This is a genomic window from Sphaerisporangium aureirubrum (assembly GCF_042658925.1).
GTDB classification, from domain to species: domain Bacteria; phylum Actinomycetota; class Actinomycetes; order Streptosporangiales; family Streptosporangiaceae; genus Sphaerisporangium; species Sphaerisporangium aureirubrum.
Map to the genome: position 1 here is coordinate 1 of NZ_JBHSRF010000044.1, position 57671 is coordinate 57671.

The following is a 57671-nucleotide window of genomic DNA, read 5'->3' on the forward strand; positions in this document are numbered from 1 at the left end:
CTGCTGGGGGCGGGGGCGCTGCTGGAGCCGGGGGAGGTCGTGCTGGGGGAGGGGGAGTCGTACCGGACGCCTTGGGTGTACTTCACCTGGTCGGGGGCGGGGCTGGACGAGGCGGGCGGGCGGCTGCACGACCATCTGCGGGCTTCGCGGGGCGGCTGGGGGGCGCGGCCGGTCACGTTGAACAACTGGGAGGCCACCTACTTCGACCACGACGTGGACCGGCTGCTCGCGCTGGCGGAGCAGGCGGCGGCGGCCGGGGTGGAGCGGTTCGTGCTGGACGACGGGTGGTTCCGCGGGCGGCGGCACGACCGGGCCGGGCTCGGCGACTGGTACGTGGACGAGACGGTCTGGCCGGGTGGGCTGCACCGGCTCGTGGGGCACGTCCGCAACCTCGGGATGCAGTTCGGGTTGTGGTTCGAGCCGGAGATGGTCAACCCGGACTCCGACCTGGCGCGCGCGCACCCCGACTGGATCCTCGGCCGCGCCGCGCGGCCGCCGGGGCTCCAGCGCAACCAGCAGGTGCTCGACCTGTCCAGGCCCGAGGTCTTCGGCTACCTGCTGGAACGGCTGGACGCGCTGGTGCGCGAGTACGCCCTGGACTACGTCAAGTGGGACCACAACCGCGACATCGCCGAGCCCGTGCGGCACGACGGCGTGCCCGGCGTGCACGCGCAGACCCTCGCGGCCTACCGGCTCGTCGACGAGCTGCGCCGCCGCCACCCGGCGCTGGAGGTCGAGTCGTGCTCCTCGGGCGGCGCGCGCGTCGACTACGGCATCCTGGCCCGCACCGACCGCGTGTGGACCTCCGACAGCAACGACGCCCTGGACCGGCAGCTCATCCAGCGCTGGACCGGCCTGCTGGTGCCGCCCGAGCTGATGGGCTGCCACGTCGGCGCGCCCGCCGACCACATCACCGGCCGGGCGCTGCCGCTCGCCTTCCGCGCCGCCACCGCGCTGTTCGGCCACATGGGCGTGGAATGGGACCTGGTCTCGGCGAGCCAGGCCGAACGTGACGAGCTCGCCGTGTGGATCGCCCTGCACAAGCGGTTGCGCCCGCTGCTGCACACCGGACGGGTCGTCCGCGCCGACCACCCCGACCCCTCGGCGCTGGTGCACGGCGTCGTGCGGCCCGAGCGCGCGGTGTTCGCCTACGTCCAGCTCACCTCCAGGGTCGCCGCCGGGCCCGACCCGGTCCGGCTGCCGGGACTCGATCCCGCCGCCCGCTACGAGGTCCGCCTCGCCGGGCCGCTCCCCGAAGGCGCGGCGCTGCCCCGATGGGCCGCCGCCCCGGTATGCCTGCCCGGGGCGGTGCTCACCGAGGCCGGCCTGCCCGCGCCCGCGTTGCGACCGGCGTCCGTGCTGCTCATCGAGGCCGAGAACATCTCAGACACCGAATGAGAAGGGGCCGGCCGCGGGGAGTGGTCCGCGGCCGGCCCCGGGTGGTGCCGGTGGTGGTATCTCAGTGCCTGGACACCGTGAGGGTGCCGGTGAGCGGGCCGAGTTCCACGGTGTAGGTGCCCGGGGAACCGCGGCGGACCTCGAAGGTGAGCTTTACCGCCTTGCCGGCGCCGACCTGGAAGGTCCGGCGGGGTTCCGGCAGGCCGCCGACGACCAGGGCGGCGTCGTACGGGCCCGGCTTCTCGCCGATGTTCTTGACCCACGCCGTGATCCGCACCGGGCGTCCGGGGCGGGCGGTGGCGGGGCTGACGTCGAGGCCGGTCAGGGCGAAGCGGGGTTCGGGACCGGGGCGCCGGTCGTGGACGAAGATGTCGTAACGGCGGTTGGTGTCGCCTTCGACCAGGTCGGTGGACGTGCTGTGGAAGGCGACGAACCGCCCGTCGCCGCTGATGGACGGCAGCTCGGTCAGGCCGTCGCTCTCCCCGCCCCCCGGCGCGGTGGAGATCCACTCAAGGGAACCGGTGGTCATGTCGCGTACGTAGGCGTCGGGCCGGGTGTTGGTGTCTTCCGGCACCAGGCCGGCGTAGCTGTAGAACGCGACCGTCCGGCCGTCGGTGGTGAGCGACGGCGCGAGGGCCATGTTGGTGGACGGGGTGCCGTCGGCGTTCGCCGACACAAGGGTGGTGGTGCGGGACCGCCGGTCGTACAGATAGATCTGCAGGTTCACGCTGAAGACCACCATCTGGCCGTCCGCGCTGATCACCGGCCAGACGGCCTCGGCGCCGTCCGGCGCCGTGATCCGTTCGACCGCGCCGGTCTCCCGGTCGCGGACGAACACGTCGATCAGCCCGTTGGTGTCTTCCGGCACCAGGTTGGCCGCCGCGCTCTGGAACGCGACGTAGCGGCCGTCGGCGCTGATGGACGCCTCCCGCGAGCTGCCGTCGCCCTGCACGCCGCCCGCACCGACCGAGACACGCTCGATCGTCCCGTTCACCCGGTCGCGGACGAACACGTCGGTGCCCCCGTTGGTGTCGCCGGGCACCAGGTTGGTGGCCTCGCTGATGAATACGGCGTACCGGCCGTCGCCGCTGAACGCCGCGGGCCCGGACAGGTCGTTCGCCTGCGTGCCGTCGGCGGCCACCGAGAGCCGTTCGGTCTTTCCGGTCCGCCGGTCGTGCGCGAAGGTGTCGGCGTAGCCGTTGGTGTCGCCGGGCACCAGGTTGGCCGACCCGCTGTTGAACCCGACGTACCGGCCGTCGGCGCTGATCATCGGCGACAGCGAGAAGCTGTCGCCCTGCGTGCCGTCGGAGGCCACCGACACCCGCTCGGTCTCGCCGGTGCGCAGGTCGGTCGCGAAGATGTCGAGGTCGTCGTTGGTGTCGCCGGGCACGAGATTGGACGCCATGCTGGCCCACGTCACATGGTTGCCGTCGGCGCTCAGCCGCGGCCACCACGCGTCGGAGTTGCCCTGCTTGTGGTCGGTGGACAGCGAGATCCGCTCGGTGGGCGGCGGCTTCGGCAGGGCGAGGTCGGCCCGTGCCGTGCCGGTGCGCACACGGACGGGCGCCGGGGCCGACCGGGACACGCCGGGCGCCACGGCGGAGATCCGGTACTCGCCCTCGGGCACGCCGGCGATGGTGTATCGGCCGTTCAGGTCCGTCGTCCCGGCCAGCGGGTCGGGCACGCCGAGAACCGTGACCGTGGCGCCCGGCACCGTCGAGCCGGTCGGGCCGTACACGACCTGGCCGGAGATCCTGCCCCGGCGGGTCTGGTCGAGCGCGACGCGGAGGTCGGTGAAGCGGTTCGCCGTGACCCGCACGCGGACCGGCTCCTGCTTGTAGCCGAACCGGGTCAGCGTCAGGTCGTGGGTGCCGGCGGCGGCCCGGAACTCGAACCGGCCCCGCGCGTCGGTCGTCACGCTACGGCCGGTGGCGCCCCGGGTGACCGTCACGCCGGCGAGCGGCTCGCGGGTCTTGCCGTCGGTGACGGTGCCCCGCACGCCGCTGGTGAGCGCGGCCTCGGCGACGGCGGCGTAGGCGTCGATCCGCCCCGCGCCGTACCGCGGGTTGGGGAGCGCGCCGTAGCGGTCGTCGGAGAACGACGTGTCCTCCAGGATGGCGAGGGCCTCGGCGACGCCGAGCTCGGGACGGGCCTGGAGCATCAGCGCGACCACGCCCGAGACGTGCGGGGTGGCCATCGAGGTTCCGCTGAGCTCCCCGTACCCGCCTCCCGGTATGGCGGACAGCACGTCCAGGCCCGGAGCGGAGATGTCCGGCACGACGTAGGTGTCCGGCCAGTCGCCCGGCGCGTCGATCCAGTCGTCGCGGCGCACCACACCGCCGCAGGAGAAGTCCGGCACGTCGTCGTTGACGTCGGTGGCGCCGACCGCCACCGCGTCGTACACGTTGCCGGGGCTGCCGGAGCCGCCGGGGAGGCACTCGTTGCCGATGGCGAACGACGGGAAGGCGCCGGCCCGCAGGATGTTGCGGGTGGGCTCGATCATCTCGTCGGAGTAGCCCTCGCCGCCGAGTGACATGCTGACGACGTCCGCGGGCTCGCCGGCCGGTTCGCCGTCCTTGTCGTACGGGGCGATGGCCCACTGCATGCCGGCGATCACCTGGGCGAGCGTGCCGTTGCCGCCCGGGATGACCAGCCCGGCCATCAGCTCGACGCCGGGCGCCACGCCGATCGCCGTGCCCGAGGCGTCGCCGCCGGCGATGGTGCCCGCCACGTGGGTGCCGTGGTAACTGCTGTCGTGCGGCGTGGTCGGCACGGGGGTGCCGTCGGCGGCGAACTCGATCCAGCCGCCGGGGTGGGACGGGTCGGCGGGGTCGTCGGAGACGAGCTTGCCCGCGAGGTCGGGGTGGGTGATGTCGACGCCGGTGTCGAGCACCGCGACCCGCACGCCGTCACCGGTGAGGCCGCGCTCGGAGCGCACCCGGTCGGCGCCGATCTTCTTGATGCCCCACGTCGTCTCGCCCTCGCCCTCGGCCGCGGCGCGGCGTGGCTCGGCGCGCGGGGCGGTCAGCGTGAAGTTGGGGATGACCCGCTCCACCAGGGGGGACGCGGCGAGCGCGTCCAGGGTGGCTGGCTTGACCCGGACCAGGACCATGTTCTTCAGCCAGAACGTGTTGAGCACCTGGTCACCGTGGGACTCGATCAGGTCCACCACGGGGGCCTGCGTGGTCTCGGCCGTCTTCTCCAGTTCCCCGGGCACCTCGTCCGTGTCGGCCGCCCCGGCGGGGGGCGGCGCGGGGGTGTCCACGATGACGACCGCCTCCACGCGGCCGTCGGCGGGGGTCCTGGTGTTCTCCGGCCGATCGAGCAGCTCCGGGGCGATCTTCTCCCTGGGGGCCGGTTCCGCCGGAGGCGCCTGTGCGGTCGCCGGGGCGGGGGGCAGGACCACGAGGAGCGATCCGAGCACCAGCAGTACCGCGACCAACAGGCGTTGCCCGCGAGAACGCGGGGCGCACAGCGACATGTGGGGGGCTCCTTCGGCCATGTGCACGCGGGGACGCAGGACGAACGCTGACATGTCGCATGAAGAGAAGACAAGTTGATGTTGAGGCGACTTTCTGCCAGGTGACGGGAATGCGACAATGGGCACCGGTCATCGGAGGTCGTGCCCGGGAGGCGGCGTGCTCGAAGCGATAGGGCTGAGCCAGCAGGACGAGGCGGTGTACGACGCCCTGGTGCGCCGGGCGCAGGCGACGATCTCGGAGCTCGTCCAGGACTCCCATCTGCCCGAGTCGGCCATCCGGCGAGGGCTGCGGTCGCTGACCGACCTCGGCCTGGCCACCCGCTCGGCCGGCCGGCCGGTCCGCTACGTCGCCGTCTCGCCGGACAGCGGCCTGGAGGCCGTGCTGCGCGAGCGCGAGGCGGGGCTGCACGACGTCCGCCTGCACATCAGGACGCTGATGAAGATGTACCAGGCGGGCACCCGGTTCGCCCATCCCGGCGAGCTGATCGAGGTGATCTCGGGCCGGGACGAGGTCAACCAGCACTGGGTGCGGATGCAGCAGAACACCCACGCGCAGATGCGCGGCTTCGACCGTCCCCCGTACGCCGCCCCGCAGGCGCACACCGAGTCCAACCACGTCGAGATCGCCCTGCTGCAGCGCGGGGTGAAGTACCGGGTCATCTACGACAAGAGCGCCCTGGAACTGCCGGGATGGCGGGACGACGTGGCCGCGGGGCTACGCCACGGGGAGCAGGCCAGGATCGCCGAGGTGCCGATGAAGCTCGCCATCTCCGACGACCGGCTGGCCATGCTCCCGCTGCTGCGGTCCGGCGACGACGCGGTCACCGCGTCGTACCTGATCCACCCGTCGCCGCTGCTGGACGCGCTGGTCGCCCTGTTCGAGGTGACGTGGGAGCGCGCGGTCCCGGTCCAGCTGCGCTCGCCCGCCGCCGGCGAGCTGTCGGAGGACGAGGCGCGGCTGCTGGCGCTGCTGGCCTCGGGGGCGACCGACAAGGCGGCCAGCCGGGCACTCGGCTGGAGCGAGCGGACCGTGCAGCGGCATGTCACCAAGCTGATGCTCCGGGTCGGGGCGCAGACGAGGTTCCAGATCGCCATGGAGGCCACCCGCCGCGGATGGATCTGACCGGTGCGGGAAACGGCGGCGGGGGAGAAACATTTCGCTGTTATCCGGGCCCGTCCGCCGTCCGGTAAAGCGTTGTAGAAACAATATAGGCGTGCTTTATTATAACGATTCTATACCGACGTGAAGGAAGATCGGCGGCGCGACCTCACAAGTGGGGAACGTGAGGTGTGAGATGTCTCGTGCTGTTTCGGCTGAAAGTTTCACACCAGTCGTGCGCTCCTGCCTGGGGGAAGGTGCGAGGTGGGAGATGTACGACCTACCTGGGTGAAAGTTTCACGGCAGCGTGCAGGTGGAGCATGGCGATCCTCGTGTTTATTGACATCTAATGTCATATTTGTCAATCTATCGGGGATCGATCACGTCTCCCGGCGGTGCACACACCGGGAATTCCGGAATATGTGACTAGCGAAACTAGAAACGCCATGGATGAGACGGGTCAAGGTCCTTCGACGAGCGGGACCGATGCCATTCAGATCGACAGGCTCACGAGCATGGAGCTGACCGTGCTCTCCTTGATCGCCAGCGGGCACAGCGTATCCGAGATCGCGAGCCTGTTGCGGATGGGGCCACGCGGGGTGGAGAGCCACAAGCGGCACCTCTACGGCAAGCTGGGCGTGGGTTCACAGATCCACGCGGTGTCCCGCGGTATCTCCCTCGGCCTGTTCGACCTGCCGAGAAACGTCGACCTGCCACCGCGGTTGCACCCCGAGCGCGGCCGTCCGGAACTCGTCATCGTGCACGCCCTGCCCGGCGCCTGCTTCGAGGTGTCCGCCGCGCTCCTGGAACGTGGCACGGCCTTCCTGCTCGCGCCCACCGGCGACGTGGAGGGGGACCCGGCCATCTGCTGGCACCGGGGCCCGATGACGGTGCTGCTGGTCGACCCGCTGCCCAGGGACTGGTCGTTGCCGACCCGCCTGCACGCGCCTTCCGTCATCGTGCGCTCCACCCTGCCGAGCCTCGCCGCGGTGATGGACGCCCTGCGCCGGGGCGCCCGCGGCCTCGTCTGCGCGACCGACGTCCGCCGGGAGCTCGACACGGTGCTGACACTGGTGATGCGCGGCTACCACTTCGTCATGACCTCCTCCTACGCCGGGGAGAACCTCTACGGGCAGGTGGAGGACCCGCCGCGCGTCCCGGAACTGACCTCGCGGGAGCGTGACATCCTCGCCTCCATCGCCAGCGGGCACACCATCCGCCAGACCGCCCGCGCGCTCGGCATCACCACCAAGACGGTGGAGAACACCCAGGCGCGGCTGTTCCGCAAGCTCGGCACGCGCAACCGGCAGGAGACGCTCACCCTCGCCTACCAGCTCGGCGTGGTGCCGGGCGCCGAGGCCGGGAAGGTCTGACCGCCCGGGAGGCGTCTCCTCCCGGGCGGCACGAGGACGGGTGGCCCCCGGAGCCGGGGGCCACCCGTCCTTTCTCGCGGGCCGGGCCGCTAGCTGCGCGCGCAGCGGGCGTTGTTGAGCGTGAAGTCAGGCGGCTCCGCGTTGGTGGCGTTGTCCCACCTGGCGTTGAACCCGATGCCGTTCTGCGAGCCTCCCGGCGGGATGGTGGCGTTGAAGGTCTGGTTGGTCACCGCGGTGCTCGGGCCCGACTGGGTCACGGTGCCGTTCCACAGCTCGGTGACGGCCTGGCCGTTAGGGAACCGCCAGCGCAGGGTCCAGCCCGAGATCGGGGTGGACCCGAGGTTGGTGATCTTTATGTTGGCCTGGAAGTTCCCCGACCAGCTCGTGGTGAGCGAGTAGTCGACCGCGCACCTCGGCGCGGGCAGTTCGTCCTCGGCCACCTGGAACACGTTGGCGTTCAGCTCGCCGGCCGGGATGTCGGTGTTGGAGGCGATGATCTGGCCGAGCGTGCGCCGGTAGTCGATCCCGTACCGGGTCCTGATGTTGGTCAGCGCGGTGGCGTCGTTGCCGTAGAAGAACCGGTCGCCGTCGCGCAGCGCCTGGAACTGCCGGGTCCAGATGGCGAGCTGGAGCTCACCGAACTCGGTGCCCGCCACGTGCGGCTCGGCGACCATGCCGACGAAGGCGTCCACCGCGTCCACGTTCCCGTAGATCGCGCGCAGCCGCGACGCGTTCGTGGTCCGGCGGACCGACCGGGTCGCCGAGGCGTCGTCGTCGGCCGGGAGCGCCGTGCCGTCGATGTCGAACAGCGCCGTGTGGGTGAGGCTGTCGGGGTCGTTGATCTCGTTCCCGGGCGTCAGCGCCGGGTCGGCGGGGAAGGCGTCGGTGCTCTCTCCGGTGATCGCCGTGAAGCTGGTCCGCGGTGCCAGCCCGTACGCCTGCCGCATCTGGTTGTACGACGGCATCCCGTGGTCGCGCCCGCGCTCGACGTCGATCGCGCCGAGGTCGACGACGCCCCGGAAGCACTGGGGCAGCGTGGGACCGTCGAGGCACTCGGGGTTGCCCGCCACCGGGACCTGGAACAGCACGCTGCGCAACTGGTTGTCGATCTGCTCGTCGTTCTTGTACTCCGCCTCCAGCCCGATGGCCTGCAGCAGCGGGCCGAGCTGCAGCGCCGGCACCAGGTCGGGGTTGAAGAAGGCCACGTTGAGCGGCACCGCGAGCGCCACCTCGTCGCCGAGGTCCTCGATCTCGACGCCCTGGGCCTCCAGCGCGTCCCGCTGGGCGGCGGTGTACCGGTCGGCGTCGGCCTCCACCTCGACCTCGCCGTGGATCTGGCTGTGCGCCCGGTAGCCGACCGTGGCGAACTCGTTGGAGAGGTTGGCGTTCACCGCCGGGCGGTAACCGGCGTACAACGGGAGGGCGACGCCCAGGGTGGGGAGGAACTCGTTGTAGGTGACGTACTGCACCTCGGCGATGACCACGCGCCGGGCGATCTGGAACTTGTCCTCCTCGGACAGGGAGCTCGGCAGCAGCGCGACGATCCGGTTGTGCTCGCGCGCGAACAGGGTGTGGGTCGCGGTCAGCGTGATGTTCTCGTTGACCCGCGCCTCTCCGGCCACCATCGCGCTCGCCGGGCTGGCCCGCAGCCTGCCGTCCACGTCCGAGGCGGGGGCGGACGCCGCGTTGCCCCTGCTGTCGCGCCGGGGCAGGTAGTTGCCGGGCAGCAGCAGGCGGGCGCCGTTGTTGGCGAGGTTGCCGTCCACCGGGCCCTCGCGCAGCCATTCGAGCCGCGTGTCGTTCTCCCCGTAGACGGTCGACGCGTCGAGGTAGGTGCCGATGGTGTTGGTCTGCTGGCGCGGGTTGGACGCGTTCGTGCCCGTGCCCGCGGTGGCGGCCGACCGGGTGAACGAGATGGCGCCCAGGTTGTTGGCGAACGTCTCCAGCGGGTCGGCGCTGTTGAAGGGGATGTTCGCCGCGGTCGCCGTCGGGCCGGCGGCGTCGCGCAGGCCGACCGTGTGGTCGAGGAACTGGCCCCAGGTGAAGCCCCACTGGGTGACCCGCCGCTCGGAGAAGATGTTCTGGTGGATGTCGTTGAAGAGGCGGTTGCTGATGAATCTGCTGTTGGGCCCCGTACGCGGGGCGCTCACCCCGTCGGCGTACCGGGCCGGCGCCACCCGTGAGTAGGCGGTGCCGCCCTGCCCCCAGGTGGGGTTGGCGACGTTGTTACCACTGCCGTTGAGACTCTCGACCTCGAACGGGACGGCCGCGCGGGCTTCAGGGGCGGCGACCACTCCACCGAGGACGAGCATCGTCGCGCAGGCGACGAGGAACGACGTCCTTCCCGGGCCTCGTCGGCGGCGAAGGGAGACATATCGAATGACGGGATGGCGGTGGTGGTACATCAGGGGGCCTCCACACGTTTTTCTCGTGCGAGTGAAAGTTTTCGCGGAAGATCCGGCCTTCGTCCAATGACCGAAGGAAACGGATGGTGGGGCATGATTCATTGCGCCAGGAACGCGGGATCGCGTTTTTGGAAGCGTGGCCACCGAGTAATGAATCAAAGGATCTCGTCCGGCGGTGATGGCACGCCAAAAACATGCGCTCTGCTATGAACCTCCAGGTCGGAGAGGGTTGTGCCCCACGCGGCAATGCTGTTCTTCCGCCTGTGACGCGTCAATGGAGACCTCTGGACAGGTACTCCTTGGGGGCGATTAACACCTAGGTGTATTTTTATTCGCCGGGGGCCCGGAGTGTTTCTTCCGATGATCGGGGCGGCTCGCCCGGCGCCGGAGACCCGGTCTTGTCGGTGGCCGTCGCTAGTGTGGGCGGGTCAGGCTCGGACACGACATGACACGACAGGGAGATCTCATGCCTTCTCGCCTCAACCCCTATATCAGCTTCGCCGGCGACGCCCGCGAGGCCATGGAGTTCTACCGCTCCGTCTTCGGGGGCGATCTGTCCCTGCACACCTTCGGCGAGTCCGGCGCCCAGGAGCCGGAGCTGGCCACCAAGATCATGCACGCCATGCTGGAGACCCCGAGCGGCTACACCCTCATGGGCTCCGACACCCCGCCCGGCATGGACCACACCCCCGGCAACACCATCACGGTCAGCCTCAGCGGCGACGACGGCGACGAGCTCCGCGGCTACTGGGAGAAGCTGTCCGAGCGCGGCACCGTCTCGGTCCCCCTGGAGAAGCAGATGTGGGGCGACGAGTTCGGCGCCTGCGTGGACCGCTTCGGCACCGGCTGGATGGTGAACATCACCCAGGGGCAGGGCTGACCCCGGTGCCTCGCGGTGGCGAGGCGTCCGGCCGGGTCTCCCAGGCCCGGCCGGGCGTCACGATGCCCGGCGGACGCTGAAGTCGTCGAAGGACACCGTGACGGTGCCGCCGCCGGCCTCGGGGACCTGCGCCACCAGCCCGGCCTGGCTGTGCGGGCCGTCCGCCGGAGGCGTGGGGTCGGCCGTCTCCAGTACCCGGGTGCCGTCGACCCAGAAGGTGAGGCGGGTGGCGGTGCCGGATCCGTCGCAGCGTGCCTGCAGGCGGATGTCCTGGCCCGGGCGGGGTGCGGCGACCTTGACCGGGGGCACCAGGTCGAGGCGGGTGCCCTGCGCGTTCCTGACGACGCGCGCCGTGCCGTCGAGGCCGAGGAGGAAGAGGTAGCCGTTCGGGGTGTCCTCGTCCCAGCGGCACAGCAGTCCGTAGGCGGCGCGGCCCGTGGAGCCCTCCCGTACCTGCGTGGTCACGCCGATCAGCACGTTCCGCTCGGGTGCGGACGGCGGGTTCTTGGGCGGCACGGGGGACAGGGCGGCGCCGAACGGGTCGTCCTTGTCGGCGTAGATCGAGTAGACGCCGCGCTCGATCTCGTACCCGTGGGTGGTGCGCTCGTCCCCGCTCGCGCCGGGGTTGAACGTGTACCCGTCCCAGTTCCCCCGGTCCCCGAAGTCGTCGCCGTACAGCAGGGTCCCACCGCTCGGCGCCCCGTCCCCGGGGCCGGTGAGCACGGGCCGCAGCACCAGCACCCCGGCCGTGACGACCAGCGCCGTTCCGACGGCGACGACCGGCCACAGCAGCCGCCGCCGCGCCGGCCGCCGCCCGGCCCGCCGCGTGGTGTCCGCCTCGGCGGCGGTGGCGCCCGGCGTGGCGGGTGAGCGGGTACGCTCCGCCGACGGCGACGGAACGGCGCCGTCCGCCGGGCGCGTCGGCGTGGCCGGATCCGGCCCGCCGCGGACGGGATAGGTCGGCGTGCCCGGAACCGGGTCGGGGTGGAGCCGGGAGGTCGCGGTGGCCGGGTGTGGGGTGGCGGGGATCGTTTGTGCGGGGCCGGCTGCCGGCGGGGGGCCGGAGACGGGTGCGGTGGGGATGTCCTCGCCGGTGAGATGGCGGAGGGCCTGGGCGGCGGTGGGACGGATGGCGGGGTCCTTGGCCAGGCAGGACGCGAGGAGGGAGTGGAGGTCGGAGGGGACGCCGGTCAGGTCGGGGTCCGCGGTGGAGATGGCGAACAGCAGGGTGGGGATGGTCGCGCCGGGGAAGGCGAGGTGGCCGGTGGCGGCGTACACCATCGTGGCGGCCCAGCTGAACAGGTCGGAGGCCGTGCCCGGGGTCTGACCGGCGAGCTGCTCGGGGGAGATGTAGGCGGGGGTGCCGATCAGGCCGGAGGACGTGGTGGCGTGGCCGAGTTCGCGGGCGATGCCGAAGTCGATGACCACCGGCCCCTCGGGGCCGAGGATCACATTGCTCGGCTTGAAGTCGCGGTGCACGATGCCCGCCCGGTGGATCGCCGCCAGCGCGGTCACCGTGGCCACCGCCAGGCGCTGCAGCCCGCTGCCGCCGCGCGGCCCGCCGGTCGCGACGGCCTCCGCCAGCGAGACGCCCGGGATGTACTCGCTCACCACATAGGGACGGTCGTCGGACGTGCCCGCGTCCAGCACGCGGGCCGTGCAGAACAGCGCGACCCTGCGCGCGGTCTCCGCCTCGCGCAGAAACCGCCGCTGGCTCTCGCTGTCCGCCGCCGCCCTCGAATGCAGCACCTTCACCGCGACCTGCCCACCCGAGGGACCCTCGCCGAGATAGACGACGCCCTGACCCCCCTCGCCGAGCACTCCCGTCAGCCGGTAGCCACCTATCCGCTCAGGCTCTCCCGGCCCCAGTGCACGCGGGCGCACGGCCCACCTCTTCGATCGTCTCGGCGTTGCAGATGTGAGGCATCACCCTAGGGTCTGCCGGTCCCCCGGGAAAGCGTCATATGCCGCACGGCCCGCGCGATACGCCCGCATCTTCATCCGATGTCCGGAAAAAGCTCCATATGAACGTACGGCCCGCGCGCATCCTCGTCCGACGCGTCCGAAAGAAGCGTCATACCCGTCCGGCTCCGCCACGCCACGGGCTGGGCCGGGGCCACCAGCCGGGCACGGCCGCGCGGTACTCCTCGTACTCCGCACCGAAGGTACGGCGCAAGGTGGGCTCCTCGTGAAGACGGACAAAAGCGAAGGTCGCCGCGAAGGCTGCCGCCGCATACCAGATCAGGGAGAACCGGCCGAGCAGTAGTGCCTGGCCCAAGATTGCCGCGAGCACTCCCACATACATGGGATTGCGCACGTGGCGGTACAGCCCGCCGACGACAAGATGCTCGGGCGGCGCCGCCGGCATCGGCGTACCAAACCCCTCCCGAACAAACCGCACAAACGCATCCACCACCACCACCAGCCCCACAAGCACAAGCCCCCCACCGAGCCCCCTGAGCGCCCCCGTCACCCAACCGATCACCCCCGGCAACTCCGCCACCCGCCATCCCGTGATAAGCCACGGCACCAACACCGCCACGGTCCCAGGCGCAGCGACAAAAAAGAGCACACTTCCAACCGCCGCAGGCGCCCTACGCATCCCGACCACCTCTCCACCAGAACTCATCAGAGGATGAAATCCTACCGTCGCCGCCATCCCCTGGGAATCCGTGGCAGCGGCACGCTAGCGACGATTCTCACGGAATCGAGCGCGTGCAGGCGGTGAGCGCGTGGGAGTATGCGGGAGCAGGCGGTGAACGCGGGCGGATGACGTCCCCGGTAGTGGGGTAACTCCTGGGGATCTTCGTGAAGGGTGTCGATGGCCGGCCGCCTGACACCGGGGGCGGCGAATTCATGATCACGGCCGCAGAAATCACACCACTTGGCGGAACCTCACCCGCGGGGCGGCGCCGCCCCGCGCCCCGTCGGGGTCGTCTAGTCGGCGCCGCGGCGGTGGGACGTGGTGTGGCGAATTCGGCGCCGCTGCACGGCGGGATACCGGCCCGACGGGACCTGTCGCGGTGGTGCACCATGAGCCCGGCACCTGAACGCGGCGGCGCCGTCGCCGCGCCGCCTCGTCGGGGTCCTTTACCGGCGCCGCGGCGGTGGGACGTTGTACGGCGAATTCGGCGCCGTCGTGCGGTGGGATACCGGCCTGGCGGGACTCGTCGCGGTGGTGCACCATGAGCTCGGCACCTGAAGGCGGCGGCGTCGCCCCGTCGCCTCGTCGGGGTCTTTTAGTCGGCGCCGCGGCGGTGGGATGTTGTGCGGCGTATTCGGCGCCGTCGTGCGGTGGGATACCGGCTCGGCGGGACTCGTCGCGGTGGTGCACCATGAGCTCGGCACCTGAAGGCGGCGGCGTCGCCCCGTCGCCTCGTCGGGGTCTTTTAGTCGGCGCCGCGGCGGTGGGATGTTGTACGGCGAACTCGGTGCCGTTGCACGGTGGGATACCGGTCCGACGGGACACGTTGGTGCACCATGAGCCCGGCAGGCCCGGGGGTGCGGGGGTGTCCCCCGCAGGAGAACAGCCCTTGCGCCTTCCGCGCGGAGCGCGGCCTTCGCGAGGACCATTTCACCGGGGGCCCGCGCACACCGGGTTCGGTGTTCCGCCGTACGGCGGCGCCGTGTTCGCCGTACCACGTCCCGCCGCCGCGGCGCCGGTAGAGGATCCCGACGAGGCGGCGGGGCGACGGGGCCGCCGCCTTCGGCGGGCGACCGGCTCTACTCGCGACGGCCTCATCGCCCGGCGGGGCGGAGGGTTGACGCGCTGGGGCATCCGTCGGGGTCGTGATCCGTAGCGTCCCGTAACGCGGAGGGTTGACGCGCCCGGTTATCTCGTCAAGGGGGCGGCCCGGGGTGGGGGCCGCCGTCCGGTACCGGGACGGGCCGCCTCTTTGCCGTCGGGTACCGGGCGGGGCCGCCTTGGCCGGGCCGGAACCGGGTGGGTCGTGGCCGGGGGGTCACGGCCGGGTGGGGTAGCACAAACAGTAGGTAACTGGTTGGCGGGGGTGTAGCGGGTGTTCGCTGTTTCATCATTTCTCACGAATTGTGGGGGAGGGGGGAGGGACCTTCGCTGGTGGGAGCGCTGGGGGATTCGTGACCCCCCATAATCGGCGGGCGAGAACTCCCTTTCCGGGCCCCACTCCGTTCGCGGGCCGCAACACGTCCCATCCTGCTGCGTAGCATGAGTCTCTGGCCCGTGTCCCTGACCGACGGAGGGCTCTGGTATGGGAGGGTTCTTCCGCCTGCTCCGCGACCGGGCCGACGCCAACGCCCGTCGCGCGGTCGAGACGTACACGAGCCAGCTGGCCGACTACCGCCTCATGTCCGCCGACGCCCGCTCGCACGCCTCGCTGTTCGACTTCGCCGTGCTCCTGCGCCGGCGCACGTTCGAGCTGGCCGAGGACAACCGGCCGTTCAGCGAGGACGACCTCGCGCACATGGCGGCGATGGGCAAGGAGCGCGGCGAGCGGGGCGTGTCGCTCGCCTCCCACCGCCGGGTGCTCCTGCTCCACTCCACGCTCACGCTGCGCGAGGTCCAGGAGGCCGCGGAACCCGACGACCTCGAGGCGCTGATGATGACGCTCGACTGGCTCGGGCCGCACGGGACGACCGCGCAGAGCGCCTACACCCGCGGCTACGTGGCGGGCCAGGAACGCCTGCTGCCCATGGCCGCCCGCGTCCAGCTGCTGGCCAAGGCGCTGCTCGCCGAGGAGCCGACCGCGACCGAGATGGTCACGGGCCTCGGCATGGCCGTGCCGGAGCGCTACACCGTGACGGTGGTGCGGGTCTCGGGCCGGTCGATCCGCCGGACGGAGTGGCCCCGAGACGAGGTCCTGGAGGTCCTGCTCAAGACGCACCTCATGCCGCTCTCCTGGCCCGTCCCCGAGGAGTTCGTGGCGCTGGTGCCCGCCGACGACGGCGTGCCCGCCACCGGCCGCGCGCTGTCGGTGGCGCAGGACTTCGCCGCGGCGATCGGCCGGCCCTGCTCGGTCGGCACGGCCACCGGGCGGCTGGACGCGCTGGCGGCGACGTTCGCCCTGGCGCGGCAGGTCAGCGAGGCCTCGCCCATCGAGAACGTCCCGCGCCGCGCCCGCACCCTCGCCGACGTCTTCGTCGAGCTCGGCGCCGCGCAGGTGCCCGAGGCCGACGAGTGGCTGCACGACGTGGCCCGGCGCCTCGCCTCCGGCCCCGACCTGGTGACCACTCTGAACGTCTACTACGGCTGCGACATGAACCGCCTGCGCGCTTCCGCCGCGCTGCACGTCCACCCCCGCACACTGGACTACCGCCTGCAGAGAGTGCGTGAGCTGACCGGGCTGAACCCCGGTTCCACGCGCGGCATTCTCGTGCTGAACACCGCCGTCGCGCGGCTGCTCGCCGGGGCGTGGCCCGACGCGATGTGAGCATCTGTCCGGAACCTGCCGCCGTGCCCGGCGACCGGGGTAGGGTCGAGTCGGCGACGTAGGGGACGCGTCCGCCCGTTACCCATGGAGCCGTGCACCAAGGAACCTCCTCACCGCTGTGCTCACATTCATGTCTGAACGGAGCTGACGATGACGATCACCCAGGTGACGCCCGACCCGAGGGCGCCGCTGGTACGGCTGGCCGCGTTGCTGGACGACGGGTCGGTGGAGCCGATCCACGCCCCGGACGGCAGCGGCGTGGCCGCGGTGCGCGGGCGGATCGGCGGCTCGCCGGTGATGGCCTACTGCACCGACGCCACCATGATGGGCGGCTCGCTCGGTACCAACGAGGTGGCGCACATCATTCAGGCCATCGACGAGGCCGTCGTGCGGCGGCGGCCGGTCATCGGCCTTTGGCACTCCGGCGGCGCCCGGCTCGCCGACGGCGTGGAGTCCATGGACGCGGTGGGCCGCATGTTCCAGGCGATGATCCGCGCCTCGGGACGCGTCCCGCAGATCTCGGTGGTGCTCGGCCCGGCCGCGGGGGCGGCGGCGTACGGCCCGGCGCTCACCGACCTCGTCATCATGTCCGAGCAGGGCAAGGTGTTCATCACCGGCCCCGAGGTCATCTCCATGGTGACCGGCGAGCGCATCGACATGGTGGGCCTCGGTGGCACCGACGTGCACGCGCGCAAGTCCGGCGTCGTGCACGTGGTCACCGACTCGGAGGCCGAGGCGTACCTCCACGCCCGCCGCATCACCGGCCTGCTCTCCCGCCACGGCGACTTCAACATCGAGGAGGCGGCCGACGAGGACCACGACCTGATCGGCTTGCTGCCCGACCGGCCGCGCCGCGCCTACGACGTCCGCCCGCTGCTGCGCCGCATCCTGGACGGCGGCGGCGACGCGCTGGAGGAGCTGCAGGCGAAGTGGGCCCCCAACATGGTGGTCGGCCTCGGCCGCCTCGGCGGGCGTTCCATCGGCGTGGTGGCCAACAACCCGCTGCGCAAGGGCGGTTGCCTGGACTCGCTCAGCGCCGAGAAGGCCGCCCGCTTCGTCCGGATGTGCGATGCCTTCGGGCTGCCGCTGCTGGTCGTCGTGGACGTGCCGGGCTACCTGCCGGGCGTCGGCCAGGAGTGGGAGGGCGTGGTGCGCCGCGGCGCCAAGCTGCTGCACGCCTTCGGCGAGTCGGTCGTGCCCCGGGTGACCCTCATCACCCGCAAGTCCTACGGCGGCGCGTACATCGCGATGAACTCCCGTTCCCTCGGCGCCGACGCGGTGTTCGCCTGGCCGGAGGCCGAGGTCGCGGTGATGGCCGCCGAGCCCGCCGTCAACGTCCTGCACCGCAAGCGCCTCGCCGCCACCCCCGAGGCCGAGCGCGACGCGCTGCGCGCCGAGCTGGTCGAGGAGCACCGCCGCATCGCGGGCGGCGTCGACCGCGCCATGTCGCTCGGCGTGGTCGACGAGGTCGTCACCCCGGCCCGCACCCGCCGCCGCCTGGTGGAGGCCTTCTCCAGCATCCCCGAGAACCGCGGCAGGCACGGCAACATCCCGCTCTGACCCGCGAGACCTCGGGGGGAACGCCCCTGGCGGGGCGCCGGGACGGGTTCAGGGTCCCGGCGCCCCGCCGCTCAGTCCCGCCACGCGGCGGCGAGCAGCTCGAACGAACGCGCCCGGTCCTCGTGGTCGTGGGTGATGGTGGTGACCAGCAGCTCGTCGGCGCCGGTCGCGTCGCGCAGCACACGCAGCCGGTCCGCGACGGTGCCCGGCGACCCGGCGAACTGCGTGTCCACGCGGTCGGCGACCAGCTCGCGGTCCGCCGCGGTCCACACGTGGGCGGCGGCCTCCAGCGGCGACGGGAACGGCGGGGCGCCGGTGCCCGTGCGGATGTCGCGCACCCACAGGCCGTACGGCGCGGCGATCCGGCGGGCCTCCTCGTCGGTGGCGGCCACCACGACGTCGGCCGACACCATGACGTGCGGCGCGGACAGCACCGCCGACGGCTTGAAGGCGTCCCGGTAGGCCTCGACGGCCTCCAGCACCGCGGACGGGGCCACGTGGTAGTTGGCGGCGAACGGCAAGCCCCGTTCCCCGGCCACCTGCGCGCTCTGCCCGCCGCTGCTGCCGAGGATCCACAGCTCCACCTCGGCGCCCTCCCCGGGCTGGGCGTGCGCGGCGTGTCCCTCGGCGGACCGGTAGGAACCGGCGATGAACGCCTGGATGTCGTCCACCTGCTCGGCGAAGTCGGGCGACTCGGCCCCCGGCTGCTGCAGCAGGGAGGCGTGCAGCCGGAACAGCGGCGAGCCCGCCAGCGAGGCGTAGGAGAACGGCGGCGGGATCAGCAGGCCGTGCACGACCCGTGGCTCGGCGGGGACGGCCGGGACGGCCGGGGGTGGCGAGCCCGCGGCGGCGCGCAGTTCCTTGGTGCGCTGCCCCGACCGGCCGAGGCCGAGGTCGATCCGGCCCGGGTACAGCGCGTCCAGCGTGCCGAACTGCTCGACCACCGCGAGCGCGGTCTGGTGGCCGAGCTGTACGGCGCCGGACCCGACCCTGATGCGCTCGGTGGCCGCCGCGACGGCGCCGATGAGCACGGCGGGCGCCGAGCTCGCCACGCCCTCGGCGAGGTGGTGCTCGGCGAGCCAGTACCGGTGGTAGCCGGCCCGTTCGGCCCGCCGGGCCAGGTCGACGGTGTTGCGCACCGCGTCCCGGGCGGTGCCGCCGGAGACGACGGGCGCCAGGTCGAGGATGGACAACCGGGTCATGAGGGTCCTCCCGGGGATAGCGGCCTGCTCGGGATCTCTTTGCGCAGGACGGGGGCGATCTCGTTCTGGAACAGCTCCAGGGAGGCGCGGTACCGGTCGGCGGGGAGCCCGTCGGGCTCGGCGGACAGGTGCATCACCTCGTGGCCCAGCCGGTCGTGGTACCGGTGCACCTTGTCGATGATCTGCTGAGGGCTGCCGACGAGCAGGGAGCTGCGTTCGAGGGCGTCCTCCAGGGTGGGGAACACCGGGTCGATGCCGCGCGCGGCGAACAGGCGCAGCCGGGCGTCGAACACCGGCCGGTACTCCTCGATCGCGTCCTGGGACTTCGGCGTGCAGTAGTACCCGGCGCTGCCCGCGCCGACCAGCGCGCCGGCGGGGTCGCGGCCGTAGTGTTCCCAGCGTTCCCGGTAGTACCGCACCAGCTCGGCGTACGGCTCGACCGCGTGGGTGACGTTGGCGGAGAAGATCGGGTCGCCGTGCCTGGCGGCGAGGTCCACCGACTCCTTGCTGGTCGCGCTGCCGTGCCAGACCCGGACGGGCCGCTGCAACGGCCGGGGCAGCACCTCGGCGTTCCGCAGTGACGGGCGGTAGCGGCCCGACCAGGTGACCGTGTCCTCCCGCCAGAGCCGCCGGAACAGTTCGTAGCCTTCCCGGTTGCGGTCCCACTGGTCCTGCTCGGTCACGTGGAACAGCTCCGCCTGCGCGGTTCCGTTGCCCTTGCCGATCATCAGGTCCAGCCGTCCGCCGGACAGGTGGTCCAGGGTCGCGTAGTCCTCGTACGCCCGGACCGGGTCGAGCAGGCTGAGCGTCGTCACCGCCGTGAACAGCCGGATCCGCGAGGTGAGCGCGGCGACGTGGCTCAGCACCACGGGCGGGGACGAGGACAGGAACGGCCGTTCGTGCCGTTCGCCGAAGGCGAAGCCGTCGAAGCCCAGCTCCTCGGCGAGCACGGCGGCGGCGGCGACCTCGCGGAACCTCTCGGTGACCGGTGTCAGCTCCCCGGTCCGCGGGTGCGGGAGGTGGAACGCGAGCGTGAGGGCGAGGAACTTCATCGCCGGTGGATCTCCTTCCGGAAGCCGTGCCGCGTCATGAGGCCTTCACGTAACGGCTCGGCGGCCGTTCCAGGCCGAGGCGGCCGCGCAGGTCGGCCGTCTCGTACGCCCGGCGGAAGGCGCCCCTGGCCTGCAACTCGGGTACCAGGCCGCGGGTGACGGCCGACAGGTCGTGCGGCAGCGTGCCCGGCCGCAGCCGGAAGCCGTCGAGGCCGGACTCCCGCCAGTCGAGCAGCAGGTCGGCGAGCCGCTGCGGCGTGCCCTCGAAAATGTGCGCGTCGGAGACGAACTCGGCCCCGTCCAGCTCGTCCAGCCGCGCCTTGCGGCCGGCGCCGCCGAGGAACACCACCAGGTCGGCGAACACCTTCAGCGGCGGCCCCGTGCGTCCGGCCGTTGCCTCCGCCGCGCGCACCTCGCCGACGACGGTGGCCGCGTCCCGCCTGTCGCGGGGGGTGACGTACACGACGTCGGAGGTGCGGGCCGCGAAGTCGTACGGGAGGGCGTCGTGCGCGAGCGCGGTGACGAGCGGCTGGCCTTGCGGGGAGCGGGGGGTGATGGACGGCCCCTTGACGCCGAACCACTCGCCCTGGAAGTCGATGTAGTGCAGCTTGCCCCGATCCACGAAGCGGCCGGTCGTCGCGTCGCGGATCTCGGCGTCGTCCTCCCAGCTGTCCCACAACCGGCGCACCACCTCCACGAAGTCGGCGCCCTCGCCGAAGAGGCGCTCGACATGGCGCGTTACGGCCGGGTCGGCGAGGTCGAGCCGGGGGAAGGCGCGGCGGCCGAAGTGCGCCGCCTCGTCCGGCCGCGCCGACAGCCGGGGCCGCCAGCCCGCCCGTCCCCGGCTCACGTGGTCGAGGGAGGCGATGCCGATGGCGACGTGGAACGGCTCGGTGTGGGTGACGCTCGTGGTGGGCACCAGGCCGATCCTGCTGGTCAGCGGCGCGATGGCCGAGGCCAGCAGCACCGCGTCCAGACGTCCCCTGACCTGGTCGCGGCGCCCGTCGAGGGCGTCCGGCCGCGAGGACTGCAGGCCGAGCGAGTCCTCGAACGTCACCCAGTCGAGCAGGCCGCGCTCGGCCTCCAGCACGAGCTCCGCCCAGTAGCCGGCGGTGAACAGCCGGTCGGGGTTAGCGCCCTCGGCGCGCCACGCGGCGGGGTGCCAGCCGCCGCCGTCCAGGGCGACGGCCAGGTGCAGCGTCATGACGCCTCCTTCGTGGGGGGTCGGAGACCCAGGTGGTCGCGCAGGGTGGTGCCGGTGTAGTCGGCGCGGAACACGCCCTTCTCCTGCAGCAGGGGGACCACCTTGTCCACCAGCTCGTCCAGGCCGCCGGGCGTCAGATGCGGCACGAAGATGAAGCCGTCGGCGGCGCCGGTCCGCACGAAGGCGTGCATCTGCTCGGCGACCGACGCGGCGGTGCCGATGAAGGTCTGCCGCGCCGACATCTCGATGACGAGCTCGCGGATGGTGAGGTTCTTCTCGTGCGCGACCGCCCGCCACTTGGCGGCGACCGCGGCCCGGTCGCCGCGGAACTGCGCGCGGCCCTTGGACACCCCCTCGCCGGCTTCGGGCTCCACGTCGGGGAGCGGGCCGTCGGGGTCGTACGCCGACATGTCCCGGCCGAAGACGCCCTCGAGGAACACGATGGCGTTCTGCGGGCTCACCTGGGCGCGCCGGATCTCCGTGGCGCGCTCGGCCGCGTCGGCCTCGGTGTCGCCGAGGACGTACGTGACCGCGGGGAGGATCTTCAGGTCCTCCGGCCGCCTGCCGTACGCGGCGAGCCTGCGTTTGACGTCGCGGTAGAAGGCGCGGCCCTCCTCGGGGTGGCCGTACCTGCTGAAGATGACGTCGGCGGACCGTGCGGCGAACTCACGGCCCTCGTCGGAGTCCCCGGCCTGGATGATCACCGGGTGTCCCTGCGGGCCGCGCGGCGTGCCGAACAGGCCGTGGATGTCGAAGTGCTTCCCGGTGTGCCGGAACGGGGTGACGCCGTCCTCGCGCAGGAACTCCCCGGTGGCCGGGTCCGCGGCCACCGCGTCGTCCGTCCAGGAGTCCCACAGCTCCCGCGCGGTCTGCAGGAACTCGGCGGCCCGCGTGTAGCGGTCGGCCTCGGCGAGGTAGCCGCCGCGCCGGAAGTTCTCACCGGTGAACGCGTCCCAGCTGGTCACGACGTTCCACGCGGCCCGGCCCCCGCTGAGGTGGTCGAGCGTCGCGAGGCGCCGTGCCACCTCGTACGGCTCGTTGAAGGTGGAGTTGACCGTCGCGGCCAGCCCGAGGCGGGTGGTGACGGCGGACAGCGCGGCCAGCACGGTGAGCGATTCGGGCCGGCCCATGACGTCCAGGTCGTGGATGTGGCCCTTCATCTCGCGCAGCCGCAGGCCCTCGGCGAGGAAGAAGAAGTCGAATTTTCCGCGTTCGGCCGTTTCGGCGAGGTGCCGGAAGGAGTCGAAGTCGATCTGGCTGCCGGAGCGGGGGTCGGACCAGACGGTGGTGTTGTTGACCCCGGGGAAGTGCGCGGCGAGGTGGATCTGCGTGCTCAAGAGGCCTCCCAGTAAAACCCACTTACATAGTAGGAAATGTGGGTTTTCTGGTCAACATCAGGCGGCCGGGACCCGGGGAGGGTGAGGGATGTGTCGCCCGCGCGGGCACACGTCCCGGGGTCCGCCGCGGCGGACCCCGGGACGCCGCTCGGTCAGACGACGGACCTCGGCACCACGAGCAGGGTGACGGATCCGGCGGGGAAGGTGCGGGTGAACGTGCCGCCGGTGGCGATGGGCTGGTCGGCGGCGCGGACGATGGCGGACGGGGAGGCCGCCGAGTACTGGTAGGCGGCGGCGGTGCCGCGGCGGGCGCCGGCGATGCTCACCGGGCTGGTCAGGTCGGTGGCGCTCTTGTTGACGACCATCAGGGTCAGCGCGCCGTCGCGGGTGCGGCGGGCGCCGTACACCGCGAGGGCGCCCTGGTCGGCGCTGGCCGAGCTGACCGAGACGTCGCCGAAGCGGGAGCCCGCGCCGTCGTAGTTGAGGTACATGCGGAACGCGTACGCCCCGGGCTGGGCCGCCGACGGCGGGGACCACAGGGTGGCCAGGTCCAGGCCCTCGCGGCCGAAGATGCCGAGGATGTCGGCCTGGGTGAGCGCGCCGTTCATGGAGTCGAGGGCGCCCCAGTTGTACTCGGTGATCGCCGTCTTGGTGCCGGGGTACTGCGCGGTGATCAGATCCTTCATCCGGGGGATCAGCCGGACCTGGGTGCCGATCCAGCTCTCGTCGGTGTAGGCCGGGTCCCACAGCGCGCGGGTGGAGCGCAGGCGCAGCGCGTTGGTCGCCGGGTCGTTGCCGTTGCCGAACGCGACGCCCGGGGCCTGCGGGTAGAAGTGCATGTCGAAGTAGTCCAGGATGCGCTTGCGGTAGGTGTCCTGGTACTTCTTCATCTCGCGCAGGTACCACGCGGTGAACGGCAGGCCGTCGCGCGCGGCCCGGTCCGGCGGGTCGCCCCAGCAGCCGGTGCGCGAGCAGGTCTCCTGGTCCAGGCCGGAGTAGTCCCACGACGTCCAGCCCCAGCCGACCGGGCCGAGGGTCTGGGCGCCCGGGTCGGCGGTCTTCACCGCGGCGGCGATCTTGTACGCCTGGTCGCGCAGCTCGGCGGCGCTCGCGCCGAGGGGGTGCACGTCGCGGTGGGTGGAGTGCCAGATGTCCGGCTCGTTGTCCAGGTTGTAGAACTTCACCCCGCCGCGCGCGGCCGTGCCGTACGTGCGGGTGAGGTGACGCAGCCAGTCCTTGATGTACTGCGGGCCCACCTCGACGCTGGTGTCGTGCGGGTCGTTGCCCGTGATGTTGGTGCCGTCCGGCTTGACGCCGTTGCCGCAGTCGGGGCGCCACTCGTCGGTGCGCTGCTGCGGGCCGTACTTGGTGACCGAGAAGCCGCAGGAGCCGTCCCTCGCCTTCGGCGCCCAGCCGATCAGCGGCACGGTGAGGATCGAGCTGGTCCCCGTGCGCCGGTCCTGGTCGACGAACTCGTCCGTCGACGATCCCTTCGGGAGGTTCTCCGGATGGTCGTTCTCCTCGGAGATGTTCTCGAAGAACCAGTCGGACGCGCGGTTCGTGGTGTCGTAGAGATAGTGGTACCGCGTCGTCGCGTTCCCGCCCCACCGCCGCACCGGCAGCCGCAGCTCGGCCGCCAGTCCTTCGTCGGTGAAGTTCATCCCGTAGATGTACGGGCTGATCGGATGCCTTCCGGCGGCCGGATCGACGGTGAGCCGCGGCCCCGTGTCCGCTTGCGCCGGCCCCGTCATCGGCACCGCCGCCGCGGCGAGCAACGCCGACATCACCGTGACCTTGAGCAGTCTGCTACGCATGCCCAACCTCCCTCGACGACCCGGCCCACGGTGCCCGCCCCCGTCCCGCCCGGCAACCGCCGCCACCGCCCTGCCGTCGTGACCTGTCAGGACGCCGCCGGGCGCATGCAACTTTCACCGGGTCGCGGACGGATGAAGACCTTTTGCTCAGTGGTGGTGAGCGTGCACGACGGCGTGCCCCTTCCCCCGCCCGATGATCCACTTGTTGACGGGCGTGGTGACGAGGAAGGCGATCAGCAGGGACACCGCCAGGGACCCCCAGAACAACAGGGTGGTCAGCCCGGCGTCCATGGCCCCCGGGATGACCAGCATGATCCCGTTGTCGATGATCTCCATGACGGCGATCGAGACGGTGTCCGCCGCGAGGGCCAGCTTGATCGCGTCACCCCAGCTCACCCCCGCCCGCCGCAACGGCAGCAACGTGAGCAGATACCCGAAGAAGAAGGCCAGCACCACGGCCGCGACGACGGTCGCCGGATCGGACCACCCGAACGCGGTCCCGATCACCATCCCCAGGATCTCCCCGATGGCACACCCGGTGAGACAGTGCAGCGTGGCGGACAACGCCATCCGCCAGCTCGCCCCACCGGTGGCGCGAGCTCCATGTGCCGGCTGAGCGGGCTCAGACATCGGCTCTCCCTTCCGTCAGGAGGCGTAGCGCCTCCTCTTCCACGTGTACGGCCTGGGCCACCTGGTCCGCCAGTGACGCCAGCAGGTCGGCGCGGCCCGCCGGGCCCAGGGGGTCGGTGTCGCCGTACTCCTTCGTCAGGGCGGCCGACCCGTCTCGCAGCTCGCGCAGGCGGGGGGTGGCGCGGGCGCCTTCGGTGAGCAGGAGTTCCTGCGACTCGGTGATCAGCTCGTGGTAGGGGGCGAACTCCGGGGGGAGGGCGTCGGACGCGATCTTCGACCAGATTCGCCCTGCTTCCCGGTAGAGGGCGGCGGCCTCGCTCGCCGCCGGGCCGTCCAGCAGGGGTGCGGCCTCGTCGAGGAAGTCCGCGTACAGGGGGCGCATCGCGCCGGGGGCGCCGTATTCGATCTCCAGGCAGTCGTGCAGGCGGGTCATGGCGGTGAAGAACGCCCGCGGGTTCGCGAAGCGGCGGGACCAGCCCTGGCGGCCCTTGGTGTCGGCCAGCTGGGCGCGCAGCTTGCGCATGCCGCTCAGGCCGAAGTTGACGTCGAACGAGTTGCCGAGGACGGGGCCGGTCATCTTCGCCACCGTCTCCGCGACGGCGTCGCGTGCGGCCCGCCGGGGGTCGCCGTCCGCGCCCGGTCCGGTGACGTGGATCATGTGGTGCCTGGCCTTGGGGAGGGCGGACCAGGCGGTCATCAGGTCCGCGATCGGGAGCTCGTGCGGCTCGGCGCACTGGTCGTCCAGGAGGACCGTGTCGCCGTCGATCCCGGCCACGCCGGCCTCCAGCGGGTCGGGGAACGGGTACCCGGGACGCCAGGGGAGCGCGTAGCGGTTCACCCGGCAGACGGCGGCGCGGCCGGAGGCCAGGGTGGCGCGCAGCGTGGCCTCGGCTCTGGCGGCGGACGAGGTGCGCGACGCCTCGTACGGGATCCCGGCCCTGGCCAGCGCCTTGGGGATCATGGGGTCGGGGTGGGCCTGGGTGACGAGGGTCGTCATCGGGTCGTGGCCGCGGTACTCGAACACGGCGTACATGAACCCGATCCCGCCGCCGAGGCCGGCCAGCGCGGCCTCGGTGTACGGCCGCCCGGTGGCGGGCGAGACGACCCCCGCCTGCGCCAGGACGTGGGCCAGCAGGGCGGAGTCGTGGTGGACGCCGCCACCGAACCTGGTGTACCCGGGCAGCGCCGCCGGGCAGGGCCGCGGCTCACGGGCCCCCGCCACGTGGCGCAGCGCCGTGGAGTACGACTCGCCGGTTCTGGCCATCCGCGCCCGGACGAGCCTCTTCAGATGCTTGCGCTCGGTCATGTGTCGATCCCTCGGGGCGGCGGCCACGCACACCCCACGCGCCGTGCGAGCCCCGCCGTAGGGAACGGTCACCCGACCTGCCCGCGGCTTCGGTGCCCGAGGACATCGATCCCCTCTGCCTCCGCGTCGCCGCGTGGCGTGGGCACGCGATCAGGAGGTCCGGCGCGGGACGGCGCCATCGGCCACGATAGGTGCTTCGCGTGTTCTGTGACAATGGCCGGGACCGGCGGCCCGAGATCAGGAGGACCCTCATGTGGGACGAAGCGGAGCTCAAGCACCTGCGGCGGTGCGTCGCCCTGGCGGCCGAGGCGCTGGAGGCGGGCGACGAGCCGTTCGGCTCGGTACTGGTGGGCGGCGACGGAACCGTGCTGGCCGAGGACCGCAACCGTGAGACCACCGGCGCCGACCAGACCCTCCACCCCGAGTTCGCCCTGGCCCGCTGGGCCGCCACCCACCTGACCCGTGAGGAACGCGCCGCCGCCACCGTCTACACCAGCGGCGAGCACTGCCCCATGTGCGCCGCCGCCCACGGCTGGGTGGGCCTCGGCCGCATCGTCTACGTCGCCTCCTCCACCCAGCTCGTCGAATGGCTCACCGCGCTCGGCCTCCCGCCGTCCCCGGTGGCCGCGATCCCCGCCGGGCGGATCGCCCTTCGCGTGAAGGTCGAGGGCCCGGTCGACGACCTCACCGAGGACATCCGGGCCCTGCACGTCCGGTACCACGGGTGAGCCGAGGCGGCCGGCGGCGCCGGTCAGGCGAACGTCAGGGCCCAGGCCGCGCAGGCGAAGGCGGCGGTGTGACCGGAGGTGCGGACCAGGTTGAAGGTGACCCATCTGGGCTCGAACCCGCGGCGGACGGCGGCGAGGTCGGGGATGTGCTCCGGGTCGCCCGCCTGGTCGAGGCGGTTGTTCAGGGGGACGTTGGCCGCCATGGTGACGAGGAACGACACGACGTAGAGGATCAGGGCGGCGATGAGCCAGGGCAGGGCGGGGTCGTCCACGGACATGATCACCACGGCGATGAGCAGGGGGATCGATCCGACGAAGGGGAGCATGAACACGGGGTTGATGATCGCCCGGTTGATGTTCTGCATCGTCTCCACCAGGACGCGGTCGGAGGAAAGGGCGAGCCCTGGCATCACGGAGAAGGAGTAGGCGAAGAACAGCCCCGCCATCAGGCCGGTGGTGAGGACCGTGGCCAGCAGCAGGGCGGTGTGGAGGGGGCTCAAGGGGGTCACTCCCGGTCGTGGGGCCTGGTGTCCGTAACCCCTCAACGATCATGCAACGACGGGTGGGAGGGCAAGTCCCCACGGTGGAAGGATCGCCGACCCCGAGGTGCACGGCGGGAGATCGGCAGGGTCGCGTCCGCCACCGCGTTCACCCGCGCCGCCGGGATCGAGGGCTAGAAAGCCGTGTCCGCCGCCGAGTTCACCCGCGCGGCCCGCGAGTTCCACGAGGGGTACGCCGCCACCGCGGACCCGGACCTGCTGGAGCGGGCCATCGAGCTCCACCGCCGCGCCGCCGAGGCCGCCGCCCCCGGCGACCCCCTGCTGCCCCGCTACCTGTCCAACCTCGCGGTCGCCCTGTCCGACCGCTACGACCTCACCAGTGCCCTCGCCGACCTGACGGACGCCATCGAGACCGCGGAGGCGGCCCTGCGCGGCACCCCCGAGGGGGCGCCGGAGAGGGGCACCCGGCTCGGGAACCTCGGCGTCTTCCTGTCCGACCGGTACGACCGGCTGGGCGACCTGGACGACCTGGACACCGCGCTGGACCTGCTCACCGAGGCCGCGGGGGAGGGCGACCCCTGGTCGGCGGACACCGCCCGCGCGCACTCCAACCTGTCGATGCTCTGGCTCGACCGCTACGAGCGCACCCGGCGCCCGGCCGAGCTGGACGCCAGCGTGCTGGCGGCCGAGGCGGCGGTGCAGGCCACCCCGTCCGGCTCCGCCGACCTGCCGGGGTACCTGAACAACCTCGGCAACGCCCACCGGATGCGGTACGAGCGCACCGCCGAGGACGGCGTCGCGGGCGCCGGCGCGCAGGGGCGGTTCGCCATCGAGGTGGCGGACCTGCTCGTCGCGGTCGAGGCGTACCGCCGCGCGGTGGAGCTGTGCCCGGCCGGGTCGCCGTACCGGCCGAAGTTCCTCACCAACCTCGGCAACGTCCTGCTGGACCGGTGGGCCGTGCTCCAGGACGGGGACGACTTCACCGAGTCGGTGGCGGTGCTCACCGCGGCCGTCGAGGCGACCCCCGCGGGCTCGCCCGACCTCACCGGGCGGCTGAACAACCTCGCGGTGACGTTGCAGCACGGCGAGCCCGCCCATCATCCCCGGGCTGCCGGGCTGTTCCGCACCTGTTGCGAGCACGGCCTGGAGGCGGGGGTGGAGGGGGCGCTGATGGCGGCGGAGAACTGGGGGAGGTGGGCGCTGGAGCGGCGGGCCTTCGCCGAGGCGAGCGAGGCGTACGGCTTCGCCTGGCGGGCCGCCGACCGCCTCTACCGCACGCAGGCCGGCCGCTCGTACAAGCAGACCTGGCTGCTCAGCTTCACCGGGCTGTCCGCGGGCGCCGCCCTGGCCGCCGCCCGCTCCGGCGACGTCCCGTCCGCCGCGCTCGCCCTGGAGCGCGGCCGCGCGATGCTCCTGGCCGAGGCCCTGGAACGCGACCGCGCCGAGCTGGACGATCTCGCCGCCCACCGCCCGGACCTGTCCCGCCGCTACCTCGCCGCCGCCGAGCATGTTCGATCCCTCGACGCCCGGGGTATTACCTATTGACTAAGTAGGAATTATTGGTAAAGGGTGGGAAAGGTCCACGCAGAAGGGAGATCGCATGAGCGTCACCGATGAGCTGCTGGCCAACGCCGAGCGCTACGCCGCGTCCTTCGACAAGGGGGAGCTGCCGTTGCCACCCGCCAAGGGCGTCGCCGTCGTGGCGTGCATGGACGCCCGGCTGAACGTCTACGGGGTGCTCGGCCTCAGCGAGGGCGACGCCCACGTCATCCGCAACGCCGGGGGCGTGGTGACGGCCGACGAACGGCGCAGTCTCGTCATCAGCCAGCGGCTGCTGGGCACCAGCGAGATCATCCTGATCCACCACACCGACTGCGGCATGCTGACCTTCACCGACGACGGGTTCAAGGAGAGCATCCACGACGAGCTCGGCATCAAGCCCGACTGGTCCGCCGAGGCGTTCGCCGACCTGGAGGAGGACGTCCTGCAGTCGATCGCCCGCATCAAGGCCGACCCGTTCATCCCGCGCAAGGACTCGATCCGCGGCTTCGTCTACGAGGTCGAGACGGGACGGCTCCGCGAGGTCAAGGCGTAGGAATCGGCGGATCGCCCAGGCGGGCCAGCACACGGCTCGCCTCGGGCACGCCGAGGCGCTGGTAGGCGGCCAGCGCCGCCCGCCAGTGCTCCCGCGCCTGGGCGGCGCGGCCGATGCCGGACAGGACGTGCGCGATGCCGTCCAGCGCCCGGGCGTGCTCGTACCGGTCGCCCGTCCGCTCGGCGAGCGCCAGCGCGGCCCGGTGGCGGGCCAGCGCCGAGTCGGGCTGGCCCATGAGGCCCAGCGTCTCACCTAGGGTGTTGAGCGTCTCCAGCTCCAGGTTGCGGTCACTCGTCTCACGGCTGATGGCCAGCGCGCGGTGCAGGTGGTCCAGGGCCTCCGGGTACCGGCCGAGCCGCCGGTACACCGCGCCCATCGTGCCGATCGCGCTGCCCTCGCCGCCCGGGTCGCCGCCCGCGCGGCAGTCGGTGAGCGCCTGGTCCAGGTGGGTGAGCGCCTCGGCGTGCCTGCCGAGCAGGCTGTACAGCGCGCCGAGGTTGCCCAGCGCGTAGCCGCGCAGCCGCAGGTCGCCGAGGTCGGCGAACACCGCGGCGGCCCGCAGCTGATGCTCGGCCGCCTCCTCGTACCGCCCGACCCTGCGGCACATGGCGCCGATGTTGACCAGCTGTGCGCCCTGCCCGTGCCGGTTGCCGGTCCGCTCGTAGATGGCCAGCGCCGCGCGCAGCACCCCCAGGGCCTCGTCCAGGTCGCCGAGCCGCTCGTGCACCAGCCCGAGGCGGCCGAGCACCCGGGCCTCGCCCTCCGCGTCGCCCTCCCGCCGCGCGCTCGCCAGGGACTGCTCGAACCGGGCCCGCGCCTCGCGGTGGTCGCCCAGCCACCAGTGGATGCCGCCGAGGTTAGTCAGCACCCCCGACAGGCCGTGGCCGGTGGCGAGGGCGGCCTCCACGGCGGCGCCGTGCAGCGTCAGCGCCTCCTGGTAGTGGCAGCCCACCTCCAGGTGCCGCCACAGGACGCGGGACAGGTCGACGGCGTACCGCGCCAGGCCGTGCCTGGCCGCGTCGACGGCGACCGCGACCAGCGCGGGCCGTTCCCGGTCCAGCCAGCGCGCCGCCTGGCCGGGCTCGCCGACCGCCGGCGCCGGGGTCCGCGGCGGCGGCGTCTCCGGACGGCCGCGCTCGTACGGGAACAGCGTGTCCATCGCCCGCGCGGCCGTGCTCAGGTAGTGGTCGTACAGCCGGGTCAGCGCCGCCTGCCCGTCGGTCGCGCGCTCCACCGCGAACGCCCGCAGCAGGTCGTGCATGGTGTACCTGCCGGGGCCCGCCTGCTCGATCAGGTGGCCGCGGGCCAGCTCGTCCAGCAGCGCCGCCGCCCGCCCCGTCCCCGTGCCGGTCAGCGCGGCGGCGGTGTACATGTCGAACTCCCGGCCCGGGTGCAGCCCGAGCAGGTCGAACGCGCGGGCGGCGGCACCCGGCAGGTGGCGGTGGGACCAGGAGAACACCGACCGCACGGCGGTGCGCGGGTCCCCGGCGGCGTCCAGCAGGTCCAGGCGGCGCTGCTCGTCGCGCAGCTCGGCGACCAGCTCCGCCAGCGGCGCCATCGGCCGCGAGGTGGCCAGCTCGGCGGCGATCCGCAGGGCCAGCGGCAGCCGCGCGCAGTGCTCGGCCAGCGCGGCGGCGGCGTCCGGCTCGGCGCCGGCCCGTGGCCCGATGAGGGTGCTCAGCAGGCCGGCCGCCTCGCCGGGGGTGAGGGTGTCCAGGTCGATCCGCCGGGCGCCCTCCCGCGCCACCAGCCCGGTGAGCGCGTCACGGCTGGTCACCACGACGAGGCACGACGGCATCCCGGGCAGCAGCGGGCGCACGTGGTCGGCGCCGTACGCGTTGTCCAGCACCACCAGCATGCGCCGCCCCGCGAGCAGCGTGCGGTAGCGGGCCGCTCGCTCGCCGGGGTCCTCGGGGATGTCGGCGGGTTCCACGCCGAGGGCGCGCAGGAACCCCGCCAGCGCGTCGGCGGCCGTCACGGGCCTGCCGGGGTCGTAGCCGCGCAGGTCCAGGTAGAGCTGGCCGTCGGGGAACCGCTTGGCCACCCGGTGCGCCCAGTGCACCGCCAGGGCCGTCTTGCCGACCCCCGCGGTGCCCGCCACCGCGGAGATCACCACCGCGGGACGCCGTTCGCCCGCGGCCAGCATGGCGTCCAGGACGGCGAGCTGCGCGGCGCGGCCGGTGAAGCCGAACACGTCCAGCGGGAGCTGCCGGGGTACCGGCCGCTCGACCGGCGCCGAGCCGCGCCGGTTCTCCTCCACCTGGTCGCGGGCGGTGGCCAGCGCGCCCTGCTCGGCGGGGCTCGCGCCGAGCAGGCCGATCAGTACGTCGAACCGGTCGGTGGGCGGGAGGATGCGGCCGGAGAGGTACTCCCCGATGATGCCGTGCGACCAGCCGGTGGCGGCGGCCAGCTCGCGGTAGGTGAGCTCGGGGCCGCCCTGACCGCGGGCATGGCGGCGGCGCAGCCCGCGCAGGATCCGGCCGAGGTCCGCCACGGTGCGGACCTCGGCGACGCGCCACGCCGCCACGTCAGGAGAGGGCTCGGCAGGCCCGAGGGGATGACCGTCGATGGGGGAAGATAACCACGCCGGACGGCCCGCGCGCGAGTGGCGGGCCGTCCGTGTCGTGACGCGTGGCCCGCGCGGGAGACGGCGCGGGCCGGTCGCGTCACGACGTGCAGGGCACCCCTTCGAACGTGAATCCGCTCGGTGGGGTGAACGGGCGGGCCGACCCGGAGAAGCCCACGGTGAACTGTCCGCCCGGCTGGATCACGTTGGTGTACGAGACCGGGGTGAGGGTCGCGGCGTCCCCGGTGCGGGTCAGCACGCCGTTGAAGACGCCGGCGGCGGCCGCCGCGGCCGGCAGGGTGAAGCGGACGGTCCAGCCGACGATCGGCGCCGTGGTGGTGTTGACGATGGTGACGTTCGCCGTGAAGCCGGGGTTGTAGGGGATCACCTGGGTCCGGCAGGACGGGGTGGCCGTCGCGGGCAGCGTCGTCAGCACGCCCGTCGCCGACCGGGCCGACTCGTTCCCCCGGGCGTCGAAGGCGATCACCGCGTAGCTGTACGAGGTGCCGGGGGACAGCCCGTACACCGACTGGAAGCGGCCGCCCGGCCCGACGGTGCGGAAGTTCGTCCAGACGCCGTCCACCAGCTGCTGCAGGTGGTACCCGGTGACCTGCACGTTGTCGGTGGACTCCGGCCAGAAGATGTCGGCCGCCGTGGTGGTGACGGTGCTGAACGTCGGCATGGCCGGCGTCGACGGCGGGACGGTGTCCGGCCCGGGCAGGGTGGTGAACGACACCGGAGCGGAACGCGCGCTGGTGGTGTACCCGAGCCCCGACACCGGGATCGAGTACACCCGGAAGGTGTAGGTCGTCCCCGGGGTGAGCCCGGTGAGCGCCAGCTGCCCGAACAGCCCTCTGGCGTACTCCCGCCACCCCGCGCCGACCTTGCGTTCCACCACGTCCTGCGCCGACGCGCCGTCGCGCAGCCACCACAGGTCGGCGCTGGTGTCCGCGACGTGCACCGCCTGCACGTTGGTCGGCGCCGGCAACGGCGTCGCCGCGTGCGCGGCCAGGGGTGAGCCTCCGAGGGCCGCGGCGACCAGAGCGGCCCCGACGAGGAGCCGTAGGATCAGTTTTCGCTTCACGTCCTTTGAACCTTTCACAAGTGGGCCAGGCACCCGCCATCCGTACGGCCGGTCACGAATGGCCCGGAAACGGCGCCCCCGCCCACGCCAAGACCTTCCGCGCGCCGGTCTGCCCACATGGTCGGAATCCCGGGGCCCCGTCGTCGTCGATCCTGGACACGGCTGGACAGCGGCCCCTCGCGCTCTAGGCCAGCAGGGTGCCGAAGGCGACGGTGAAGAAGGTGTCGAAGGCCTCGGAGGAGCGGTCGGCGCGGGCGCGGAGCAGCGTGCCCTCCCAGGCGCTGAGCAGGAAGGCGGCGACCTGCTCCGGGTCCAGGCCCGACGGGAGCGCCCCTGCCTGCCGGGCCTCGGCCAGCGTGGCGGCGATCGCGGCGGACCACCGGGCGAAGGCGTCGTGGACGGCGCCGCGGACGGGGCCGCTGTGGTCGGCGACCTCGGCGCCGAAGTTGCCGAACATGCAGCCGCGGGTGTACCCGCGCCGGACCGTCTCGTCGCGGAGGAGCTCGAAGTGGGCGCGCAGGCGGGGGAGCGGGGCGACGCTCCGGTCGGCCAGGTCCCCCAGGCGCACGTTGGCGCCGTAGCGCTCCAGGGCCACGACGGCCAGGGACTCCTTGCTGTCGAAGTGGTTGTAGAAGGAGCCCTTCGGGACCCCGGCGGCGACGGTGATGTCCTTCACGCCGGCCGCGTTGTAGCCCCGCGTGTGGAACTGCTCCAGCGCCGCCTCGACGATCTCTTCGCGCATGCTCACCCTGGCCATGCGGATGAATATGGCCGGTCGTCTTGAATTCGGCAAATCGGCCGCGGAACCCGCGCGGTGCCGCCGGTGCGCCGGGGATGTGAGGGTTGGCCAGGTGGAGGGCCGGATCGTACGGCATCATCGCGGGGCAGGGACGACGGCCTAGTGAGGTGAGGACGATGGGCACGGAGATCGACACGTCGCCGGGAGCGGCGGAGCTGCGGGAGATCGTGGCGGGGGTGTACGCGTGGGTGCAGCCCGACGGGTCGTGGTGGATCAACAACGCGGGGGCCGTCGCCGGGGACGACGGGGTCGTGCTGGTGGACACCTGCGCCACCGAGCGGCGCACCCGGCTGTTCCTGGACGCGGTGGCCACGGCCACCGGCGGCGCCACGCTGAGGATGGCGGTCAACACCCACCAGCACGGCGACCACACCTACGGCAACAGCCTGCTGCCCGCGCGCACGGTGCTCATCGCGCACGAGGCCACCCGGGCGGCGCAGCTGGCGGACACCGTCATCGACGGCTGCCCGCCGTTCTGGGCGCCGGTGCCGGACTGGGGGGCGGTGACGCGCCGGGTGGCCGACGTGGTGCTGCGCACCGACCTGACCCTGCACGCCGGCGGGCGGCGCGTCGACCTGGTGCACCCCGGCTTCGCGGCCCACACCGCCGGTGACGTCGTGGCGTGGCTGCCCGAGGAGCAGGTGCTGTTCACCGGGGATCTGCTGTTCCACGGGCTGACGCCGCTGGTGTTCATGGGATCGGTCGAGGGCGCGCTCCGCTCACTGGACTGGCTCGCCACCTTCGGGGCGGCGCACGTCGTCCCCGGCCACGGGGCGCCGGCCGGAGGCGACGCGCTGCCCGGCGTGCTGGCCGAGCACGAGCGCTACTACCGTTTCGTCACGGAGACGGCGCGGGAGGGCCTGCGCGACGGCATCGGCCCGCTGGACGCCGCCCGGCGCGCCGACCTCGGGGAGTTCGCGGCCTGGGCCGACGCCGAGCGCCTGGTCCTCAACCTGCACCGCGCCTACGCCGACGCCGGGGACGGCGAGCTCGACATGCTTGCCGCGTTCTCCGACACCCTCACCTGGCGCGGCGGCCCGATGCCGACGTCCGTCTGACCAAGAGAGCGGGGCCGGGCGGAGGCGTCCTTGGGTGGGTTGACCTCTTGGCTGCTCACCGCCTATTGTGAACCACATGGTTCAGTCTTTGCTCGATCGTACGTTCGCCGCCCTGTCCGATCCGACGCGGCGGGAGATCCTCGTGCGGCTCGGCGGCGGGCCGGCCTCCGTCAGCGAGCTGGCCGAGCCGTTCGGCATGACCCTGACCGGCCTCAAGAAGCACATCCAGGTGCTGGAGGAGGCCAGCCTGGTCACCACCGAGAAGGTCGGGCGGGTGCGCACGTGCCGCCTCGGCCCCGGCCACCTGGAGGACGCCGTGCAGTGGATCGACACCTATCGCCGCCAGTGGGAGCGCAGGCTCGACGGCCTGGAGGCCTACCTGGACCGCAAGAAGGGAAACAGGCAGTGAGTCACGACCTGAGCGTGGAGCGCGTGTTCAACCATTCCCCCGAGGACGTCTTCGACGCCTTCACCGACGCCGAGGCCCAGAAGATCTGGTTCACCCTCGGCCCGGACGGCCTCGACGGGAGCTTCGTCGAGGCCGAGTGCGACCCGCGGGTGGGCGGGGAATGGATCCTCGCCTGGGGCGACCGCGACGCGCCGTTCCGCGAGCGCAACGTCTTCCAGATCGTCGACCGGCCGCGCAGGCTGGTGCTCAGCTCCACCGGGTGGAGCCCCGACGGCGACCGGATGGACACCACGGTCGAGGTGCTCTTCGAGGACCTCGACGGCAAGACCCGCATGATCGTCAACCAGAGCGGCTTCCGCACCGCCGAGGAGAGCGAGTTCTTCGCGCAGTCCGCCTGGAGCGGCGCCTTCGACCGCATCGAGCTCTACCTGGACCTCCCAGAGGAGGCACGCGCCCACTGACCCCGGGCGCGCGCTCAGCCGGGCTCGGCGCGCGGGCCGAGGTCCCACAGGCGCAGGCGTTCGTCGTTGCCCCCGGCGAGCAGCACGGTGCGGTCGCCGGACCGGCCGAGGGCCAGGCGGACGTACGCCGGGCCGGTGTCGATGGGGCCGCCGAGCTGTACGGACCGGGTCAGGTCCCAGACCCGCACGGTGCCGTCCCCCGCCATGGTCACGGCGATCGGCCGGTCGCCGACCTTCCCGGCCAGGATCTGCAGGGCGCCCTTGCGGAGGCCCGTCAGCGGGGGCGCGACCTCCTTGCCGGTGCGCGCATCCCAGATGTGCACCGACGTCCCCCGCCCCGAAAGGATCACCGGGGCGCAGCGCAGGCGCGCGGCGGTGAAGGCGGTGCTGTCGGAGGCGACGCGCCGCACTCTGCGCAGGAGCCGTCCGGTGGACAGGTCCGACACCCGGGTCGTACGTCCCACCACCACCAGCGCGGGCCGTCCGTCGAGGTCGGTCATGAGGTACCGGCCGGGCTGGCGCTCGTTCAGCTTCACCGGGACGCCGATCTCGGCGCGGGTGGCCAGATCCACCACCCGGGTCCGGCCGCCCGCCTCGCCCAGCAGCAGCATGCGGTCGCCGGACGTCACCACCTGGGCCGTCTCGGCCGCCGGGATCGGCGCGCCGATCTGGGCGTGGGAGTCCAGGTCCCAGATCCGCAGCTCGCCGCCGCGGGTGACGACGACGGGCCGGCCGCCGAGGCGTCCCGTGGTGACCAGGTGGATCGGGCCGGTGGGGTCGGTCATCGGCGCGCCGTCGCGGCGGCGTGAGTTCAGGTCCCAGACGACGGCCCGGCCGTCGTAGCCGCCGGTGACCGCGAGGGGCGTGCCGTTCCGGTCGGTGGTGTCGATCGCGTCGATCCAGTCGGTGTGGCCGGCCGGTTCGGTCTCGGCCACCAGCTTGGCGGTGTCCAGGTCCCACAGCCGCAGGACGTTGTCGCCGCCGCCGGTCAGCGCGTAGGAATGCCCGTCCACGTTCCCGGTGGCCAGCGACATCCTGCGGAAGGTGCTTCGTCCGACGTCCCGCTTCGGCAGGTCGCCCGGCATCGTCGCGACCGGGCGGCGGGTGACCGGGTCCCACAGGGTGAGCGCGCCCGCGGTGGACGGGTCGGCGTCCTCCTCGGCGGGGTCGTGGCCGAGGGTGAGGAGCGCGACCCCGCGCCTCGTCAGGACCTTGCGCACCGTCGCGAAGTCACCGCCGATGCCCTCGGCCATGGCTCCCGTGCGCAGGTCGAAGAAGCGCAGCGGGTCCGGGCCGGGCTCGTTCTCGTCCCCGCCGTCGTCGTTGACCACCGCGGTGGGCCGCCCGCGGACGTTCAGCACGACCACCCCGTTGACGCCGTTGTCCTCACCGAGGTAGATCCGCGGCCGCACCCGGCGGCCGGTGCGTACATCGGTCAGCACGATCTCGTCCCCGGCGGTCACCCGCACCGGGCCGCCGTACAGCTTGGCGACGGGGTCGAAGTTCTCACGGATGGAGAGCTCGGCCCCCTGGAAGATCATCGTCTTGAGCTCGGCGGGGGAGTTGTGCACGACGATCGGCTTCCCCAGCGGCGCGAGCGTGGGCAGGGACCAGACCCGTATCGTCCCCTCCTGCCCCACGCTGACGGCCACCGCCCGCTGGTCGAGCCATCCGATCGCCACCGCCGTGACGTTCGTATGCCCGTCCCCCACGTTCCGCCCCGCCCCGAACGCCGCCGGCGGCGGCGTGCCCGGCCGTTCCTCGCAGAGCCGCGGCACCGGCGGCGGCTGAGCAACCGAGCGACCAGGCGAGAGCAACACGAACAGGCACCCCACGACAAGCAACAGCCTGACCGACCCCAAACGCAAAACGTCCAAGCCCAAAACGTTAGCGCCCCACCCCACACACCCGACAGATCCCGCTCACCCACCCGCCATCTGACGGTCAGCGCCCCTGACCGTCGTCTGGTGGTCGGCGTTCCTGACCGTCGTCTGGTGGTCGGCGTTCCTGACCGTCGTCTGGCGGTCGGCGTTCCTGACCGTCGTCTGGTGGTCGGCGACTCTTATCGTCGTCTGGCGGTCGGCGTTCCTGACCGTCGTCTGGTGGTCGGCGACCCTTACCGCCATCTGGCGGTCAGCGATCCTCACCGTCATGGGGTGGCTGGTGGATCAAGCCGTGGAGGTGCATGTCGTGCCAGCCGTCGGCGTGCCGCAGGGAACTGCGCAGAAGACCCTCGGTGGCGAAGCCGCTGCGGACGGCCACCCGGCAGGACGCGGGGTTGGCCGTCGAGTGACGCAGTTCCAGCCGGTGCAGCCCCAGGTCGTCGAAGGCCCACCGGGCCAACTCGGTGACGGCACGCACCGCGACCCCCCGTCCCCGGGCGGCCGGCAGCACCCAGTACGCGACCTCCCCCAGCCCGAGCCCCAGCTCGACGGTCCGCAACGCCACCCGCCCGAGCACCTCCCGCCCCGCGGTGACCGCCCACGACGCCCCGCTCTCCAACTGCCACCGCACCTGCCACGTGGTGATCAGCCGAGCCGCCTGCTCCTCACTGATCTCCCCCTCCAAATTCCACAATTGGATCGCCGGATCCATGAACGCCACCCGCAGCACCCCGACATCCCCCACCGCCCAAGGCCGCAACACCAGCTCTCCGGCCCTCAACTCAGGCTGTGAAAAATCCCGCATGGCCCCAGCAGCAACAATCGGCGGAATAGCGGTATACACCCCCCAAGTATCCCGCCCACCCCACCCCCACCAGTCCACCCCACCCACCAATCTGGACAGAACCCCCCAATCGAGCTCCTCACTGATCGGACCCACAGATCGGACCCCACCGATCCGGGTCTCACCGATCCGCCTCACTGATCCGGCCCCCAGCGATCCGGGCCCACCCGCGCCCCCTGCTCCCCGTCGTCCCCTTTGGCTGGAGTGAACCGGCGCCGCGACGGCGGGACGTTGTACGGCGAAGTCGGCGCCGTCGTACGGTGGGCAACCCCCGCCGTGTGTGCGGCATCGGTGAAATGGTCCTTGCGGAGGGCGCGCTTCGCGCGGAAAGCGCAAGGGCTGTTCTCCTGCGGGGGACACCCCCGCACCCCCGATCCTGCCGGGCTCATGGCGTTCCGCCGCGATGCGTTCCGTTGGACCGGTGTCCCGCCGTATGGCGGCGCCGTGTTCGCCGTACCTCGTCCCGCCGCTTCGGCGCCGGTAGGACGGACTCCGACGAAGCGATGGGGCTCTGGTGAGGCGACGGGACGCTGGCGAGGCGACGGGACGCTGGTGAGGCGACGGGACGCTGGCGTCGCCGTACGACGACGGCGTTCCCGTCTCCCAAATCCACGCCCCATCACATACCAGGAGTGTTGAGACAAATACTGGAACCCGCCCGATGTCACGGCGTCACCGTTGTAGCGACGTCAACAGACGTCAGGAGATCAACGACGTCGAACCCTTCTCCGGCTGAGGCGGATGGACCCACCCGTCGTCGATTCCCACCGTGTCGACCACAGCCCACCCGGTTCTCGGCGTATTCATCAACGCACGTCGACGCCCCCCGCGGGGGGCTACTCCCCAGCGGGGGTCCGTGTCCTCACCGGTCGGGTCCGCGTTCTCACCGGTCGGGTGCGTGTCCTTACCGGTGGAGCGTGTCCTCACCGGTCAAGTCCGTGTCCTTACCGCTCGGGTCCGTGTCGTCACCGGTCAGACCGTCCGTGTTCTCACCGGTCGGGGCGTGTTCTCACCGGTCGGGGCGTGTTCTCACCGGTCGGGGCGTGTTCTCACTGCTCGGGTCCGTGTCGTCACCGGTCAGACCGTCCGTGTTCTCACTGGTCGGGGCGTGTTCTCACCGGTCGGGGCGTGTTCTCACTGGTCGGGTCCGTGTCCCTTACCGCTCGGGTCCGTGCCTCACCGGTCGGGAGTGTGTCCTCACCGGTTGGGTCCGTGTCCTCACCGGTTGGGTCTGTGTCCCTTACCGCTCAGGTCCGTGTCGTCACCGGTCAAGGCCGCACGCGGGTCGCCGGTCAGGGCCGTCCGGCCACGACCGGCGGCCCGCGTGTGGCATGGCGAATCCGGCTCGGCCGGAGTCCCACCACCCCGTGGGGGACATGTTCCGTGTCTTGGGCTCGAACCACTTGGGGGCGTGATACGTGATGGAGGCATGAGGTTGCGTGCTGTCACGTTGGTGTTGATCGTTGTTGCTGCTCTGGTGGGGCTGCCGGGGGCGGCGTGTGCGTGTTCCTGTGTTCAGTTGAAGCCTAAGGATCAGGTGCGGGGGGCGGCTGCGGTCTTCACGGGGACGGTGGTGGGGGCTCGGGAGGTCGAGGGGGGGCCTGCGGGGACGACGCCGCCGATCGTTTACACGTTCAGGGTCGATCAGGTCTACAAGGGGAAGGCGCGGCCGGAGTTCCAGGTCGCCACCAACCGTGACAGCGCGGCTTGTGGGTTCGGGTTCGAGAGTGGGACGCGGTATCTGGTGTTCGCCGCGTCGGGGCCTTCGGGACTGCTCGCGGTGGATCCGGGGGTGCCGCTGACCACCTCCTTGTGCGCGGGCAACCAGCAGGTCCGGCCGGGGACGGCGAGGCTGCGGGCGGCGGACGGCGTCCCGGAGGCGCTGCCGGCCGATCTGCTCACAGCCCTCGGCACCGCGGAGAGGCCGCCGGGGGAGCCGGCGCCGCCGAGTTCCCCGGTGCCGGGGGAGCCGTCCGCGAGCCCGCCTCCGCCGGCGCCGGCCGAGCCGTCCGCGAGCCCCCCGCCGTCGGGGCCGGCGGAGCCGGTTCCGAGTGCGCCGCCGAGCCCGGCGGCGCCGTCCATCTCGCCGTCCCCGGTCTCCGGCAGCGGCCCGGCGCCGGTGTGGGTCTTCCCGGCCGTGGCGGTCGCGGCCATCGTCCTCGCCTCGGGCGGGTGGTGGCTGGCCCGCCGCCGCACCGGGCCCAGGTCCTGAGGCGGTCGCGGGCCCTTACTGGTGCCAGAGTGCCGTCACGCTCCCGGTGAGCCGGGGGCGGGGGCCGGGGGACGGGTCGATGTGGATGGCGGAGCGGGGAGCGGCGGTGACGCCGGACTTCATGTGGTAGTCGATCTTGGTGGTGAGCAGGCGGGGCAGGGTGCGCCGGGCGATCAGGGCGAGGGTGGTGCGGGTCTGGGCCTCGGCGAAGGCGGCGCCCAGGCAGCGGCGGGCGCCGACACCGAAGGGGAAGTACTCGTACGGGGACGGCGAGGCGCCGTCCAGCCAGCGGGACGGGCGGAAGGCGTAGGGGTCGGGGAAGACGACGGGGTCGTGGTGGGCGACCACCGCGGCGGTGAACAGCAGGGAGCCGCGGGGGACCGGGTCCGAGCCGTTCACCGTGACGCCGGCCGTCACCCGGCGCGGCAGCCCGAGCGGGACGGCGGGCAGCACCCGCTGCGACTCCTTGACGACGGCGTCGAGCACGACGGGATCGGCGAGGTCCAGTTCCCCGGCGGCCTCGGAAGCGAGCATGGTGAGCAGGGCCCAGGTCATCGTCATCGCCGTCGTCTCGAAACCGGCCGCGAAGAATCCGTGCAGCTCACCCGCCACTTCCTCGGTGGTCAGCCGGTCGCCGTCCTCGTCGGTGGCGTGGCAGACGATCGACAGGGCGTCCGGGCCCGGCGGCTCGCCGCGCCGCCGCTCGATCAGGCGGGCGAGGTGGGCGTAGGCGTCCGCCACGGTGCCCACCCACCGGCCGTACGGGGTCCACGGCCGCTCCCAGGGCAGCAGGATCACCAGCGGGTGATTGACCCCGTCGCTCACCCGGAGAATGTCGCCGGCGACGTCGAGATGCCGCTCGGGATCGGTTATCCCGAGCAGGCACCGTAACATGTTCACCTTGGAGATCCACAGGAATTCCGCGACCATGTCGAACGGCTCGCCCCGCGTCCCGGAATCGGCGAACCGTGATCGCAGGAACGTCTCCGCGAACACCTTCTGATAATGCTCCATCGCTGTTTTGTGCACCACCGGCATCAGCAGTCGCCTGCGCCTGCGGTGCTCGTCGCCGTTGGCGGTGATGACCGCCTGGAACATCCCCGAGTACGGCCGCCCCTCCGGGATGTTGAAAACGCCTTCCCCCGCGCGGTGGAAGGTGACGTTGTCGGTGCAGACCTGCCGCACCGAGGGTTCCCCCAGCGCCACCACGATCGAGGCGTTGCCGGAGGTCACCGGCACGATCGGCTGCGCGTGGTACGGCGCCATCGCCCGCATGGCGTAGAAGGCGCTCCTGGTCAGGAACCGCAGGTTGTTCACCACGGGAAGTCCCCGGGGGCCGTCGGCGCGCATTCGCAGCGACGTGTCGAACATTTTGGTGATGGGAGCCGGTGATTCCGTGGTCTCGGTAAGGGGATCGTTCACAATTCCCCGCCTCGCAGGTACGGCGCGCGGAAACACGCCGGAAACCGGGGCGCCGGTGGATATCGGCGCCCTTTTCCGGAGGGTATTCCGCGGCGTGGCCGCTGAGAACGGGCGGCGGACGCCGGCTCGGTGAATTTCTCGTCTCGGCGGTGTTTCGGAGGGAGCACGGCGCCCGGGACCGGCACGCGCATGTCGGAGAACATTCGGAGGGAGGTCATTCAGGGTTGTTCGCGGCGTAGACGGCGGCGGCACCATCGGTTCCACAAAGCTGATGGAGGCGGGATGCGGATCGTGCGGCTGGCCAACTTCGTCTCGGCGTCCTCGGGAGGGTTGCGCACGGCGCTGGCCGCGCTCGGTGCGGGATACCTGGCGGCCGGGCACGAGGTGACGCTCGTCGTCCCCGGGCCCGCCCGGTCCTCCGAGGACACCGCACAGGGACGGGTCGTGACGGTGCCGGGCCCGCTGGTGCCCGGCGCGGGCGGATACCGGCTGATCACGGCGCGACGGCCGCTGCGGCGCCTGCTCGAAGGCCTGGAGCCGGACCGGCTGGAGGTGTCGGACCGGACCACGCTGCGCTGGACGGGCGCGTGGGCGCGGGCGCACGGCGTGCGGTCGATGATGGTGTCCCACGAGAGCCTCTCCGGGCTGCTCGGCCTGTTCGCGCCGCCCCTGGTGCCGGTGCGGCGGCTCGCCGACCGCGTCAACCTGGCCACCGCCGCCGCGTACGACGTCGTGGCCTGCACCACCGGGTGGGCCGCCGCCGAGTTCCGGCGGCTAGGCGTCCCCAACCTCGTCCAGGTGCCGCTCGGGGTGGACCTCGCCGCCTTCGCCCCCGACCGGCACGACCCGGCGCTGCGGGCGCTGCTGGCCCGGCCCGGCGAGGTGCTGCTCGCGCACTGCGGACGCCTGTCCCCGGAGAAGCGCGCCGAGGACTCGATCGCTGCCCTGGCCGAACTGCGCCGCCGCGGCGTCCCCGCCGTCCTGGCCGTCCTCGGCGACGGACCCCGCCGCCGCGCGCTGGAGGCCCGCGCCTCCGGCCTCCCGGTCCGGTTCCTCGGCTACGTCGCCGACCGCGGCCTGGTGGCCCGCCTGCTGGCCACCGCGGACGTCGCCCTGGCCCCCGGCCCCGTGGAGACCTTCGGCCTCGCCGCCCTGGAGGCCCTCGCGAGCGGCACCCCCGTCGTCGTCTCCCGGCACAGCGCCCTCCCCGAGATCGTCGGCGAGGCCGGCGGCCAGGCGGCCCGCGACGGCTCGTCCTACGCCGGCGCCGTCCAGGCCTTACTCGCCCGCGACGAGCCCGGCCGCAGGGCCGCCGCCCGCCGCCGGGCCGAGCTCTTCGGCTGGCCCGCCGCCGTCCAGGGCTTCCTTCACGCCCACGCCGTCCCCGCGCGGGAGCCGCGGGTGGGGACGCCATGAGGGTCGCGATCGTCGCGGAGTCGTTCCTGCCGCGGGTGAACGGGGTGACGAACTCGGTGTGCCGGGTGCTGGAGCACCTGGCGGCCGGCGGCCACGAGGCGATCGTGGTGGCGCCCGCCCCCGGCCCGGGGTCGTACGCCGGGTTCCCCGTGATGCTGACCCGGGGGCTGTCGCTGCCGTTCTACCCGTCGTTCGTGGTGGGGCTGCCCACCCGGCGGGTGACGCGGCTGCTTGAGGAGTTCGGGCCCGACGTCGTGCACCTGGCCTCGCCCACCGTGCTCGGGGCGTCGGGCATGAAGGCGGCGCGGCGGCTCGGGATCCCGGTCGTCGCGGTGTTCCAGACCGACCTCGCGGGGTTCGCGCGCCGGTACGGGCTCGGCGCGGCGGGACCGGCCATCTGGTCGTGGCTGCGCCGGGTGCACGGGCGCGCCGTGCTCACGCTGGCGCCGTCCACCGCGACGATGCGTGAGCTCGGGCGGCGCCGGATCCCCCGGCTGGCGCTGTGGGGGAGGGGCGTCGACCTGGAGCGGTTCCACCCCCGGCACCGGTCGGACCGCCTGCGCGCGCAGCTGGCGCCCGGCGGGGAGACCATCGTGGGGTACGCGGGGCGGCTGGCCACCGAGAAGCGGGTGCACCTGCTGGCGGAGCTCGCGGACCTGCCGGGTGTGCGGCTGGTCGTCGTCGGGGACGGGCCGTACTGGCGGCGGCTGCGGCGCCTGCTGCCGGACGCCGTGTTCTGCGGCTTCCGCACCGGGCGCGACCTGTCGCGGCTGGTGGCGTCGTTCGACGTCTTCGTGCACACCGGCAGCGACGAGACGTTCTGCCAGGCCGTCCAGGAGGCGCTCGCGTCCGGCGTGCCGGTCGTCGCCCCGGCGGCGGGCGGGCCGCTGGACCTGGTGCGGCACGGCCACAACGGCCTGCTCTACCCGCCGGACGACCCGGGGGCGATGCGCGCCGCGGTCGCCGCGCTGGCCGCACGCCCGGCGGCGCGCGCCCGCATGGGGGAGCGGGCCCGCCGGTCGGTGCGCGAACGGGGATGGGCGGCGGTGTGCGACCAGCTCCTCGGCCACTACCGGCACGCCGTCGCCGGTACGCCGTACCATCAAGAGGCTGGAACCTTGGTGCGCGCCGGAACAGCACAAGAGGTGGATCTTGCCGAGTACTCGTCCGCTCAACCCGGGTGAGCCCGGTCAGATCGGCGATTTCCGGCTGACCGGGGTGCTCGGCGAGGGCGGCCAAGGGGTCGTGTACTCCGGCGAGGCGCCGTGGGGCGGCGCCGTGGCCGTCAAGGTGCTGCACGCGCGGCTCTCGGAGGACCCCGACGCCCGCAGGCGGTTCCTGCGCGAGTCCGAGGTGGTGCGCCGCGTCGCGCCGTTCTGCACGGCCCGGGTGCTGGACGTCGGGTTCAGCTACGACCGGCCGTACATCGTCAGCGAGTACGTCCCCGGGCGTTCGCTGGACCAGGTGGTGCGCGCCGAGGGGCCGCGGGCCGGTGGGGCCCTCGACCGGCTGGCGGTGGCGACGGCGACGGCGCTGGCCGCGATCCACCGGGCCGGGATCACCCACCGCGACTTCAAGCCGAGCAACGTCATCCTCGGCCCCGAGGGCCCCGTGGTGATCGACTTCGGGCTGTCCAGGAGCCTCGAGCACACCAGCGTCCGCACCGGCCTGGTCGGCACCCCCGCCTACATGGCGCCCGAGCAGTACGAGGGGAAGGTCGGCCAGCCCGCCGACGTGTTCAGCTGGGCGGCCACGATGGTGTACGCCGCCACCGGCCACCGCGCGTTCCCCGGCGATTCGGTGCCGGCCCTGCTGCACGCCGTCACGTACCGCGAACCGGACCTGTCCGGCGTCCCCGACGGCCTGCGCGACGTGGTCGCCGCCTGCCTGGCCAAGAACCCCTCCTACCGCCCCACCGCCGCCACCCTCCTGCGCACCCTCACCGGCGACACCCTGCCCCCCGAGGCCCGCCGCTCCCCGTCCCCCGCACCACACGCGTCCCCGTCCCCCGCACCACACGCGTCCCCGGCGCCCGCACCACACGCGTCCCCGTCTCCCGCATCACACGCGTCCCCGTCCTCCGCACCACACGCCTCCCCGGCGCCCGCACCATACGCGTCCCGGGCTCCCGAACCACACGCCTCCCCGGCCGCCGCGCCACCCGCGTCCCGGGCCTCCGGGCCGCCCGCCTCCCCGGCCCCCGGGCGGACGGCGCCGCCGAGCGCCCGTACGGCCTCCGCCGGCAGGGCTCCGGGTGGGGCGCCGGCGTCCCCGGGGCAGGGAGCGGCCACGCCCCGGCCGGGCTCACCGCTGCCGGCGTGGTCGTCCGCGGGCGCGCCGGCCGAGCCCGAGACGCGGAGCGTGCGGTCCTCCGGGTCCGGGGCCGGGTCCGATACGACGCAGTGGCGCGCCGCCGGGTCGCCGCCCGGGACGGCGCCCGGTGGTGCGGCGGGCGGCCGCAAGCGGGTGCCGCGGCGCGCGGTGCTGCTGGGGGTGGCGGCGGTGCTGGTGTCGGCCGCGGTGGTCGTGCCGCTCCTGCTGCGGGAACAGGGCGGGGTCGCGGGGCGGCCGGAGGGCACGTCGGTGCCCCGGGTGACCACCTCCCTCGACGGTGCCGCGCCGTCCGGCACGGGCCGGGCGACGGTGGCCACCGCCGCGCCGAAGGAGTTCGGCACCCCCGCCTACCCGCCGATCACCGAGCACGGCAACGACGTCAGGAGCGCCGCCACCGCCATGGTGGACGGCTCCCCCGTCGTCGTCACCGGCTCCGACGACGAGACCGCCCGCGCCTTCGACCTCGACACCGGACGGCCGCTCGCCCCCGCGATGACCGGGCACACCGAGTGGGTCAGATCGGTCGCGGTCGGCGACCTCGGCGGCGTCCCCGTGGTCGTCACCGCCTCCGACGACGACACGGCCCGCGTCTGGAACCTGCGCACGGGCAAGCCGTTCGGCAAGCCGTTCACCGGCCACACCGGCGACGTGAAGGCCGTCGCCGTCGGCTCCCTGGACGGCACCCCCATCGCCGTGAGCGCCGGCGCCGACCAGACGGCCCGGGTGTGGAACCCGCGCGACGGCAAGGCGTACGGCGACCCCCTCACCGGCCACGAGGGCACGGTCTGGGCCGTCGCGCTGGGCGCCCTCGACGGCACCCCCATCGCCGTCACCACCGGCGACGACGGAACCGTCCGGGTGTGGGACCTGCGCACCAGGAAGCAGCTCGGTCCCTCCCTGACAGGCCACAAAGGCTGGGTCCGCTCGGTCGCCCTCGGCACCGTGGACGGCACCCCCGTCGCGGTCACCGGCGGCGAGGACCGCACCGCCCGCATCTGGGACCTGCGCGCCGGCAAGCAACTGGGCAACCCTCTCAAAGGCCACAAAGGCTGGATATGGTCGGTGGGATTCGGCAACCTGGGCGGCACCCCCATCGTGCTGACCGGCAGCGAGGACAAGACAGCCCGCGTCTGGAACGCCCGCACCGGCCGTCCCATCGGCGGCCCTCTCGCCGGCCACACCGACTGCATCTGGTCCGTCGCCTTCGGCACCTCCTCCGGCACCTCGGTCGCCATCACCGGCAGCCGGGACGAGTCGGTCCGCGTCTGGAACCTCGGCCCGCCCTGACCCCTCCCGAGCACGCCGGACCGCGGATCCGGGGTCGGGACATGACCGCTCGCTTGTTCGCCGTGCTGCGGCTGTGTCCGAGCTGCGGCTGTGTCCGAGCTGCGGCCGTGTCCGGGCAGCGGCCGTGTCCGGGCAGCGGCCGTGTCCGGGCGAACCGCGGACACCGTGGGGCGATCACTGCGCGAACACCGGGAACGTGACCTGGCTACGGCGGGCATCGCGGCCCCGGTACCGATCCGGATCCGCGAGAAGCCGGCCTCTCCGGGGTTGATCGGGTTCACGCGGGGTGGCCTTCCGCCGGCGCGGGGCGGAAGCCGAGGGCGCGGGCTCGGGTGGCGGCCTCGCGGCGGGTGCGGACGCCCAGTTTGCCGAGGACGGCGGCGACGTGATGGTCGACGGTGCGGACCGACAGGAACAGCCGTTCGGCGATCTCGGCGTTGGTGAGGTGCTCGGCGAGCAGGGACAGCACGGTCGCCTGGCGGTCGGTGAGGCCGGCCGGGTGGGCGGCGCGGCGGCGGGAAGAGGGCTCCGCCAGGGCGGCGCGGCGCCGTACGGCCACGCGGGCGGCGGCGGACGCGCCGAGGCGGTCGAAGACGGCCAGGGCCTCGTCCACCAGGGCGACGTCGCCGGTGAGGGCGAGTTCCACCGCCCGCTCGTACGGGTCCCCGGCCGCGGCCCACAGGTCCGCCGCCGCGTGCCGGTCTCCCCGGAGGCCCGCCTCGTACGCGGGCGGGCACCCCGGGAAGGGCTTCGTGGCCGCGCCCGCCCGGCTCAGCAGCAGGAGCAGCTCCGCGCGGAACGGCGCGGAACCCGGTCGCGTCAGCCGAGGCAGCAGGGCGTCGGCCACCTCCCGCACGACACCGGGAAGCCCGTTCAACCGCCCCCACTCGGCGTAACCCAGCCCGGCGTACGCGCACGACACGAGGACCCGCCCCCGCCGCGCCGTCTCCCACGCCCGCCCCAGCGCCGCCCCCGCCGCGGGATCCCCCCGCCGCGCCGCCAGCCGCCCGAGCCACACCCCGCTCATCAGCGCCGCCGCACCACTTCCCCCGCCGTCAGGCCGCCCGTCCCGCCGCCGTACCCCGGCGGCCACCACCCACGACTCCCTGGCGCTTCCGCCGCCGTACCCGGTCGACCGGCGCGAAGCGCGGGTTCCATCGGCCACCCCCGTTTCGTACGGTTCACCGACACCAGTCCCGCCGGGGCTTGGGGTGTGCGGCATGCCGTTTCCGCCGGACGCGTACGGTTCACCGGCGCCGGTCCCGCCGTACGAGGCACGCGCCGTGCCGGTTCCGGTGGGTGCGGTCGAGGGGAACGGTTCGCCGGTAGTGGTCTCCTCATAGGAGGTCGGCGAGCGCTGCGCGGGCACGCCGGGTCCGCCGGACGCGGCTGAGGCGCGGGTGGTGGTTCCGGCGTGGGCGGTGTGGCGGAGGGCTCGGCCGGCGGCGGGCCAGTCGCCGGAGTGGACTCGGGCGACGCCGGAGAGGAGGTGGAGGGTGTGGGCGTGGGACAGGAAGCCGTGGAGTTCGGCGTGGGGGAGGGCCTCTTGGAGGCATTCGTCCAGCTCGTCGCGGCGGCGGAAGCGTAGGAGGAGTTCGGCCAGCAGGGCACGGCCCGCGGCGACGGCCTCGTGGTGGTGGGCCTCGGCGGCCCCCGCGATGGCGTCGCGGAGGGCGGGGAAGGCCGCCTCGCCGTCGATCTCGGCCTGGACGGCGGCCAGGTGGACCGCGCACAGGGCGGCCAGGTCGCCGTCCTCGGCTCGTTCCGTGGCCTCGGCCAGCAACGTTACGGCCGCCTCGGGCTCTCCGACGGCGACCTCGATCATGCCCCGCGCGAGGAGCAGGCGGGCGCGGACCTCCCGGTCGGTGAGGGCGGGTGACAGGCGGGAGGCCTCTTCGGCGGCGGCCTCGGCGGCTCCGGTACGGCCCGCGGCGAGCAGGTGGCGCGACAGCAGCGCCAGGCAGGTGGCCAGGCCCGTGTGGTCGCCGAGCCTCCGGTGGACCTCCGCCGCCTGCCAGGCCGCGGTCACGGCCTCGGCGGGCCGGTGGGCGTGGTGCAGCTCCACGCCGTAGCAGTCCAGCACCCCGGCGCGCTCCCGGGGGGACAATTCCTCCAGGTGCGGGCGGACCGCCTCGAACAGCGGCAGCGCCTCACGGTGCATCCCCCGCCCGGCGGCGGTCCGCGCGGCGGCGGGCGCGACCGCACGCACCGTCGCGGTGTCCCCGGCCGCGGCGGCGTGGCGGAGCAGCCGCGTGACGTCCGGCCGGTCCGTCCGCCACAGCGCCGCGGCCACCTCGTGGTGCAGCTGCCTGCGGCGCAGCGTCGGCAGGCCCGCCTCCACGGCCAGGCCGGTGAGCGCCGGATGGAAGACCAGCCGGTCCCGGCGCACCTCGACGAGCCCGGCGCGCTCGGCCTCCTCCAGCACGGCCGTGCCCGCCGGGAGGACCCGCGCCGCCAGCTCCAGCGGCACACTGTCGCCCACCACCGACAGCTGCTCCAGCGCCTCCACGCAGGCCTGCGGCAGCCCGGCGCACCGCGCCGCCACCGCCTCGACGACCGCGCCGGGCACGTTCCCCGGCCCGGCGTCCAGCACCTCGGTGACGAGGAACGGGTTGCCACCGGTCAGCGCGTGCACGTCCCCGGCGTCCTGCCCGCTGCCCTCGGCGAGCCGCCGCACCGCGTCCCGGGACAGCGGACGCAGCGGCAGCCGCACCACACCGGCGCCGGACGGCACACCGGCCAGGCCGGTGCCGGGGCGGCACTCGTGGTCCCTGGTGGCGACGACCAGGACGGCGGGGACGCCGGCGATCCTGCGGGCCACCCGCACCAGCACGTCCAGGGTGACGTCGCCGGCCAGGTGGGCGTCGTCCACCACCAGGACGGCGGGGCGAGCCCCGGCCAGCCCCGCCAGCAGCGCCCGCACCACCTCACCGGCGTCCGCGCCCGGCGTGAGCACGCCCGGCGTGCCGGCGAAGGCGTCGTGCAGCGGGGCCAGTGGCGTGGGCTCGGCCGGGTCGTCGCACGTGGCGTAGAACCGTGTGACGTGGGACGGCAGGCGTTCCAGAAAGACGCGCAGCAGCTCGGTGCGGCCGATCCCCGCCTCGCCGGTGATCCACACGGTGGACCCTGTGCCCTCCTCGGCCCGGTGGACGGCCTCCAGCAGCGTTCTCAGGGCCTCATCCCGTTCGAGCAGGTTCACCGTGCGCATTGGTGCCGACGCGTACATCTCGACGTTCCCCCTCGTCTTCGGTGGCGCCGGACGTGAACATCACGCGCATTACACCCTCCTCCCGCCGATCCTTCCGCGCACTAATACGCACAGCGCCCGCTCGTTTTCCGGCCGTGACCCCTTGGACACCCATTACCTACGCGCCGACCTGGCCATATCCCCCCTACGCACTCCGATTGCCCATACACCCCCGCGCTCCCGTCCTCCGCGATATGGGCAACGCCTACCGATGCGCCCCGCCGTTGTTCGCCGCTCCAATTGCCGGCAGGCGAGGGTTCGCGCTCGCCGCACGGGGGCGGTTCCACAAGGGGGTTCGAGTGGTTCACGAGTACGGGCGTCGCGTCGCCGGGGGCGTCGCGGCACTGGACAGGCCGACCAGCCTGACGGAGTTCCTCGCACGTTTCGTCGTGCCGGGCGAACAGGACGCGGCGCGGGCCGTGGAGGCGGCGTTCGCGGCCCTGCACGGACACGCCGTGCCGCTGACCGAGCTGTTTTCCCCGGGGCCCGGCGAGAACGGCCCCCCGGACGCCGAGCCCCGGCTCGGCGTCCGGTCGTCGCCGGTGCCCCTGCTCACCGCCGACGCCACGTCCCCGCCGGTGCGCTGGTCCGTCATCGCGTACCACGGCACCTGAGCCCGCCATGGATCGCGCCGGACTAGCGGCGATCGCCTGGAGGGCCCGGTCCCTCACCGAACGTCTGGCAGCCGCCTCACCCCCCGCCGCGCCCGCGCCCGCGACGGGGAACGCCGAGGCAGGCGCCAGACGCCTCCTCCGCTACCGCGACATCGCGGGACGCGGCGACTGGGACCGGTGCCTCCGCCGCCTGAACTGGGACGACATGGACGCGACCACCCTGCGCCGTGTTTTCTCCGACCCACCTCCCGCCCCGGACACCACACCCGCCCTGGACGACCTGCCACCGTGGACCACCACGCTCCGGGAGATCATCGAGGTGACTGCCACCGGGACCACGGGAGACCTCACGGCCGTCCTCTGGGGTGTGGCCGGTGGGGACGCGGGAGACCTCAGGGCGGTTCTCGGGGGTACGGCCGCCGGTCACGCGGGCGATCTCACGGCGGTTCTCGAGGGTACGGCCGCCGGGGACGCGGGCGATCTCACGGCCGTCCTCGGGGGTGCGGCCGGAGAGTACGTGGGCGACTTCGTGGCCGTGGTCGGGCGTACGGCCGGTGAGTGTCTGTTCCCCGAGGTCTGGGGGCCCGCTGTCACGTACGCGATCGAACGGCTGCGGGCGGAGAAGGGCGCTGGCTGGGCGGACGAGCAGGTCGTGGCCGGGCTCGCGCGTGTGCTGTTCGCGCGCCTCGGCGAGATCGGCGCCCCCGCGCTGTATCGCGAGTTCGACCGGGACCGCCCGCTCGGCTTCCGCGTCGCCCCGCGCCCCGGTGAGGCGGCGTCCTTTGCCGGGGCCGCGGTGCCGGACGCGCGGTACGGCGCGTTCGTGCGGCGGGTGCGGGGCGACGGCCTGAGAGGGTTCTTCGCCACGTATCCGGTGCTGGCCCGCCTGGTGGCCACCGCCGTCGACGACTGGGTGGACGCGCACGCCGAATTCCTGCGCCGCCTGGACGGCGACCTGCCGCTGCTGCGCGCCGGGCTGGCCGGGACGGGCGCCCGGGTCACCGCCGTGGAGGCCGGGCCGTCCGACCGGCAACGCGGCGCGCTGGTCGTGTGCTTCGACACCGGCCGCAGGGCGGTCTACAAGCCGAGGGACCTCGGCGTCGAGGCGGCGTACAACGATCTGATCTCCTGGTGCGACGCCCGGCTCGGCGGCGAGTACGCCCCGCGCGCCCTGAAGGTGCTGCCGAGGGACGGCTACGGCTGGGCCGAGCACGTCGCGCACGCCCCGGTGGACGGGGCCGTCTCAGTGCCGCGCCACTACCGGCGCGCCGGGCGTCTGCTCTGCCTGCTGTACGCCCTCGGCGCGACCGGCTGCCATCTGACCGCCGCCGGGGAGCACCCCGTACTGGCCGACCTGGAGACCCTGGCCCATCACGAGCCGAGGCGGGCGGACGCCTGGGAACGGGCGGCGCTGGGCGCTCAGCTGTGGGACTCGGTGCTGCGCACCGGCCTCCTGACCGGCGGCCCGTGCGGCCGGGACCAGCGCCCCGCAGTGGACGTCGACGGCCTCGGGGAACACGACGAGGAGCACGGTCCCGAGCGAATCGGCAGGCGGTGGCGTTTCCCCGGCACCGACTACATGGTCGAGGTGCGGAACGCCCGCCGGGACTTGCCACGGCGGGACGCCGTCGTGCTGGACGGCCGTGTCATCTCTCCCGGCTTGTACACGGACGCCGTCGTCACCGGCTTCCGGGAGATGTACGACATGCTGGCCGCGCACCGCGACGCCCTGCTCGCCCCCGGCGGGCCGCTCGACGCCTTCGCCGGAAAACCCGTGCGGTTCGTCTTCCGTGACACCGCCACGTACGCGCTGCTCCTGGAGCACTCCCTGGACCCGCGCTTCCTCGGCAACGGCCTGGACCGGAGCATCGAGCTGGAGCTCCTCGGCCAGACCCTGCCGCACTCCCCGGACCGCCCCCCGGAGTGGCCGCTCGTCGCGGCCGAGGTCACGGCCCTGGACCGCCTCGACATCCCGCACTTCACGACGAACACGAGCGGCACCACCCTGGAACTCGGTGGCGGCCGGACCGTCGACGGCCTGCTCGACCACCCCACCCACGAGCGCATCCGCCACAGAATCGCAACCCTCGCCCCCACCGACCGCGACCTCCAGTGCCGACTGATCCGCAGCGCCTTCCACCTCAGCTCCACCACCCCGGAGCCCACGGCCCTCTTCGCACCCACGGCCAGCTCGGACGTTCTCGCAGGCCAGGACGCCCCCATCGGCCCGGACACCTACGTTGGCCCGGACACCTACGTTGACCCGGACACCTACGTTGACCCGGACACCTACGTTGACCCGGACACCCATGTCGGCCCGGACACCCCCGTGGCCCCAGCCGATCCCGTCAGCCCGGGCGCCACGACCCTCACCCCAGCACCTCCGCACATCGCGCACAGGCTGGACGCCGCCTCCGCGCCCGCCGCCGGCCCGTCCGGCGGTGAGGACCACGTGCGGCACGCCGGTGAGATCGCCGAAGAGCTCGGCCGCCGCGCCATCGAGCTGAGCGGCGGCGGCGTCACCTGGATCCACCTGAACCGCGCCGCGCACAGCGGCCGCTTCACCGTCCAGCCCGTCAACGCCAGCCTCTACGAGGGTGTGACCGGCATCGCACTGTTCCTCGCCGCACACGGCCTGGTCACCGGGGACGAGCGGTCCAGGGACCTGGCCGTGCGGGCGCTGACACCCTTCCGGCGGCTGGCGCGAGCACCTCACGCGAGCAGGCGCGGGGGTGTGCCCGCGGCACTCGGGCTTGGGACCGGCGAGCTTGGGACTGGCGTGGGCCTCGGAACCGGTATGGGCTTCAAATCCGGTATGGGCCCCGAAATCGGCATGGGCTTCGGAGTCGACGTCGGGCTTGGAGCAGGCGTCGGGCTCGGCTCCGTGCTCTACGCGTTGACTACCACCGGCCGCCTGCTCGGCGACGACGCGCTGATCGAGGACGCCCACGAGCTGTCGGGGCTGCTCGCCCCGGCCCTGATCGAGCAGGACCGGTTGTTCGACGTGCTGTCCGGCGCCGCGGGCGCGGTGATGGGCCTGCTCACGCTGTACCGGGCGACCGGCGACCCGGAGGTGCTCGCCAAGGCCGTCTGGTGCGGCGACCATCTGCTGGCGGGCCGCGTCGCGCTCGGCGATGGCGTCGCCGCCTGGGAGAGCCACGACGGGCCCGTACCGCTCGGCGGCATGGCCCACGGCCAGGCCGGGATCGGCCTGGCACTGGCCCGGCTGCACGAGTGGACCGGCGACCCCGCCTACGCCCGGGCGGCGGGCGAGGGACTTGCGTACGAAAGCACCCTGTACGACGAAGGGCTCGGCGACTGGCGCGACCCGCGCACGCGCCAGGACGGTGGCACGCTCCCGCGCCCCGCCTCCGGTTGGTGCCGCGGCGCCTCCGGCTACGGCCTCAGCAGGCTCGCCATCGCCAGGGTCGCCCCCGGCCTGGTGGACCCCACCGACGTAGAACGGGCCCTGCACGCGGTCCTGCACGGCCCTCCGGGGGACCTGGACAGGCCGCTGGCCGTGCCGGACCGGTCGTTGACGGTCCCGGACGGGCTGTTGGCGGTCCCGGACGGGCTGTCGGCTGTGCCGGATAGGTCGTGGGCCGTGCCGGATGGGTCGTGGGCCGTGCCGGGCGGGTCGTGGGCGGTCCCGGACGGACTGTCGGCCGTCCCGGACGGACTGTCGGCTGTGCCGGATGGACTGTCGGCCGTGCTGGATGGGTCGTGGGCCGTGCCGGGCGGGTCGTGGGCTGTGCCGGATGGGCTGTTGGCGGTGCCGGGCGGGGCGTGGGCGGTGCTGGACAGTTTGTGTTGTGGGGGCTTTGGTGAGGCCGAGTTTCTGCTGGTGGCGGCTGGACGGCTTCGCCGTCCTGAGCTGGCCGTCGCGGCACATGACGTGGCCGCGCGCGTGCTGCGGCGGGCGCGTGCGGCGGGCGGCTACGCGTTCATCCCGGGCGTCCCGAGGAGTGTGTTCTCGCCGGGGCTGTTCCGGGGCGCCGCGGGCGCCGGGTACGGGCTGCTGCGGCTGGCCCGCCCGGACGCCCTCCCGTCCGTACTGACCTGGGACTGAGTGGAGCGACCCGATGTATCACACGTTCACCCGCGTCTTCACCGAGCGGCAGACCACCGCACTGGTGGCCGAGGCGGACGCCAGGCGTCCCGAGGCCACACCCGTCGCCGTCCCGCAGGCTCGCTTGCACGGCGACCACGCCATCCCCGCGTCCAGGTTCCGCCGCGCCGGCACCGGCCCCGCGCTGGACGCCGTGGTCACCACCGTCGTCAAACGCGTCGTCCGCGACGACCTCGGCCTGAGCTTCGGCCTGGGCCTGATCCCCGTGCGCACCGCCTACAACTACTACGACCCCGGGGACCACCTGGGCGTGCATCTCGACGCGCCGGAATGCCGGTACACCGTCCTGGTCCCCCTGTCCCCGCAGATCGAGCCCCTGGAGGTCTACCCGGCCCTCGCGGGCGCAGGCGCCCGCGAACTCCACCACCGCATCATCACCGGCACCCTCGGCCCCCCGGTCCGGGTCCCCGCCCCCTACGGCGGCCTCGTCGTCGTCCAGGGCAGCGTCATGCCCCACGCCCGCCCCCCGGCCACCCACCCCTGCCGGGTGGCCACGGTCTGCTTCGGCTGACTGGCGCAGTCGGCCACCGCACGATCCATTCATGTCGAGCCTCCGCACGGGCGCACCGAGGCCCCGTGCCGTATCGATCGGCATTTCGCGGGGGCCGGGGTATAGCGCTCAACGCCGCCCGGCCGGCCCATCGGGAATCACCGGAAATGCGGTGAATGCCGTGTTTGTAAATGCTTGCGCCGAGGGCGTTCTCTGTGATTGCGGAGAACGGGCAGCGCGCCGGGTGCGCCGCCACGCATAATCGTCGGAAAATTCCGCGGTCGCTCACCCGGGAGCCGTCAGGCAGAGAATTCATGGCGTCCAGAATCTCCCCGGGTGAAGGTGCCGCCGGTGACCCGGCGGGTGGCGACCGTTTCGGGCGAGTCGCGCGCAACCCGTTCACATGGATCGCGGGGCTGCTCGCCATGGTGGTGGGTGGCGTGGTCGCCGCGTGGGTGCCCGCGGGCGGCCACGACATGTTCAACCGTGTGACCGGGGCCGATCCCGTGGTGGTCTTTCTGGTGGAGGAGGAGTGGGAGGACGGCGACGTCGCGCCGGCCCGTCCGATCGAGGACCAGGACGACCGGACCACCCTTCTCGCCACGTCCGGCGAGCAGGCCTTCACCGGCCTGGTGAAGAAGTACCGGGGCGGGCCGGTCGGCAGGCTGGGCGTCATCGTCGCCGTGGGCGGCGGCCATGGTGACGTGCGCGTCGTGGACATTCGTCCCCGGGTCCTGCCGGACGCCCCGTCGCGCGGTTCCGCCGGCCTCCGCACGGGGGCTTGCCGGTGTCGGCGCGGCGCCTTCCGGCCGCGCTCACGGTGGTGGTCCTGCTGGCCGTCACGGCGGCGGACACCCTCCACGGCCCAGGAGCCCTCGGCGTCGTGTCGGGCACGGGAGGGCCGGGCACGGGTAGGGGAGCAACGCCGAGTGCGGGTGGCGAAGCCGGGGCGGGTGCCGACGGCACGAGCGGCGGTGCGGTGGCGGCCGGCGGTGCGGTGCCGGGGGGCGACAGGCTGCCGCCATCGGCCTGGCCGGACGCCTGCTCGCTGCTGACGGCCGAGGACCTGCGCCGGCTCGGCCCCGGCTACCGCGCCTACCCGCGCGCCCGTACCCTCTTCGTGACGGCCTCCCCATGGCCAGTGACCTGCGACCACGTGTGGCCGGTGAGCTGCGACCACGTGCCCCCCGACGACACCCGGCCGGTGGTGACGGTGACCGTGGACTGGGTCGCACGGTCGCCCGCCGAGGCGCGGACCCTGCTGGACGGTGCGCTCGCCGCCCGGATGGCCGAGGAGCCGCGGCGTCCGGGCGGTCGAGGGAGCCGCGGCGTCCGGATGGTCGAGGGAGCCGCGGCGTCCGGATGGTCGAGGGAGCCGCGGCGTCCGGATGGTCGAGGGAACCGCGCCGTCCGGATGGTCGAGGGAACCGCGCCGTCCGGATGGTCGAGGAACGGCGCCGTCCGGATGGTCGAGGAACCGCGCCGTCCGGGCGGCCGAGGAACCCGCCGTCCGGACCGCTTCGCGTGTGGCGTCTGTCAGGTCCTCGGCGGCGGGTCCGGGACTCGGCGCTCATCCAGGTGGGTCCGCTCCTCGCCCGTCTCACCGTTCACGACGAACCCCGGGGGGTGCGCCGCCTCATCCCTGTCGTGGTCGCCGCCATGCGCCGTGCCGCCGGAGGGTGAGCCTCCGGCGGTCGCGGGCCGCTTGGGGTTATGGCAGGCAGCCGTAGACGCCGTGGTTGGCGCCTCGGGTGAAGGCGTTCACGCGTTGGCGGGCGTTGCCGTGGTCGCCGCTGTCGGTCCAGGGGGTGTCGTCGGCCAGGCGGCGCAGGGCGGCGCGGAGTTCGGCGATGTCACCGTCCTCGAACAGCAGGGTGTCGTCGGCGGCGGCGCCGAACAGGGCGGCGCCCGCCAGGCAGTCCGCCTGCAGTTCCTTGGCGCGCA

At 73.2% G+C, this 57671-nt stretch carries 41 protein-coding genes (1 of these 41 running past the window's edge); 19 read left to right on the forward strand and 22 right to left on the reverse strand.

What is annotated here, in order from left to right; translation table 11 throughout:
• The coding region (locus ACFP1K_RS25325; RefSeq protein WP_380757628.1) for an alpha-galactosidase at positions 1–1398 on the forward strand (1398 nt) is incomplete at its 5' end.
• A 61-nt stretch (positions 1399–1459) separates the two neighbouring features.
• On the opposite strand, the gene ACFP1K_RS25330 is transcribed toward ACFP1K_RS25325, so the two are convergent.
• The gene (locus tag ACFP1K_RS25330) at positions 1460–4933 is read right to left on the reverse strand and encodes a S8 family serine peptidase (RefSeq protein ID WP_380757630.1); all 3474 of its coding nucleotides are present in this window, start codon (positions 4931–4933) and stop codon (positions 1460–1462) included.
• A gap of 103 nt (positions 4934–5036) precedes the next feature.
• Between ACFP1K_RS25330 and ACFP1K_RS25335 the strand changes: the two genes are divergently transcribed.
• On the forward strand, positions 5037–6002 hold the full coding sequence (locus ACFP1K_RS25335; protein WP_380757632.1) for a helix-turn-helix domain-containing protein: 966 nt from the start codon (positions 5037–5039) through the stop codon (positions 6000–6002).
• Positions 6003–6493: 491 nt separating this feature from the next.
• Positions 6494–7351: a LuxR C-terminal-related transcriptional regulator gene (locus ACFP1K_RS25340; protein ID WP_380757634.1), complete on the forward strand. Its 858-nt coding sequence runs from the start codon at positions 6494–6496 to the stop codon at positions 7349–7351.
• A gap of 89 nt (positions 7352–7440) precedes the next feature.
• Here the strand turns inward: ACFP1K_RS25340 and ACFP1K_RS25345 are convergent, their stop codons facing one another.
• Positions 7441–9663, reverse strand: a complete 2223-nt coding sequence (locus ACFP1K_RS25345) for a peroxidase family protein (RefSeq protein WP_380757636.1) — start codon at positions 9661–9663, stop codon at positions 7441–7443.
• Between the two features lie 559 nt (positions 9664–10222).
• Between ACFP1K_RS25345 and ACFP1K_RS25350 the strand changes: the two genes are divergently transcribed.
• The gene (locus ACFP1K_RS25350) at positions 10223–10636 is read left to right on the forward strand and encodes a VOC family protein (protein WP_380757638.1); all 414 of its coding nucleotides are present in this window, start codon (positions 10223–10225) and stop codon (positions 10634–10636) included.
• Positions 10637–10693: 57 nt separating this feature from the next.
• Here the strand turns inward: ACFP1K_RS25350 and ACFP1K_RS25355 are convergent, their stop codons facing one another.
• Positions 10694–12520, reverse strand: a complete 1827-nt coding sequence (locus tag ACFP1K_RS25355) for a protein kinase domain-containing protein (RefSeq protein WP_380757640.1) — start codon at positions 12518–12520, stop codon at positions 10694–10696.
• 190 nt (positions 12521–12710) lie between these two features.
• A complete protein-coding gene (locus tag ACFP1K_RS25360) occupies positions 12711–13178 on the reverse strand; it encodes a methyltransferase family protein (RefSeq protein ID WP_380757642.1) in 468 nt (155 codons plus the stop codon).
• Positions 13179–14865: 1687 nt separating this feature from the next.
• Here ACFP1K_RS25360 and ACFP1K_RS25365 point away from each other — a divergent pair.
• Positions 14866–16044 (forward strand): PucR family transcriptional regulator, encoded by a 1179-nt coding sequence (locus ACFP1K_RS25365; protein ID WP_380757644.1) that lies wholly within the window; start codon positions 14866–14868, stop codon positions 16042–16044.
• A gap of 150 nt (positions 16045–16194) precedes the next feature.
• Positions 16195–17604 carry an acyl-CoA carboxylase subunit beta gene (locus tag ACFP1K_RS25370; RefSeq protein ID WP_380757646.1) on the forward strand — a complete coding sequence of 470 codons (1410 nt, stop codon included), beginning with the start codon at positions 16195–16197 and terminating at the stop codon, positions 17602–17604.
• 71 nt (positions 17605–17675) lie between these two features.
• On the opposite strand, the gene ACFP1K_RS25375 is transcribed toward ACFP1K_RS25370, so the two are convergent.
• The 7 genes from ACFP1K_RS25375 to ACFP1K_RS25405 form a co-directional block, all read right to left on the reverse strand.
• The gene (locus ACFP1K_RS25375) at positions 17676–18806 is read right to left on the reverse strand and encodes an LLM class flavin-dependent oxidoreductase (protein ID WP_380757648.1); all 1131 of its coding nucleotides are present in this window, start codon (positions 18804–18806) and stop codon (positions 17676–17678) included.
• On the reverse strand, positions 18803–19858 hold the full coding sequence (locus ACFP1K_RS25380; RefSeq protein WP_380757649.1) for an LLM class flavin-dependent oxidoreductase: 1056 nt from the start codon (positions 19856–19858) through the stop codon (positions 18803–18805). The genes ACFP1K_RS25375 and ACFP1K_RS25380 overlap by 4 nt, the downstream gene beginning before the upstream one ends.
• A gap of 34 nt (positions 19859–19892) precedes the next feature.
• Positions 19893–21062: an LLM class flavin-dependent oxidoreductase gene (locus ACFP1K_RS25385; RefSeq protein ID WP_380757651.1), complete on the reverse strand. Its 1170-nt coding sequence runs from the start codon at positions 21060–21062 to the stop codon at positions 19893–19895.
• The gene (locus ACFP1K_RS25390) at positions 21059–22399 is read right to left on the reverse strand and encodes an NtaA/DmoA family FMN-dependent monooxygenase (protein ID WP_380757653.1); all 1341 of its coding nucleotides are present in this window, start codon (positions 22397–22399) and stop codon (positions 21059–21061) included. The genes ACFP1K_RS25385 and ACFP1K_RS25390 overlap by 4 nt, the downstream gene beginning before the upstream one ends.
• A gap of 152 nt (positions 22400–22551) precedes the next feature.
• Positions 22552–24213 carry a glycoside hydrolase family 44 protein gene (locus tag ACFP1K_RS25395; protein WP_380757656.1) on the reverse strand — a complete coding sequence of 554 codons (1662 nt, stop codon included), beginning with the start codon at positions 24211–24213 and terminating at the stop codon, positions 22552–22554.
• A gap of 147 nt (positions 24214–24360) precedes the next feature.
• Positions 24361–24843: a DUF4396 domain-containing protein gene (locus ACFP1K_RS25400; RefSeq protein WP_380757658.1), complete on the reverse strand. Its 483-nt coding sequence runs from the start codon at positions 24841–24843 to the stop codon at positions 24361–24363.
• Positions 24836–26149, reverse strand: coding sequence for a DUF4872 domain-containing protein (locus ACFP1K_RS25405; RefSeq protein ID WP_380757660.1), 1314 nt, complete (start codon positions 26147–26149; stop codon positions 24836–24838). The genes ACFP1K_RS25400 and ACFP1K_RS25405 overlap by 8 nt, the downstream gene beginning before the upstream one ends.
• Before the next feature lie 251 nt (positions 26150–26400).
• Between ACFP1K_RS25405 and ACFP1K_RS25410 the strand changes: the two genes are divergently transcribed.
• Positions 26401–26877, forward strand: a complete 477-nt coding sequence (locus ACFP1K_RS25410) for a nucleoside deaminase (RefSeq protein ID WP_380757662.1) — start codon at positions 26401–26403, stop codon at positions 26875–26877.
• Between the two features lie 23 nt (positions 26878–26900).
• Here the strand turns inward: ACFP1K_RS25410 and ACFP1K_RS25415 are convergent, their stop codons facing one another.
• Complete coding sequence (locus ACFP1K_RS25415) at positions 26901–27377, reverse strand: anthrone oxygenase family protein (RefSeq protein WP_380757664.1); 477 nt, start codon at positions 27375–27377, stop codon at positions 26901–26903.
• Positions 27378–27560: 183 nt separating this feature from the next.
• Here ACFP1K_RS25415 and ACFP1K_RS25420 point away from each other — a divergent pair, with 183 nt between their 5' ends.
• Both ACFP1K_RS25420 and ACFP1K_RS25425 read left to right on the forward strand, forming a co-directional pair.
• A complete protein-coding gene (locus tag ACFP1K_RS25420; RefSeq protein ID WP_380757667.1) occupies positions 27561–28922 on the forward strand; it encodes a tetratricopeptide repeat protein in 1362 nt (453 codons plus the stop codon).
• Positions 28923–28977: 55 nt separating this feature from the next.
• Complete coding sequence (locus ACFP1K_RS25425; protein WP_380757669.1) at positions 28978–29472, forward strand: beta-class carbonic anhydrase; 495 nt, start codon at positions 28978–28980, stop codon at positions 29470–29472.
• Here the strand turns inward: ACFP1K_RS25425 and ACFP1K_RS25430 are convergent.
• The 3 genes from ACFP1K_RS25430 to ACFP1K_RS25440 form a co-directional block, all read right to left on the reverse strand.
• Positions 29462–31999, reverse strand: a complete 2538-nt coding sequence (locus ACFP1K_RS25430) for an ATP-binding protein (protein WP_380757671.1) — start codon at positions 31997–31999, stop codon at positions 29462–29464. The two genes, ACFP1K_RS25425 and ACFP1K_RS25430, sit on opposite strands and share 11 nt — an antisense overlap.
• A 139-nt stretch (positions 32000–32138) precedes the next feature.
• Entirely contained in the window at positions 32139–33122 is a 984-nt protein-coding gene (locus ACFP1K_RS25435) for a cellulose binding domain-containing protein (RefSeq protein ID WP_380757673.1), read from the reverse strand.
• Between the two features lie 184 nt (positions 33123–33306).
• The gene (locus tag ACFP1K_RS25440) at positions 33307–33879 is read right to left on the reverse strand and encodes a TetR/AcrR family transcriptional regulator (RefSeq protein ID WP_380757675.1); all 573 of its coding nucleotides are present in this window, start codon (positions 33877–33879) and stop codon (positions 33307–33309) included.
• Positions 33880–34037: 158 nt separating this feature from the next.
• On the opposite strand from ACFP1K_RS25440, the gene ACFP1K_RS25445 reads away from it, so the two are divergent.
• The 3 genes from ACFP1K_RS25445 (at position 34038) to ACFP1K_RS25455 (ending at position 35849) form a co-directional block, all read left to right on the forward strand.
• A complete protein-coding gene (locus ACFP1K_RS25445) occupies positions 34038–34979 on the forward strand; it encodes an MBL fold metallo-hydrolase (RefSeq protein WP_380757676.1) in 942 nt (313 codons plus the stop codon).
• A gap of 76 nt (positions 34980–35055) precedes the next feature.
• Entirely contained in the window at positions 35056–35388 is a 333-nt protein-coding gene (locus ACFP1K_RS25450; protein WP_380757678.1) for an ArsR/SmtB family transcription factor, read from the forward strand.
• Positions 35385–35849 carry an SRPBCC family protein gene (locus tag ACFP1K_RS25455; protein WP_380757681.1) on the forward strand — a complete coding sequence of 155 codons (465 nt, stop codon included), beginning with the start codon at positions 35385–35387 and terminating at the stop codon, positions 35847–35849. The genes ACFP1K_RS25450 and ACFP1K_RS25455 overlap by 4 nt, the downstream gene beginning before the upstream one ends.
• 14 nt (positions 35850–35863) lie before the next feature.
• On the opposite strand, the gene ACFP1K_RS25460 is transcribed toward ACFP1K_RS25455, so the two are convergent.
• From ACFP1K_RS25460 to ACFP1K_RS25480, 5 genes are all read right to left on the reverse strand, one after another.
• Positions 35864–37531, reverse strand: coding sequence for a WD40 repeat domain-containing protein (locus tag ACFP1K_RS25460; RefSeq protein ID WP_380757683.1), 1668 nt, complete (start codon positions 37529–37531; stop codon positions 35864–35866).
• 240 nt (positions 37532–37771) lie between these two features.
• Positions 37772–38002 (reverse strand): hypothetical protein, encoded by a 231-nt coding sequence (locus ACFP1K_RS25465; RefSeq protein WP_380757685.1) that lies wholly within the window; start codon positions 38000–38002, stop codon positions 37772–37774.
• Positions 37983–38495, reverse strand: a complete 513-nt coding sequence (locus tag ACFP1K_RS25470; RefSeq protein WP_380757687.1) for a GNAT family N-acetyltransferase — start codon at positions 38493–38495, stop codon at positions 37983–37985. The genes ACFP1K_RS25465 and ACFP1K_RS25470 overlap by 20 nt, the downstream gene beginning before the upstream one ends.
• Positions 38496–40226: 1731 nt before the next feature.
• Complete coding sequence (locus ACFP1K_RS25475; RefSeq protein ID WP_380757689.1) at positions 40227–40730, reverse strand: hypothetical protein; 504 nt, start codon at positions 40728–40730, stop codon at positions 40227–40229.
• A 73-nt stretch (positions 40731–40803) separates the two neighbouring features.
• On the reverse strand, positions 40804–42159 hold the full coding sequence (locus ACFP1K_RS25480; protein ID WP_380757691.1) for a cytochrome P450: 1356 nt from the start codon (positions 42157–42159) through the stop codon (positions 40804–40806).
• A gap of 333 nt (positions 42160–42492) precedes the next feature.
• Between ACFP1K_RS25480 and ACFP1K_RS25485 the strand changes: the two genes are divergently transcribed.
• Genes ACFP1K_RS25485 through ACFP1K_RS25495 form a run of 3 tightly spaced genes read left to right on the forward strand, consistent with a single transcriptional unit; the run spans position 42493 to position 47247 of the window.
• Positions 42493–43626 carry a glycosyltransferase gene (locus ACFP1K_RS25485; protein WP_380757693.1) on the forward strand — a complete coding sequence of 378 codons (1134 nt, stop codon included), beginning with the start codon at positions 42493–42495 and terminating at the stop codon, positions 43624–43626.
• Complete coding sequence (locus ACFP1K_RS25490; RefSeq protein ID WP_380757695.1) at positions 43623–44810, forward strand: glycosyltransferase family 4 protein; 1188 nt, start codon at positions 43623–43625, stop codon at positions 44808–44810. The genes ACFP1K_RS25485 and ACFP1K_RS25490 overlap by 4 nt, the downstream gene beginning before the upstream one ends.
• Positions 44779–47247, forward strand: a complete 2469-nt coding sequence (locus tag ACFP1K_RS25495; protein WP_380757697.1) for a protein kinase domain-containing protein — start codon at positions 44779–44781, stop codon at positions 47245–47247. The genes ACFP1K_RS25490 and ACFP1K_RS25495 overlap by 32 nt, the downstream gene beginning before the upstream one ends.
• 277 nt (positions 47248–47524) lie before the next feature.
• On the opposite strand, the gene ACFP1K_RS25500 is transcribed toward ACFP1K_RS25495, so the two are convergent.
• Entirely contained in the window at positions 47525–50446 is a 2922-nt protein-coding gene (locus ACFP1K_RS25500; protein ID WP_380757699.1) for a helix-turn-helix transcriptional regulator, read from the reverse strand.
• 347 nt (positions 50447–50793) lie between these two features.
• Here ACFP1K_RS25500 and ACFP1K_RS25505 point away from each other — a divergent pair, with 347 nt between their 5' ends.
• The 4 genes from ACFP1K_RS25505 (at position 50794) to ACFP1K_RS25520 (ending at position 56782) form a co-directional block, all read left to right on the forward strand.
• Entirely contained in the window at positions 50794–51108 is a 315-nt protein-coding gene (locus tag ACFP1K_RS25505; protein WP_380757701.1) for a hypothetical protein, read from the forward strand.
• A gap of 7 nt (positions 51109–51115) precedes the next feature.
• On the forward strand, positions 51116–55177 hold the full coding sequence (gene lanM, locus ACFP1K_RS25510) for a type 2 lanthipeptide synthetase LanM (protein ID WP_380757703.1): 4062 nt from the start codon (positions 51116–51118) through the stop codon (positions 55175–55177).
• 13 nt (positions 55178–55190) lie between these two features.
• Positions 55191–55748, forward strand: coding sequence for a hypothetical protein (locus tag ACFP1K_RS25515; RefSeq protein ID WP_380757706.1), 558 nt, complete (start codon positions 55191–55193; stop codon positions 55746–55748).
• 293 nt (positions 55749–56041) lie between these two features.
• Positions 56042–56782 carry a hypothetical protein gene (locus ACFP1K_RS25520; RefSeq protein WP_380757708.1) on the forward strand — a complete coding sequence of 247 codons (741 nt, stop codon included), beginning with the start codon at positions 56042–56044 and terminating at the stop codon, positions 56780–56782.
• Between the two features lie 656 nt (positions 56783–57438).
• Here ACFP1K_RS25520 and ACFP1K_RS25525 read toward each other — a convergent pair.
• Positions 57439–57671 carry the 3' end of a neutral zinc metallopeptidase gene (locus ACFP1K_RS25525; RefSeq protein WP_380757711.1) on the reverse strand. The gene runs 316 nt beyond the window's last position, so 233 of the gene's 549 nt are visible here — the last part of the coding sequence; its start codon lies beyond the right edge, outside the window; it ends in the stop codon at positions 57439–57441.

What these genes read in the sequence shown, in the direction of transcription:
- ACFP1K_RS25445 (WP_380757676.1), top strand. Translation starts at nt 34,038, where the DNA reads ATGGGCACGGAGATCGACACGTCGCCGGGAGCGGCGGAGCTGCGGGAG.
- ACFP1K_RS25440 (WP_380757675.1), bottom strand. Translation starts at nt 33,879, where the DNA reads ATGGCCAGGGTGAGCATGCGCGAAGAGATCGTCGAGGCGGCGCTGGAG.
- ACFP1K_RS25380 (WP_380757649.1), bottom strand. Translation starts at nt 19,858, where the DNA reads ATGAAGTTCCTCGCCCTCACGCTCGCGTTCCACCTCCCGCACCCGCGG.
- ACFP1K_RS25330 (WP_380757630.1), bottom strand. Translation starts at nt 4,933, where the DNA reads ATGTCAGCGTTCGTCCTGCGTCCCCGCGTGCACATGGCCGAAGGAGCC.
- ACFP1K_RS25375 (WP_380757648.1), bottom strand. Translation starts at nt 18,806, where the DNA reads ATGACCCGGTTGTCCATCCTCGACCTGGCGCCCGTCGTCTCCGGCGGC.
- lanM (WP_380757703.1), top strand. Translation starts at nt 51,116, where the DNA reads ATGGATCGCGCCGGACTAGCGGCGATCGCCTGGAGGGCCCGGTCCCTC.
- ACFP1K_RS25385 (WP_380757651.1), bottom strand. Translation starts at nt 21,062, where the DNA reads ATGACGCTGCACCTGGCCGTCGCCCTGGACGGCGGCGGCTGGCACCCC.
- ACFP1K_RS25405 (WP_380757660.1), bottom strand. Translation starts at nt 26,149, where the DNA reads ATGACCGAGCGCAAGCATCTGAAGAGGCTCGTCCGGGCGCGGATGGCC.
- ACFP1K_RS25485 (WP_380757693.1), top strand. Translation starts at nt 42,493, where the DNA reads ATGCGGATCGTGCGGCTGGCCAACTTCGTCTCGGCGTCCTCGGGAGGG.
- ACFP1K_RS25395 (WP_380757656.1), bottom strand. Translation starts at nt 24,213, where the DNA reads ATGCGTAGCAGACTGCTCAAGGTCACGGTGATGTCGGCGTTGCTCGCC.
- ACFP1K_RS25520 (WP_380757708.1), top strand. Translation starts at nt 56,042, where the DNA reads ATGGCGTCCAGAATCTCCCCGGGTGAAGGTGCCGCCGGTGACCCGGCG.
- ACFP1K_RS25340 (WP_380757634.1), top strand. Translation starts at nt 6,494, where the DNA reads ATGGAGCTGACCGTGCTCTCCTTGATCGCCAGCGGGCACAGCGTATCC.
- ACFP1K_RS25475 (WP_380757689.1), bottom strand. Translation starts at nt 40,730, where the DNA reads ATGGCCGCGACCGCCACGGCCGGGAAGACCCACACCGGCGCCGGGCCG.
- ACFP1K_RS25370 (WP_380757646.1), top strand. Translation starts at nt 16,195, where the DNA reads ATGACGATCACCCAGGTGACGCCCGACCCGAGGGCGCCGCTGGTACGG.
- ACFP1K_RS25365 (WP_380757644.1), top strand. Translation starts at nt 14,866, where the DNA reads ATGGGAGGGTTCTTCCGCCTGCTCCGCGACCGGGCCGACGCCAACGCC.
- ACFP1K_RS25490 (WP_380757695.1), top strand. Translation starts at nt 43,623, where the DNA reads ATGAGGGTCGCGATCGTCGCGGAGTCGTTCCTGCCGCGGGTGAACGGG.
- ACFP1K_RS25410 (WP_380757662.1), top strand. Translation starts at nt 26,401, where the DNA reads ATGTGGGACGAAGCGGAGCTCAAGCACCTGCGGCGGTGCGTCGCCCTG.
- ACFP1K_RS25465 (WP_380757685.1), bottom strand. Translation starts at nt 38,002, where the DNA reads ATGACGGTGAGGATCGCTGACCGCCAGATGGCGGTAAGGGTCGCCGAC.
- ACFP1K_RS25345 (WP_380757636.1), bottom strand. Translation starts at nt 9,663, where the DNA reads ATGCTCGTCCTCGGTGGAGTGGTCGCCGCCCCTGAAGCCCGCGCGGCC.
- ACFP1K_RS25515 (WP_380757706.1), top strand. Translation starts at nt 55,191, where the DNA reads ATGTATCACACGTTCACCCGCGTCTTCACCGAGCGGCAGACCACCGCA.
- ACFP1K_RS25450 (WP_380757678.1), top strand. Translation starts at nt 35,056, where the DNA reads ATGGTTCAGTCTTTGCTCGATCGTACGTTCGCCGCCCTGTCCGATCCG.
- ACFP1K_RS25400 (WP_380757658.1), bottom strand. Translation starts at nt 24,843, where the DNA reads ATGTCTGAGCCCGCTCAGCCGGCACATGGAGCTCGCGCCACCGGTGGG.
- ACFP1K_RS25480 (WP_380757691.1), bottom strand. Translation starts at nt 42,159, where the DNA reads ATGTTCGACACGTCGCTGCGAATGCGCGCCGACGGCCCCCGGGGACTT.
- ACFP1K_RS25425 (WP_380757669.1), top strand. Translation starts at nt 28,978, where the DNA reads ATGAGCGTCACCGATGAGCTGCTGGCCAACGCCGAGCGCTACGCCGCG.
- ACFP1K_RS25350 (WP_380757638.1), top strand. Translation starts at nt 10,223, where the DNA reads ATGCCTTCTCGCCTCAACCCCTATATCAGCTTCGCCGGCGACGCCCGC.